Origin of the sequence: Crossiella sp. CA198, assembly GCF_052078295.1 — a bacterium.
Lineage (GTDB): Bacteria > Actinomycetota > Actinomycetes > Mycobacteriales > Pseudonocardiaceae > Crossiella.
The window spans coordinates 170,270-227,940 of sequence record NZ_JBQJIM010000004.1 but is presented as its reverse complement, the minus strand read 5'-3'; the positions used below and the strand labels follow the sequence as shown (position 1 = coordinate 227,940).

Below are 57,671 nucleotides of genomic sequence, written 5' to 3'. Positions count from 1 at the left end.
CCATCAACGGGATCACGACCATGCCGATGAGGTTCTTCCGATGATGTTCCAGCCAGGCGAACCCATTCCGCAGACCATGGCCGGTTACGGCGAACTCGCCGTCCGGCGGCTCTGCCAGGCCTCCGGGCTGGCCGAGCTGGAAACCCAGGCCGTCGACGGCTACCGGATCATGACCGAATCCTGGGGCCAGCGGCGGATCGAGGACGGCCCGCCCTGGTCGATCCTCACCCCGGACAGCACGCCGATCGAGTATTCCGTTCTCCTGCAAGACGAACCGGTCGCCGTGCGAGTGGCCATCGAGGCCCTCGCCGACCCACCGACCCCCGACGGCTACTGGGCCAACGCGCAACGGCTGACCGCGCGCCTGGCCGAGACCTACGGCCTGTACACCGAGCACCTGCACCGGATCGAGCACCTGTTCGCCCCACGCCCCGGCCTGCGCCAGCCCATGGTGGCACTGCACGTCATGGGCTGGTCCCGCACCGGGGCCCCCGAAGGCAAGATCTACCTGTGCGTGCCCCGGTCCGAACCCGGCTACTGCGGGCCGATCTACGACGAAGCACTGACCCTGCTCGGGTTTCCCGGCCAGTGGCAACGGATCGCGGACGCCCTGCACCCGGATGACGTGGTGCCCTTCTTCTCCCTGGACCTCAGCGACGCGCCCTCGGCCCGCACCAAGGTGTACGTGCAGCACCGGGGAAGACTGACCGCACAACGCCTGGAGCGTTTCGACCGCCTCGCCGCCAACCCACACGCCGGGGCTGGCCCGGCACTGGCCAGGATCGCCAACCGCGCGGAACAACGCTCGGCCTGGGCTCCCGGCGCCACCGCCCGGACCAAACTCCAGTGGCGGTCCAACAGCCGTCGCTACTGGTCGGCCGACACCTACGTGGCGCTGGTGCACGGCCAATCGCAGCCGATTGACACCGTGCTGCACCAGTTCGCGCTGCCCACCCGCTGCCGCAACGACGCCGAGTCCGACCGGATGGTGCACGAGGTTCTGGATGCCTTCGCCGTCTCCGACCGCAGCCGCGCGGCCTACACCCGCTGCGTGGATTCCCTGGTCGGACCAGACCCGGCGAAGCAGATGTACAACCTCACCTACGTCAGCGCCCGTCACGACGACTCCGGCACACCCCGGATCGCGGTGTACTTCAACCCCCGGATGTTCCACTCCCGCTTCGGCCTGACCAACGGCGACCTGGCCCAGACCTGGCGTTTCCAGGGCATGTCCGTGCCCAGGACCGAGTGGTGAGCCCGGTGCGCACCGGCCTGCTGCGGGTGCCCGGCGCCGGACTGCACTACGCGATCTGCGGCAGCGGCCCGCCACTGGTGATCCTGCCGGGCGGTGGCGGCGACGCCGACTGCGCGGGCCCGCTCACCGAGACCCTGGCCGCCGACTTCACCGTGCTGACGTACGACCGCCGCGGCCAGACCCGCACCACGGTCGACGATCCCGTTGCCGCGCCTGGCATCCGGCAGCACGCGGCGGACGTGCACGGCCTGCTGACCGGCCTCGGCCTGACCGGGGCAGTGGTGTTCGGCTCCAGCACCGGCGCGGTGATCGGACTCGACCTGGTACGGCAGCACCCGGACCTGATCCGCCGTTTCGTCGCCCACGAACCGCCGCTGCCGTCGCTGCTCGATGCCGAGGACCGGGCGGCGGTGCACGGCGTGGTCGGTCAGGCACAACGGCTGCACCGCACCGGCGGCTGGCAGGCGGTGTTCCGGCGGATGAGTCAGGTGCTGGAAGTGCCGCTGACCGACCACACCGACCGCACCGCCGAGGTGGCCTGGTCACCACCGACCCGGCGCACCTCGGCCAACCTGAACTTCTTCCTCACCAACGATTTCGGCGCCACCTGGGAGTACCAGCCGGACGAGCAGGCGTGGGCGGCTCTGCGCGAGTCGGCCACGGTGATCACTCCGGCGGTGCGCGCGTGTGGGACCGGCCGGGAGACCCTGCTGACCCGCTCCACCCTGGCCCTGGCCGAGCTGCTCGGCACCGCCACGGTCGAGCTGCCCGGCGGCCACGACGGCTACCGCACCCACCCCTACTCCTTCGCCGCGGCCCTGCGGGAGGTGCTGGCCGGATGACCACCATGCGCGAGTTCGGCGAGACCGCCCTGCGCGAACTGTGTCGCGCCACCGACCTGCCCGACCTGGCACCCCAGGTGCTCGACGGCTACCGGACCCTGACCGAGTCCTGGGGCGACCGCCGGATCGACCAGCCCCCACTCTGGTCCACCCTGACCTCCGACAACACCCCGCTGGAACTCTCCGTCGTCCTCACCGACGGCCCGGTCGCGCTACGGGCCACCGTCGAGGCACTGGCCGAGCCCTCGAACCCGGCGACCTACTGGGCCGCCGCCCAACGACTGACCGCCCGGCTGACCGAGGTCTACGACCTGTCCCCGGCCCGGCTGCGCCGGATCGAGCACCTGCTGACCCCGGACCCGGCCCGGCGACCACCCATGGCCGCCTTCCACACCCTGAGCTGGTCCCGCGCCCGGCGCCCGGCAGGCAAGGTCTACCTCTGGCTCGGCGGTACCACACCACGCACCTGCGGCCCCACCTGCGACGAGCTGCTGACCGCACTCGGCTTCCCCGGCCAGTGGCCCCGCCTGGCCAACGCGCTGCACCCCGAGGACGTGCTGTCCTACCTCTGCCTCGACCTCGGCGACAGCCCGGCGGCCCGGGTGAAGCTGTACGCGCAGCATCGCGGCCGCCTCGCCGCCGAGCGTCTGGCCCGCCTGGACCGGCTCGCCCCGCACCGCCTTGCCGGAGACGGTCCGGCCCTGGCCCGGCTGGCCGAGAGCGCCGCGGCGCGATCCGGCTGGCCGGACGGGGTGCCCGCGCGCACCCGGCTGCAATGGCGGTCCAACAGCCGCCGCTTCTGGGCCTGCGGCACCTATATCGCCCTGGTCCACGGCAGGCCCGACCCGATCGACTCGGTCACCCACCAGTTCGCGCTGACCCCGCACTGCCGCAACGACAATGAGGCCCGCACGATGATCCGCGAGGTGCTGTCCGCCTACCAGGCCCCCGAAGCCGCGCGGTCGGCCTACGAGCGCTGCGCCGAGGTCTTCGCCGGTCCCGACCCCGCGTCCCAGATGTACGCACACACCTACGTCAGCGCCCAGCAGACCAGCGACGGCCCACCCCGGATCGCGGTGTACTTCAACCCCCGCATGTTCCACGCGAAGTTCGGCCTGACCAACGGCGACCTCGACCAGGCCCGGCGGTTCCACCATGCCTGACCTCGCCCCACTGGGCCTCAACCTGGCCCTCACCTTGGCCTTGGTGCTCCTGCTGACCCTGATCACCTTCTGGGTGGCCGTGCGCCGGAACCGCTACGACACCATCGACAGCGTCTGGGGCCTCGGCTTCGTCGTGGTGGCCCTGGCCGGATTCGCCCTCTCCGCCGGTCACGGCACCCTGCCCGTCCGCCTGCTGGTCACCACACTCACCGTGATCTGGGGCCTGCGCCTGTCCGCGCACATCCACGCCCGCAACCGGCACCGGCGCGAGGACCGGCGCTACGCCGCCATCGTGGTCATGGCCAACGCCCGCCCCCGGCCGAAGACCTTCCTGCTGACCAGGGTCTACCTGGTGCAGGCCGGGTACCTGTGGCTGGTCTCGCTGCCGGTCCAGCTCACCCAGTACCTCGGCGGCGAACTGAGCTTGCTGCACTGGATCGGCACCGGCGTCTGGCTGACGGGTTTCTATCTGGAGGCAGTCGCGGACGGGCAGTTGCGCCGATTCCGCGCCGACCCGGCCAACCACGGCAAGGTCCTCGACCAGGGCCTGTGGCGCTACACCCGGCACCCCAACTACTTCGGCGACGCCTGCCTGTGGTGGGGCCTGTACCTGCTCGCCTGCGACACCTGGCTCGGCGCCGCCACCGTCTTCGCCCCACTGCTGATGACGGCCCTGCTGGCCGGCGGCTTCGGCGGCAAACCCATCCTGGAACGCCACCTCCGCCTGCACCGCCCGGACTACGCCGCCTACGCCCGCCGCACGAGCGGCTTCTTCCCGTTGCCACCGGGAAAATCGGGCAACCAGGCGGGACTCCGAGGCAAACCAGGCAGCCACGGATAGCTGCCGCCACCGGCTGCCCCTATACAAGGAGTGGAGCCGAAACGGGGAGGACAGGCATGGAGGATTTCAGCTGGCTACGCGGTCGCACGGCGGAGCTGGTCGCCGCGGTGGCCAACGGCGACCGCAGGCGGGCCGAACAGCTCGTCGCGCACACCAGCGCCGAAGGCGGGGTCGAAGCCGCGGGGCGCCTGCTGACCGAACTGCTGGTGCAGATCCAGTTGCAGGCGACCACCGCGACACCTACCAGGTGACCGGCATCGAGTGCACGCCGAAGAGCACCCCGTCGTACTTGAACGGCAGCTCCGCCACCGGCACCGCCAGCCGCAGTCCAGGAATCCGCTCGAACAGTGTCCGGTAGGCGATCTCCATCTCCACCCGCACCAGGTTCTGCCCCAGGCACTGGTGCACGCCGTAACCGAAGGCCACGTGCTGGCGGGCGCCACGTTCCGGGTCGAACTGGCCGGGGCAGCCGAACATCGACTCGTCGTGGTTGGCCGCGGCTACCAGCGGCATGATGCCCTCACCGGCCCGCACGAGCTGGCCGTTGATCTCCAGGTCGGCCACCGCCACCCGCAGCGCCACCAGGTCGGCCACCGAGTGCAGCCGCAGGGTCTCGTCCACCACCCGGTCGTCGCCGATCCACTGCGGGTTCTGGAGCAGGGTCAGCACGCCCAGCGCGATGTTGTTGGCGGTGGTCTCGTGGCCGGCGATGAGCAGCAGCATGCCGGTGCCGGGCAGTTCCTCCGGGGTCAGCACCCCGGCGGCCAGGATCCGGCTGATCAGGTCGTCGCCGGGCCACTTCTGCTTGATCGCGATCAGCCGGGTGACGTAGCGCAGCAGCGCCTTGCCCGCGGCCTCCCGCTCCTCGTGCGAGGAGCCCAGGCTGACCAGCACCTGGGTCCGGGACTCGAAGAAGTCGTGGTCGGCGTAGGGCACGCCGAGCAGGGCGGAGATGACCAGGGAGGGGATCGGCAGCGCGAAGTCCTCCACCAGGTCGGCCTTGTCGCCGCGGGCCAGCATCGCGTCGATCCGCTCGTCCACGATCTTCTGGATCGCCGGCCGCCACTCGCGCATCCGGCGCACGGTGAACTCGGGCATCAGCGCCTTGCGGAACCGGTTGTGCTCGGGCGGGTCGTAACCCACGAACCAGCCGGGCACCTCATCGGACCGCGGCACGCCCCCGGTGCGGCCGAAACTGGGGAAACCCTCCTTTGTCGGGTCCGAACTGACCCTGGCGTCGGTGAGCACCGCGCGCACGTCCTCGTGCCTGGTCACCAGCCAGACCTCCTGGCCGGTCGGCAGGCTGGTGCGGGCCAGGCCGGGAAGCTCGCGGAAGCGGGCGTAGTCGGCCGGTGGGAACGCCTCGCCGGGGACCCGTCTGGGGAAGTCCACCACCGGGCACCGGGCCGGTTCGTCTGCCGGCATAGCTCCTCCTTGGCTGCCAGGCGGGACGGCCACGCCCCGCGGGTCCACCTTGCGGGTTCTCGGGCAGGAAAACGCCCAGAAGCTCGGACCGGGACCGGGCCTCTCGCGGACTGGAACAGAGACGGACGGCCTGGTTGCCGGGAGCTAGGATTCCGTCATGAACGGGGGCAGGGACACAGCGCTGGTCGGGCGGGACCGGGAACTGGACCTGCTGGTCGAGATCGCCGAGAAGGCGCGGGCCGGCACCGGCCAGGCGGTCCTGCTCCGCGGTCCGGCGGGCATCGGCAAGACCACCCTGCTGCAGGCCGCCCTCACCCGGATCCGGCCACTGGCCGCCCGCACCCTGACCGCGCGCTGCCGGGACGCGGGCAGCGGGGCCTACGCCGCGGTCCGCGCGCTGTTCGAGCCACTGCACCTGACCCAGGCGGGGGAGGCTGGGCGGCTGCTGGACGGCAGCGCCCGGCACGCGCTGCCCGCGGTCGACCCGCAAATACAGCATCCGACCCAGCACAACACCGCGTACTCGGTGCTGCACGGCCTGCACTGGCTCACCGTCGGCCTCACCGCCGACGGCCTGCTGGTACTGGCCGTGGACGACCTCCAGTGGTGTGACGACCCCTCGCTGCGCTGGCTGGCCTTCCTGCTCCGCCGGGCCGAGGACCTGCCGCTGTTGCTGCTGCTCACCCAGCGCACCGACCAGGACTCCCCGGTCACCGAGGTCTTCGCCGAGATCGCCGAACTCTCCCTGTGCCACACGGTGAACCTGCCCGCGCTCAGCGCCCGCCCGGTGGCCGAACTGCTCACCAAGGTGCTCGGCGCCGAACCGGAACTGGCCTTCGCCGCCCGCTGCGCCCAGCTCACCGGCGGCAACCCGCTGCTGCTCGGCCGGATGCTGACCCGGCTGGGCGAACACGACGGCGACCGCACCGACCCGGCGCTGCTGGAGGACCTGGGCCGGGCCGTGGTCGCCCGCTCGGTGCTGGACCGGCTGCCCGAACACTTCCTGGCCGTGGCCAGGGCCATCGCCATCCTGCCCGGCGAGGCCCTGGAACTCATCGCCGCGCTGGCCGGGGCGCACCACCGCACCACCACCGCGGCCATCAGCGAACTACGCCGCCGCGATCTGGTCACCGCCGAGGACTACGGCCCCGGCCCGGAATTCGTGCACGACACCATCCGGCAGACCGTGCTCGGCGGCACCCCGGCAGGCGAACTCGACCAGCTCCGTGAACGCGCCGCCACCCTGCTCAACGACGCGGGCAGGCCCGCCGAGGAGGTGGCGGTGCTGCTGGTGCTGCTGCCCGGCACCCCCGAACCGTGGATGGCCGACGTGCTGCGCGAGGCCGCCACCGGCGCCGAACACCGCGGCGCACCCCGGATGGCGGCCAGCTACCTGGAACGCGTGCTCGCCGTGGACGACGCCGACGTGCCGGTGCTCAGCCAGCTCGCCCGGGTGCTCGCGATGATCGAACCCACCACCGCGCTGCGCCACCTGGAACGCGCCCTGGATCTCCTCGCCGACCCACGCCGCCAGGTCCCGCTCGTCCTCCAGTACACGCTGACCTCGCTGCGCGCGCAGAACTCCATCCGCGCCTTCGCCCTGGCCTGCACCACCCTGGACGCGCTGACCAAGACCATCGGCCCCGAGCCGGACAGCACCGATCGGGCGCTGCGCGCCGTGCTGGAATCCTCGATGCTGGCCTCCGGCATCGACGAGAAGACCAACGTGCGCGAACTCGGCGAACGCTTCGCCCACCGCGCCAACCCGCCGGGCGACACCGCCGAGGAACGCCAGCTGCTGGCCGGACTCGCCCTGCTGGGCATGCTGCAGGCCCGCCCCGCCGCCGAACTGGCCGAACAAACCCGGCGCGCACTGAAGATCAACGAGGTCGAGGTGGGTGGCTGGACCATCCTGGGCTCGATCTACACCCTCTACCTGGCCGATGACACCGTGGCCATGCCCGAGGCACTGGACATGCTGGTCGAACACATGCAGGCCACCGGGGCCGCCTGGACCTACTGCCTGGTCACCAGCCTGCGCGCGCTCGTCCGGCACTGGAACGGCGACCTGGTCGAAGCCCTCGCCGACGCCCAGTCCTGCTACGACCTGGTCGTCCAGGAGAACTGGGCGGGCGCCATGGTCATGCCCCAGGTCGCCCTCGCCGTGGTGCTCACCGACCTGGGCGAACCCGACCGCGCCGACGAGATCCTGAACGAGACCTTCCGCGACCGCTTCGACGCCTTCACCCTGGAGTACCACTACTACCTGATGGCCCGCGCCCGCACCTACGAGGCCCTCGGCGAAACCGACCGCGCCCTGGAAACCCTCCAGCAATGCGCCCTGAGCCTGGCCGAAGGCACCATCGACAACCCCGTCCTGGCCCCCTGGTGGTACGAAGCCGCCCTCCTCCTCGCCGACCAGGACCGCCTCGAAGAGGCCACCGCCATCGCCGACCACGGCGCCGAACTCTGCCGCCGCTGGGGCACCCCCCGCGCCCTCGGCATGGCCCTCACCGCCCAGGGCGCCGTCACCCCCGGCCCGCAAGGCATCCGCCTGCTCACCGAAGCAGTCCGCACCCTGGCCACCTCACCAGGCAAGTTCGAGCACGCCCGCGCCGAATACCTCCTCGGCCGGGCCCTGCTTCGCGCAGGCGACGCCGAAGCCGCCCGCAAACGCCTCCGCAGCTCCCTGGATCGCTCCGTCCTACTTCGCCACCGCCGCCAGGTGACCCTGTCCTCGGCGGCGTTGCTGGAGGCGGGCGGCCGGTTGCGCCGGGGGACCGACTCCCCGGCCGACAGCCTCACCGGCAGCGAACGCCGGGTCGCGGCCCGCGCCGCCAACGGGGCGACCAACCGGGAGATCGCGGAGTCGCTGTTCCTCACCGTGCGGACGGTGGAACTGCACCTGACCAGCGCTTATCGCAAACTCGGCGTCCGCGGCCGGGCGGAACTGGCGGCGGCACTGGCCCGCAGCGGGCAGTGAATTCGGCGTTATCGGGCAGGTGCCACGTGCCCGATAACGCACGCCACCGGCGGGTCCAGGTCGAGCATCCCGGTTCGGAGGTGCACGAACCCCGCCCCGGCAAGCTGGTCCGCCAGCTCGGTGGCGGCCGCCGCTGACGTGGCCGCGGTGGCGCCGGGACAGCGAGGCTGGGACACCAGCGCGATGCGCCCGCCGGGCCGCAACAACCGGGCGAGTTCGCGTAGCCGGGCGGTCGGATCGGGCCACATGCCGACCGTGTTGACCGCCAGCGCGGCGTCGAACGGCCCGTCGATGATCGACAGCTGTTCGACCGGCAGGTGCGTCAGGCGTACCCGCCCGGCCCTGATGGCGGCCCTGTTGCGGCGACCCGCCTGGCGGATCATGACCTGCGAGTGATCCACGCCGACGACCAAGCCCCGGGACGCCCGGGTGGCGAGGCCGGCGATGGCCACCCCCGGACCGCAGCCGAGTTCGAGGACGCGGTCAGTCGGCTGGATGTCCAGCAGCCGCACCGCCCAGCGGTTGCGCGCCACGTTCGACGAGCGCCGCCCCATGATCCAGCCGACCACGTGCCCGACGGCCCCGGTCGGCCGGTGGAACTGCGCCAGCACTCGCTTCTTGATCTCCATGAGGCGAGCCAAGCACTTCGAGTACGCTTGAAGTCAATGCCTGCCACCGAGCGCACCGGGGCTTCGCCGACGTCGTTGTCCATCGGTGAACTGTCCGAACGCACCGGCGTGCCGACCAGCGCGCTGCGCTACTACGACGAACTTGACCTGGTGCGGCCCGAGGCTCGGGCAGCGGGACGACGGCGCTACGCCGAGTCGGCGGTCCGTGAAGTCACCCTGGTCCGCTTCCTCGGCGAGATCGGCTTCTCACTGGCCGAGATCGGGCGGTTCCTCGCGGGCGAGAGCCAAAGCCGGCAGGAGCTGGTCGAGCACAAGCTGGCCGAGCTGGCCGAGCAGCAACACCGCATCGAGGTGGCCCGCACCGCACTCGAACACGGTCAGCGATGCCCGGCCAGCGATCCCATGAACTGCGACCGATTCTGGTCGATCCTCGACGGGCGACGGCGCGGCCTCTCCCTCGAAGAAAGCCACACACAAGCGCACTGACACGGTCGGCCGCGGTCAGCCCACCAGCCGGTGCCGCACCCACACATTCGGCTCCACATACACCGCGAAATCCGCCGCGACATCGCAGTGCACCAACGACAACGCCCCCGGCACCGCCACCCCGCCATCCCGGTCGAACGGCAACCCGGTCCACTCCCGCCACTGCGCCAGCGACCCACTCACCGTCGCCGAGGCGGGCGCGATCCGCTCCACGATCCCACCCGCCCGCACATGCACCCGCAACCAGGGATCAACCGGCAGCCCATCCGCCCGGGTCTGGGCCACGTACTCCGCCATCGGCACCTCCGGCTGCCGGTGCTTCCCGGTCGGCCGCAACGGCACCAGCAACTCAGCCAGTCCCCGCGCCCGCACCGCCTCACCCAGCGCCGTCAGCATCCGCCCGGACAACCCTCGCCCCAGTGCCCCGGCCGCCACCGTGATCTCCAGCGCCCCGGCCACGGTCGGCGCCCGCCCGGCGTCCTGGTCCTCGAACGCCCAGCTCAGGATCCGGTCCCAGCCCTGGTCCGGCATGGGCATCCGGCCCGCGCCCGCCCCGTCATAGGGCACCGCCAGCGCCCGGGCGACCACCTCGCCGCCATCGGTGGCCACCACGCAGTACTCCGGGAACGCCGCGGGCACCTCGACCCACAGTGCGTCGGAAACCAGGTCGTGCAGCAGGAACTCCGGCCAGTCGGTGTCCATGCCGAGCAGTGGTTCGAGCAGCTCCGGCCGTGCGGCGAGCGTGGTGATCACAGCAGGTCAGTCTGCCGGTCGGCGCGCCCCGGCGCACCCGGGTTACGCCCTGACTAGCGTCGCCTGCCCGGTGCGCTCGGCTGCTCGCCGCTCGCCTTCAGCTCCTTCAACCGGGCCTCTTCCCGCCGCACCTCGGCCTGCGTGGCCCGCTCCTGCCGCAGCCACTCCGGGTTCTCCGCCTTCAGCTCCTCCACCTGCGCGGTGGTCAGCGCCTCGGTGATCCCACCGCGCGCCAGCCCGCCAATGGAGATGCCCAGCTTCAGTGCCAGCACCGGACGCGGGTGCGGGCCGTTGCGGCGCAGGTCACGCAGCCACTCCGGCGGGTCGGCCTGCAGCGCGTTCAGCTCGTCGCGCGAGACGACACCCTCCTGGAACTCCGCGGGGGTGGCCTCAAGGTAGACACCCAGCTTCTTCGCCGCGGTCGCGGGCTTCATCGTCTGGGGGGTTTTCTGCGACGTCATGTCCACAGGGTATCGAGCTGGTGCGTTGCCGCTGACCACGGGCGGTAATCTGACCTGGTGACTGGCTCGGACACCCCTGCGTCGTTCCGTCTCGGCTACGTGCCGGGGGTGACTCCGGCCAAGTGGATCCGGACCTGGCAGGACCGCCTGCCCGAGGTCCCGCTGCACCTGCACCCGCTCTCGCCCACCGAGGCCGCCGAGGCAGTGCGCGCCCGCGAGGTCGACGCGGCGCTGCTGCGGCTGCCCATTGACCGCACCGACCTGCACGCGATCCCGCTCTACACCGAGAACACCGTGGTCGTGCTGCCCAAGGACCACCCGCTCACCGACGCCACCAAGATCACCGCCGCCGACCTGGCCGACCTGCTGGTCCTGCACCCCCTGGACGACTCCCTGGACTGGACCGCCCCGCCCGGTCAGCCCGCCAAGGAGCGGCCGGAGAGCACCGCCGACGCCATCCAGCTGGTAGCCGCGGGCGTGGGACTGCTGATCGTGCCGCAGTCGCTGGCCCGCCTGCACCACCGCAAGGACCTCACCTTCCGGCCACTGGCCGACGCGCCGGTCTCCCAGGTCGCGCTGTCCTGGCGGGAAGACGCCGGGACCGAGCTGACCGAGCAGTTCATCGGCATCGTCCGCGGCCGCACCCTGAACAGCACCCGCGGCCTCACCCCACCCGCGCCCGCCCCCGCTGCGGCCAAGGCGAAGAAGCCCGCCGCCACCCCCGCGCGCAACCAGAAGCGCACCGCCGCCCCCACCAGCCGGGGCCGCAAACCACGCCGCGGCCGTTAGACACCTCGCCAGAGGTCCCCGCTCGTAACCAACCCGGCGGGGTAGGGCCAGCCCCACCTCAAGGACGGCAGTTCGCGGGCCTGTGCGCGCGTCCGCGACCGGGAAAGCTGATCACCAGCAGCGGAGAGCCCGCCGCCCCGGCAGAACAGGACACCCACGATGAAGCGCACTAGCCTGGCCCGCTCGACCGCCGCGGTGGCCGCGGTCACCGTCAGTGTGGCGCTGGCCTGCACCGGCGCCATCGCGCTGGCCACCGAGGGCTACCACGGCAACAAGGCCCAGCAGCGCCTGGACAGCCTGGTGCGCAACGACAAGTTCCCGGCCGCACTGGCCAGTGTGGACGGACGAAACCTGGTCGCTGGTGAGGCGGACAAGAATGACCGGGTGCGGATCGGCAGCAACACCAAGGTGTTCGTGGCCGTCGCGGTGTTGCAGCTGGTCGGCGAGGGCAAGATCGAACTGGACAAGCCGATCGAGAAGTATCTGCCGGGTCTGGTGCGCGGCAAGGGAATCGACGGCAACAACATCAAGGTGCGCCAGCTGCTCCAGCACACCAACGGCCTGCCCAACTACACCAGCCACATCGGCATGGAGAAGTTCCAGGAGGCGCGGGACCGCTACCTCAGCCCACGGGACGCCCTGGACGCCGCGCTGGCCCAGCCCGCCATGTTCGAGCCCGGCGAGAAGTGGTATTACAACAACACCGGCTACACCCTGGCCGGACTGCTCATCGAGAAGGTCACCGGCCGCCCGGTCGCCGAGGTGGTCACCGAACGCGTGATCAAGCCCGCCGGGCTGCGCGACACCTACTGGCCGAACGTGGGCGAGCGGGACATCCGCGGCAGGCACGCCAAGGGTTACGCCGAGGCCGACGGCACCAAGCCCGGCGGCCCGATCGTCGACGCCACCCGCCAGGACACCGGCTGGGGCTGGGCCGCCGGAGAGCTGGTCGGCACGCCCAGCGACCTGAGCCGGTTCTTCGCGGAATTGTTCGGCGGCAAGCTGTTGCGCCCGGCCGAGCTGGCCGAACTGAAGCGCACCGTTGTGGCCACCGGCGTGCCCGGCAACGCCGGCTACGGCCTCGGCGTGTTCCGCACCGAGCTGAGCTGCGGCAAGGTCCTCTGGTGGCACGGCGGATCGATTCCCGGCTACGAGACCCGCGGCGGCGTGACCGAGGACGGCCGCCGGATCGGCCTCGCGGTGACCGCGCAGACCGGCACCTTCGGCGATCCCGCCCTGGCCGGCCAGCACCTCCAGCAGTTCCTCGACGCCACCGCCTGCGACCAGCGCTGATCCTGCTACCGGACAAGGAGAACACCATGAAGCACAACATCCTGGCCCGCCGCACCGCCGCGGTCACCATCTCCCTCGGCCTGGCGCTGGCCTGCACCGGCGCCACCGCACTGGCCACTGAAACCCAGACCCGCAACTCCGTGCAGCAACGCCTGGACAACCTGGTGCGCAACGACAAGTTCCCCGCCGCACTGGCCACTGTGGATGGTCGCAACCTGGTCTCCGGTCAGGCGGACAAGGACGACCGGGTGCGGATCGGCAGCAACACCAAGACTTTCGTGGCCGTCGCGGTGCTGCAACTGGTCGGCGAGGGCAAGATCGAACTGGACGCGCCGATCGAGAAGTACCTACCGAATCTGGTGCGCGGCCAGGCCGGTGACGGGCGGACCATCACCGTGCGGCAGATCCTGCAGCACACCTCGGGCCTGCCCAACTACACCCGGTTCATCGGCCTGGAGGGCTTCCAGGCCGTGCGGGACCGTTACGTCAGCCCGCGGGAGACCCTGGACGCCGCCCTTGACCACCCCGCCGACTTCGCCCCCGGCACGGACTTCTCCTACAGCAACACCGGCTACACCCTGGCCGGGCTGCTCATCCAGAAGGTCACCGGCCGCCCGGTCGCCGAGGTGGTCACCGAACGCGTGATCAAGCCCGCCGGGCTCCGCGACACCTACTGGCCGAACGTGGGCGAACGGGACATCCGCGGCAAACACGCCAAGGGGTACAACAAGGCTGGCAACGTGGACCCGGAGTCCCCGGTGGTCGACGCCACCCGGCAGGACACCGGCTGGGGCTGGGCCGCGGGGGAGCTGGTCGGCACCCCCAGCGACCTGAACCGCTTCTTCGCCGCGCTGCTCGGCGGCAAGTTGCTGGGCCAGGCCGAGCTGGCCGAGATGAAGCGCACCGTCCCCACCAAGGGCCTGTTCGCCGGCGCTACCTACGGCCTCGGCCTGATGCGCTTCGAGTTGAGCTGCGGCAAGGTGTTGTGGGGTCACGGCGGTGACATCCCCGGCTACGAGACCAGGGGCGGGGTCACCGAGGACGGCCGCGGGGTCGCGGTCGCGGTGACCGCGCTGCCCGGCACCTTCGGCAACGGCGCGGCCGCGCACCAGCAGGTGCTCGACCTGGTGGACGCCGCCGCCTGCGGCAAGCGCTGACCCCGATCAACCGGCCTTGGCCGTCGGCACTCCGGGTGGTTTTCAGGGAAAACCCGGAGGCCGGCGGCCGACGCGCGTGTCAGCCTGAACTCGCGAGATGTCCACTGTAGACAGACGAGAGCCGAGGCGCGAAGTCACATGCCGGAACACGAGGACCAACAGCGAGCGCGGGAACTCAAGGCCTTCACCCAGGAATACCTGGCCGCCGAAGCCGAGGGCAGGCCGGTGGCCGCGGTCACCCACGAAGGCTGGCGTCCCGGCGCCCGCTGCGGGTCCAGCGGCACCGAGGGCGTGCTGCTGGCCAACCACGAGTCCGGCTGGGCCGGGATGGCCGTGTTCCGCCGCGACCGGGAAACCCCACAGCACAACCTGCTCAGCCGCGGCTGGAACCCCGACTTCACCCACCGCCCTTACTCGGTGGAGTGGACGCACCCGGGCTTCGCGGGCATCCTCGCCCCGGACATGGCCAGGCTGGAACTGATCACCCCGGACGGCACGGTACTCCCGGCCCAGATCGCGGCAGGCAGCTACGCTGTCTCGGTCAACCTGGACCTACCGAGCGAACGCCGCCTGGACGAGCTACGAGCCGCCGGACCCGTGACCATCGACGACGAACTGGACGCGGTCTGGGCATCCAGCCGCGAGGCCAACGACCAGCTCCGCGAGTACACCGTCCGCGTCTACGACACCACCGGCACCCTCCGCTACAACGGCCCCGCCCTCCCAGTAGACCGCTAGCAGCCCACCGCGGTCCGCCGCCGCCGAGTTGGCCCAAGTGGCACGCCCAGTTGGGCAAACTCGGCGTACGACTTGGGCAAAGTCGGCGTTATCGGGCGTCGCGGTGAATCCAGACTCGCCTTCCTGGCCCGGCTGCGGCAGGGTGATCGGCACTGGCGTCGGCGAGGGGACGGGTCGTGAGACGATTCTTGCTGGTAGTGCTCGTGCTGGTGACCGCGAGTGCCGGACTGACCCCGGCCGTGGCCGCGCCCCCGACCGCCGTGCACCACATCCCCGGCGTGCGTGGGCCGGTGCGGGTGGTCACCGACACCTGGGGTGTGCCGCACGTCTACGCCACCAACCAGGATGACGCTTTCCTGGCCCAGGGGTTCATCGCCGCGCGGGACCGGTTGTTCCAGATCGACCTGTGGCGGCGGCGCGGGCTCGGGCAGCTCGCCGAGGTGCTCGGCCCGAACTACGTCGAGCAGGACCGGGCCGCCCGGATGTTCCTCTACCGCGGCGACATGGACCGCGAGTGGGCGGCCTACGGCGAGCGCGCCCGCGGCATCGCCACCCGGTTCACCCAGGGCATCAACGCCTACATCGAGCACCTGGAGCGCACCCCGGCCGCACTGCCCGAGGAGTTCCGCCGCCTGGGTTACCGGCCCGCGCGCTGGGCGCCGGCGGATGTGGTGCGCATCCGCAGCCACGGCCTGACCGGCAACCTCACCGACGAGGTCACCAGGGCCAGGGTGGCGTGCGCGGCCGGGCTGGAAACGGACAAACTGCGTCAGCCGCTGCAACCGGACCGGCCGATCCAGCCGCCCGGCGGACTGGACCCGTGCACGATTCCGGCGAACGTGTTGCGCACCTTCGAGCTGGCCACCCAGCAGGTCGCCTTCACCGGCGGCCAGGTGCGGGCCACGGCGCGGGAGGAGTTCAGCGAGGGCAGCAACAACTGGGTGGTCGCGCCCAGCCGCACCGGCACCGGCCGGGCCCAGCTGGCCAACGACCCGCACCGGGCCTACTCCGCTCCCTCGCTGCGCTACCTCAGCCACCTGTCCGCGCCCGGACTGGACGTGATCGGCGCGAACGAACCCGCGCTGCCCGGGATCTCCATCGGCCACAACGGCCGGATCGCCTTCGGACTCACCATTTTCCGGATGGACCAGGAGGATCTCTACGTCTACCAGCTCGACCCGGCCGACCCTACCCGCTACCGCTACCGGGATGGCTGGGAGCCGATCCGGGTGCTGCGCGAGCGGATTTCGGTGGCGGGCAAGGAACCCGTCGAGGTCGAGCTGCCGTTCACCCGGCACGGCCCGGTGCTGGCCACCGCGGACGGGCGGGCCTTCGCGGTGCGCAGCGCCTGGCTGGAACCGGGCATGGCACCCTACTTCGGCAGCGTGCGGTACATGTACGAGCGGGACTTCGCCGGGTTCAAGGCGGCCATGCGGAACTGGGGCGCGCCAACGGAGAACCAGGTCTACGCCGATACCAGTGGCAACATCGGCTGGGTGCCGGGCGGCCTGGCGCCCAAGCGTTCCGGCTACGACGGCCTGCTGCCCGCGCCCGGTGACGGCCGGTTCGAGTGGACCGGCTTCCACACCGGCGACGACCTGCCGCACGCCTACAACCCGCCGCAGGGTTTTGTGGCCACCGCCAACCAGTTCAACCTGCCACCCGGCTTCCCGCACCCGATCGGCTTCGAGTGGTCCGCGCCGTACCGGCACCAGCGGATCACTGACGTGCTGAGCGCGGACCGGCGATTCAGCGTGGCCGACGCGATGCGCCTGCAGAACGACCAGCTCTCCCTCCCGGCCCGGCAGCTCACCGCCGTCCTGGCTACTGTGCCCGGCACGGATCCGTTGTCCGCCAAGGCATTGACGCTGCTGCGCGGCTGGAACGCGGTGGAGAACAAGGAATCACCGCAGGCCGCGCTGTTCGAGCTGTGGCTGGCCCGGCACCTCAACCCCGGCCTGGTCCGCGCCCTCGCTCCGGCCGCCGCGGCACTGATCGCCGTCCCGGACAGCCGCAACGTCCTGGACGCCCTGACCCACCCGGAGAAGTGGTTCGGCGCGGACCCGGTGACCAAGCGCAACCAGCTCGTCAACGAGACTCTCGCCGCCGCCTGGAAGGAGGCGGAAACCTTGCTGGGTAACGATCCGGCGAGCTGGCAGTGGGGCCGGTTGCAGCACACCCTGTTCCAGCACCCGCTCAGCCCCACGCTGTCCCCGGCGGACCGGGCCCGCTTCGACGTCGGTCCGTTCCCGCGTGGCGGTTCCAAGGACACGGTGAACGCCTCCGGCTACCGGCGCACCGACTTCCGGCAGACCGGCGGGGCCTCCTTCCGGATGGTCCTCGACGTCGGCAACTGGGACGCCGCCCGCGCGATCAACACCCCCGGCCAGTCCGGTGTGCAAGCAGATCCGCACTACCGTGACCTGGCCGGGAAATGGCGTGCGGGCCAGTACTTCCCACTGCTCTACAGCCGCGCCGCGGTGGAACGCAACGCGGACCGGATCACCCTGTTGCTGCCGTGACCGGTGGCACGCCGAGGGCGCCGAAAGCCTCATCCAGCAACAACTCCAGGCCTACGGCGCCCTCCCGTTCCACCCAGGCGGTCATCGCACTGGACAACGCGGCCACCGCGGCCCCGGCCAGCACCTTGGTCGCCAGGTCCGGTTCGGCCTGACCGGCGCGACTGGCCAGCCAGGCGGCGAAGTTCGCGGTGCCCGCCTGCAGGTTGAGGTGGTTGCGGTCGCGCAGGGCCGGTGTGCGCAGCACCAGCGTGGCGCGGACCAGGATGGTGGCCTGATCCGCCGGCGGGATCTGCATGACCGCGCCGCGCACGGCCCGGTGCACCGCGGTGAGCGGCGGCTCGTCCACCGGCCGGGCGGCCAGCTGCGCACCCATCAGCGCGTCGTAGTCGTCTATCTCGACCACGTTCTCCTTGCGCGGGAAATGCCGGAAGAAGGTCATGTGCGAGACCCCGGCGGCGGCCGCGATCTCCTCCACCGTGGTCGCCTCGAACCCCTTGGCCAGGATCAGCCGCAGCGCGTGGTCCTTGATCGCGCGGCGGGTGCTCGCCTTCTTCCTGGCCCGCCAGTCGGTCTCGCTCACCGGGTGAGTATCGGCGTCGCGGCCGCGGCCTGCCCGAGCACCCCGGTGAGCCAGCGCTGGAGGTCGGCGGTGTGGTGGCCGCGCCAGGCGAGGTGGCCGTCCGGGCGGATCAGCGCGAGTTCGTTGTGCGGCCAGCGCAGATCCACCACGCTCTCACCCAGCCACGGCCGGACGATGTCGCTCTTGTCCGCGAAGGGGGACAGCAGCGCCCAGTGCCCGCCGAGTTCGGCGTGCAGCCGGGTGGGCACGCCACTGGCGCGATGACACGGGAAATCCGGCACCCGGTCCCCGGCCCTGACCCGGCCCAGTCCCGTCACCGGCGCCGTGCCGACCCCGCCCAGCCAGGACCCCGGCCCCATCGCCACCTGAGCCAGCCGCACCCGCTGCTCGGCCGCCTCGGCCACCACCTCGCCCTGACCCGCCGCCGCCCCCAGTGGCCCCCGGCGATAACTCACCCGCAGCTGCGAGGCCCGCGCTGCGATCCGCCGCCGCATCCAGCGCGAGCGCAGCACCAGCCCGCGCGCCAGCCGCGCTGCCCAGCCCTGGCTGAACAGCACGTTCGTCGCCTCGCCGGTCACCCGCAGCACCTCGGCCGCCACCGGCCGCCGCTCCGCCTCATAACTGTCCAGCAGGCCCGCCTCCGCCCGCCCGAGGATCACCGCACCCAGCTTCCAGCCCAGGTTCTCCGCGTCCCCGATCCCGGTGGCCAGTCCCTGCGCGCCCAGCGGCGCGTGCACGTGCGCGGCATCCCCGGCCAGCAGCACCCGCCCACGCCGGTAGGCGGTGGCCAGCCGCCGCTGCACCGGGAACGCGGACTCCCCGGTGACCTCGTCAACCTCGGCCCCGGTCTCCTCCCGCAGCCACCCCGGCAAGTCAGCCCCGTCCGGCCCCATCAACCGCCACTGATCCGGACCAGGCAACGGAAACGCCGCCAGGAACCCGCCCGCCCGGAACCACACCGCCACCGTGTCCCGCGGCCGCCGCAGCTCCGCCCGCACATCGGCCACCCGCAACCGCTCGGTCACCGGCTGGCCGGGGAAGTCGATCCCCACCGCCGCCCGGACCGCGCTGTGCACACCATCGCAGCCGATCACCCAGCCCGCCCGGATCACCTCCGCGCCCGCCCGCACCTCGACCACATCGCCCTCGGTCCGGATCCCGCTGACCGCCAGCCCCCACTCGACCGCCACCCCCAGCCGGTCCAGCCGCTCCCGCAACGCGCCCTCGATCTGCGCCCGCGAGGCCAGCACCCCGTCCGGCCCGAACCGCAACTCCCGCCCGGCCACCCCGGCCACCGCGGGCAGCGCACCCAGCCGGTCCAGGGCCTCCACCGCCCGCGGCGGCAAACCCAGCGTGCCACTGGCGGTGGCCGGTCCGGATGCGGCATCCAGCACCCGGACCCCCACCCCGGCCGCGCGCAACGCGCAGGCCAGCGTCAATCCCGTCGGTCCAGCCCCCACCACCAGCGCTGACGTGTACGGCACCGCGACCTCCCCATGTTAGCCACTAACATGTTAGCAGCTAACACAAGCGCGTCGACTTGGCCCAAGTGGGACGCCCAGTTGGGCAAACTTGGCGTACCAGTTGGGCCAACTCGACGTCGGCCCACCGGAAACCGGCCGGCGCCTGCTGGGTACCGTGGCGGTATGACGGCCACGCGGCACCTGACCGGACGTTTCCCGCTCGCCCTGGCCCCGGCGGCCGCCTTCCCGCTGTTCACCGCCCGCGGTGAGGAACACTGGGTGCCCGGCTGGCAGCCCAAGTTCCCGGTGTCCACAGTGGACGATTCCGAACCTGGCACCGTCTTCGAGACCACAGTGGACGGTGAGTGCACCACCTGGATCGTGCTGGACCGCGAGCCGGACCGGCGGATCTGCTACGCCAGGGTGACCCCGGGCTCGCGGGCGGGCACGGTCACCGTGGAGATCGAACCCAGCGGCAGCGGCTGCACGGTCACCGTCACCTACCGGCTCACCCCGCTCAGCCCGGCAGGCGAGCGCGCGCTGGCCGATTTCGCCGCCGAGTACCCGGAATTCCTGCGCTCCTGGGAAACGATGATCAAGGCCCTGGGCTGACTCAGCGCAGGCCACGGACGTTCGGGCACAGCTCCCGGGTGACGTCCAGGTACGCGCCCAGCACCGGCCCGGGATCGCCCGCGCGGTAGGACATCACCAGCGGCGGCAGCTCGGTGCGCGGCGTCACGTCCAGGAACCGCACGTCCGGGCGGGCCGCCACCCGCATGCAGGCCGGGCCCAGCCCCACCCCGATGCCGCAGGCGGCCAGCCCGACGATGGTGTGCACATCGCGGGCCTCGATGGTGCCGCCCAGTGGCATGGTGCGTTCGCCGAGCAGCTCGGAGATGGTGGCCAGGGTGGCCGGTTCCTCCTCCGGCGGGGCCACGATCAGCGGCTGCGCGCGCAACTGGTCAACATGTATTTGCCGTTGTCCCGCATGGGGATTGGCCAGCCCGACCACCGCGATGAGCCGGTCCTGCCCCACGCTGACCGACACCAGGTTCTCCGCCCCCGCCCCGCGCGGCGCACCCCGGGTGATCGCGATGTCCAGGTCCCCGGCGAGCAGGGCGGCCGAACCCCGGGCCGAGGACATCTCGTGCAGCGCCATCCGCACATCCGGGTGTTCCCGCCCGAACCGGCTCAGCACCGAGGGCAGCAACTCCAGCACCGCCGAGCCGATGAATCCCAGCCGCAACCGCCCGGTCTCACCCCTGGCCGCCCGGCCCGCGTCGACCGCGGCCGCGGACATCTCGGTGAGCGCGCGCCGGGCGCGTTGCAGGAAGGCGTTCCCGGCGGCGGTGGGGAAGACCCCGTGCGGGGTCCGGTTGAACAGCCGCGCGCCCAGCTCCCGCTCCAGATCGCCGATCTGCTTGGACAGCGGCGGCTGGGCGATACCCAGCGCGGCCGCCGCCCGCCCGAAGTGCTGATGCTCGGCCAGCGCCACCGCGTACCGCAGATGTCGTGCTTCCATACCCCCAGGCTATACCTGTCAGGTATCGCGGACCGGGTCGTCAGCTATACCGATGGATAACGCCCATCCGCCGACGCACTCTGGGTGACGTGAACACGATCTTCCTCCTGGTGCACGGCGCCTGGCACTCCTCCTGGCAGTGGTCAGCCACCCAGCGCGAACTCGCCGCCCGCGGCGCGACCAGCCTCGCCCTCGACCTGCCCGGCCACGGCTTCGCCGCCCCGCATCCCACCGGCTACCTGACCCCCGGCCAGCCCGGCCTGGCCACCGAGAAATCGGCACTGGCCACCCTGACCATGCGGGACAACGCCGACGCCATCGTGCAAGCCCTGCAAGGACTTCGCCAGTACAACCAGGTCATCCTGGTCTCGCACAGCGCAGGCGGCGGACCGGCCGCCCTGGCCGCCGAACTGGCCCCGCACCTCATCGACCGGCAGGTCTACCTCTCCGCCTTCGTCCCCGCCGCCCGCCCCACCTTCCACGACTATCTGAGTACGCCGGAGCAAGCCAGCAACAAGGGTGGCAACCTGACCATCGGCGACCCGGCCGAACTCGGCGCGTTCCGGATCAACCCGCTCAGCCCCGACCCGGACTACCTCGAACGCCTCCGCTTCGCCTACTACCAGGACGTCCCCGCCGAGTCCTTCGCCCGCTGGCGCCTGGCCCTGAGCCCCGACCTGCCCCCGGCCGTGGCCACCGAGGCGATCACCCTGTCCCGCAACGCCTGGGGCCGCATCCCACGCCACTTCATCCGCCTCAACGAGGACCAGGCCCTCACCCCGGCCCTGCAAGACCTCATGATCGCCGAAGCCGACCAGGCCATGCCGGCCAACCCCTTCACCGTGCACACCCTGCCCGGCAGCCACTCCCCATTCGCCGCCCGCCCGGCCGAGCTGGCCCAGACCCTGCTCGCCACCAGCCAGTGAACATCCTGCCCATCCTGCTGAGCACGACCTTCATGCAACTCCTGGACGTCACCCTGGTCCAGGTGGCACTACCGTCGATCACCAGGGACCTGCACGCCGGTCAGGGCGCCACCCAGCTCGTCCTGACCGGCTACACCCTCACCTTCGCCAGCCTGCTGCTCATCGCGGCCAGGCTGGGGGACCGGTACGGGTACCGGCGGCTGTTCCGGATCGGGCTGGCGGTGTTCACCGTCGGCACGGTGGGCAGCGCACTCGCGCCGACCGCGGGTTTCCTGGTGCTGGCGCGGCTGGTCGAGGGGATGGGCAGTGGACTGGTCGCGCCGCAGGTCTTCTCGCTGATCCAGACGGCGCTGCCGGTGGAGCGGCGGGCGCGGGCGCTGAGTTCGCTGGGGGCGACCATGGCGGTGGCCTCGCTGAGCGGGCCGTTGCTGGGCGGGGTGCTGTTGACGGTGGATCCGACGGGGCTGGGCTGGCGGCTGTTGTTCCTGGCGAACGTGCCGGTAGCGCTACTCGCCTTGGTGGCCAGCGGAAAGCTGCCCGCGATCGCCGCCCGCACCCCGTCGCCCAGCGCGCCCCCGGCCCACCCCGGTCGGTCTTCGCTCGCCACCTGCCCGGACCCTGTCCCGAATCGCGACCGGATCGACGTGCTCGGCGCGATCCTCGCCGCCACCGGCCTGGCCCTGTTCATCCTCCCGCTCTCCCTCGGCCGCGACACCGGCTGGCCACCGTGGACCTGGCTCACCCTCGCCATCGCGATCACCCTCCTGGCCCTGTTCGCCCGCACCCAACGCCGCCCCAACCCCCTCCTGCACCCCAGCGTGCTGCGCGACCGCCCCGCCCGCGCCGGCATCCTGCTCGTCCTCATCTTCAACGCCGGCGTCCCCTCCCTCACCTACCTCCTGCTCCGGTACCTGCAAACCGGCCCCGGCCACACCCCACTCACCGCCGCCCTGCTCACCGCCACCTACCCGGTCGCCGCCGCCCTCGGCAGCCGCCTCGCCCCCGCCCTCACCCGCCGCCACGGCAGCACCCCGCTCACCGTCGCCGCGGCCGGAATCGCCGCCGCGACCGCCGCACTGGCCGCGATCATCGGCACCCCCGCCGAGCCGTGGGCCTTGTCCCTCCTGCTGATCCCGGCCGGACTCGGCTTCGGTGTGTTCACCGCGGCGGTCTACACCGTCGTCCTCGCCCGCACCCACCCCGACGCCATCGGCTCCGCCTCCGGCTTGCTGCCCACCGCCCAGCAACTGGGCGGCACCCTGGGCATCACGTTGGCGGGACTGGTGTTCGCCGTCGGCGCGGACCCGGTGAGCGGGTTCGGATACGCACTCGGCTACGAGACGGTGGTGTTCCTGATCTCCGCGGGAATCGCACTCGGGCTCAGCCGCGGGAGCGGGTGATCCACCCCCAGGAGAACGAAAGCGGAACTCGTACCTGAAGTAGTGCGGGCCCGGTCGAAAACCTCGGGGAATTCACCTGATTGGCGGGTTAAGGTCGCCGTCCGCGGCAACGGGGTCGCGGCGACGCTGAAGGAGTTCCCGTGGGTCAGGTTGGCGACGCCGAGGTGGTGCGCACGTCCGCACCGGAACCACCCACCCGGCTCACCGTGGTGCCCGAACGGGCCAGCGCAGCGGCCCTGCCGCCCGAACTCCGCCGCGCCCTGATCCAGCTGGCACGCACCCCGCGCCTGCTCGTGGCCTGCGACTACGACGGCACCCTGGCCCCGATCGTGGCCGATCCCGAGCAGGCCCGGCCGCTGCCGGAGTCGATGAACGCGCTGCGCTCGCTGGCCACCCTGCCCGCCAGCACCGTCGCGGTCATCTCCGGCCGGGCGCTGCGTGACCTGGCCACGCTGTCCCGGCTGCCCGCCGAGGTGCACCTGGTCGGCTCGCACGGTTCGGAGTTCGACGTCGGCTTCGTGCACGAGCTGGACCGCGCCGCCCAGGACCTGCTGACCAGGGTTCGCGGCACTCTGGAAGCGCTTACCGCCAACGCTCCCGGCGTGCACCTGGAGTTCAAGCCAGCCTCGGTCGCGGTGCACTCCCGCCGCGCCGAACCCGGGATCGCCGACCACACGTTCGCCGCGATCCGCCAGGGCCCGGGCAGCTGGCCCGGCATCCAGGTCACCGAGGGCAAAGCGGTGCTCGAACTGGCCGTGATCCAGACCGACAAGGGCCACGCCCTGGATGTGCTGCGGCACCAGGTCGCCGCCTCCGCCGCACTGTTCATCGGCGACGACGTCACCGACGAGAAAGCCTTCCAGCGACTGGCCGGACCGGACCTGGGCATCAAGGTCGGCGAGGGCGCCACTGCCGCCGAGTACCGCCTGCCCGACACCCCCGAGGTCGCCCTCACCCTGGCCTTCCTGCTGGAGGAGCGCCGGAACTGGCTCTACGGCGAACAGGCCGTGCCGATCGAACGCCTCACCATGCTGTCCAACGAACGGTCGGTAGGTTTGCTGACCCCCGACGCCAGGCTCACCTGGCTCTGCCACCCCGAACCCGATTCCGCCGCGGTCTTCGCCGACCTGCTCGGCGGCCCCGCCGCGGGCCACTTCTCGATCAAGCCCCAGCGCAACGGCCTGCCCCTGGGCCAGCGTTACGTGCCCGGCACCATGACCGTGGAAACCCGCTGGTCCAAGCTGCTGGTCACCGACTACCTCGACCACTACGCCCCGCCACAGCGCACCGACCTGATCCGGGTCATCTCCGGCAACACCACCGCGCTGATCACCTTCGCCCCGCGCCCGGAGTTCGGCCAGGTCCCGGTCACCCTGGTCGCCGAACCCGACGGCCTGCGCGTCCTGGGCACCACCGACCCCATCGTGCTGCGTTCGCCCGGCGTGCACTGGGACATCACCGCCGACGGCACCGCCGAAGCCACCGTGACCGTGACCCCGGACGCCCCGATCGTGCTCGAACTCCGTTGCGGCACCGACGATCTCTCCGCCGCCGCCCCGGAACCCGACCGCCGCGCCCGCGCGGACGCCTACTGGACCGAGTGGCTGGCCGGACTCACCCTGCCCAGTACCCAACGCGACCTGGTCGCCCGCTCCGCCCTCACCCTGCGCGGCCTGCAACACGGTGAAACCGGGGCGTTCCTCGCCGCCGCAACCTCGTCCCTGCCCGAGGAGATCGGCGGCGTCCGCAACTGGGACTACCGCTACTGCTGGGTCCGCGACGCCGCCCTCTCCGCACAAGCCCTGGTATCACTGGGATCCCGCACCGAAGCCGAGTCCTACCTCAACTGGGTCCACAACGTGCTCGCCACCCTGACCGGTCCGGAGCGCCTGCACCCCCTCTACACCTTGCACGGCAACACCCTCGGCCCCGAAGCCGTCCTGGACACCCTGCCCGGCTACGCGGGTTCACGCCCAGTCCGGGTCGGCAACCTGGCCAACCAACAGGTCCAACTCGACGTCTTCGGCCCCGTAGTCGACCTGGTCAAGAAACTCAGCGACGCCCGCGGCAAGCTCACCGACGACGACTGGCGCATGGTCGAAGCCATGGCCGAGGCCGTCACCCGCCGCTGGCACGAACCCGACCACGGCATCTGGGAAGAACGCGCCGCACCCCGCCACCGCGTCTACTCCAAGGTCATGTGCTGGGTCACCCTCGACCGCGCCATCACCCTTGGCCAGACCTACGGCCGCACCATCGACGCCTCCTGGATCCCGTTGCGGGACGTCATTTCCGCCGATGTCCTCAAACACGGCTGGAACGAGGAGGTCCAGTCCTTCACCACCGCCTACGACGGCACCGACCTGGACGCGGCCACCCTCCACATCGGACTCTCCGGCCTGATCGACCCGACGGATGAACGATTCCAGGCCACCGTCACCGCCACCGAGGCCGAACTCCGTTCCGGCGTCACCGTCTACCGCTACCACCGCGACGACGGCCTGCCCGGCACCGAAGGCGGCTGGCACCTGTGCGCCGCCTGGATGATCGAGGCCTACCTGCTCACCGGCCGCCGCACCGAGGCCGAGGAACTGTTCCAGCAAATGGTCGACTGCGCCGGACCCACCGGCCTGCTGCCCGAGGAGTACGACCCGGTCGCCGAACGCTCACTGGGCAACCACCCGCAGGCCTACTCCCACCTCGGACTCATCCGGTGTGCGCAGCTGCTGGATCGCTGAACCGGTGTCACAGCCAGGGTTTCAGCGCGGTCAGGATGGCCGCCTTGGGCTTGGCCCCACTGAGGGTGGCCGTGGGTTCGCCGTTGACGAACAGGATCACGGTGGGGATGGACATCACCTGGTAACGCCCGGCGATCTCCGGGTGCTCGTCGATGTCCACCTTCACCACCGTCAGGCTGTCCGCGTGCTCGGCCGCGATCTGGTCCAGCACCGGGGCCAGGGCCTTGCACGGGCCGCACCACGGGGCCCAGAAGTCCACCAGCACCGGGCGGGGGCTGCCGAGCACCTCGGCGTCGAAGGATTGCGTTGTCACAGCTGCGATGTCCATGAGATTCCGTTCCGCTCAGCCGAAGGTGAAGGAGTAGGCCTGCACACCGGCGCCGACGGTCACCGTGACCCGGCCCTCGGTGATGTCCTTTGTGGACAGCAGCTGGTAGGAGTTCGGGGTGCCGTCCACCCGGATGGTCTTGGTGACACCGTTGCTCTCGTAGCTGACCGTTCCGCTGCCGGAGAGCACCATCCGGACCTCCTTGGCCCGGTAGTCCAGCCGGATCCGGCCCTGCTCCTTGACCGGGGTGATGTGCTGACTCGTCAGCGTCCAGTCACCCTCCAGCGCGAAGCTGTCCTTGGGCTGGTTCGCCGGGAAGACGAAGGATTTCTCGCCGCTGGTATAGGTTTCGGCGCCCGCGAAGTTCACCCGCTTCGTTGAGCCGAGGTAGGTTTCCGGGGTGATCTTGCCGGTGTCCGGGGTCGCGTCGGAGAGTTCGGTGGCCGCGGGCAGGTTCACGCCGGGGCTGGCGTCGGCGAGCAGCTGGCGGATCATCCGCTCGGTGCTCTGGTAGTCGCCCTCGCCGAACTTGATGTGCCGCACCGTGCCCTGGGCGTCAATGAGGTAGTGCGCTGGCCAGAACCGGTTGCGGTAGTTGGTCCAGGTGCTCAGCGAGTTGTCCAGTGCCACCGGGTACTCGATGCCGAAGCCCTTGGCGGCCGAGGCCACGTTGCCGGGTTCCTTCTCGAAGGCGTACTCGGGTGAGTGGATGCCGATGACCTGCAGGCCGGACTGGCGATACGCCTTGTCCCAGGCGGTCACGTGCGGCAGCGAGCGCTGGCAGTTGATGCAGGAATAGGCCCAGAAGTCCAGCAGCACCACCTTGCCGCGCGACTGCTTCAGGTCGATCCCCGCGCCGCCGGGGGTGTTCAGCCACTGCTGGATGCCGGTGATATCCGGTGCGGTGCCACAGCTTTCCAGCTCCTTGGCGCCCTCGGTGCACTTGTCCAGGTCCTTGTTCTGCTCGTTGACCAGACCGCCGAGGTTGAGCGCCTTCTTCACCTGCTCGGAGTTGTTCACCTTGTCCTGCAACGCACTGGTGTAGTCCGGGATGATCCGTTGCAGCAGCTGCGGCAGGTTGAAGACCAGGCCCAGCGACAGCGCGAGCATCACGATGCCCGCGGTGATCCGGATACCGCGCTGGCGCCTGCGGAAGGCCTTCACACGCTCGGCGACCCGGCGCCCGGCCAGGGCGAAGATCAGCAGCGGGGTGGCCGCGCCGACCGCGAAGGTCACCGTCAGCACCACGGTTTCCAGGCCGATCTTGCCGGTGGATCCGGCCACCGAGATCGCGGCCAGCACCGGTCCGGCGCAGGGCACGTAGATCGCGCCCAGGGCCAGGCCGAGCGGGAAACCACCGCGGGCCGCGTCCGGGCGGCGCTGCGGGATCCAGCTGAACGGCTTCTCCAGCAGGTGCTCGAAGGCGGGCACGATCAGGCCGATGCCGATCAGCGCCAGCACCACGATGCCGCCCCAGCGCAACACGTCCTGGGGCAGGCCGAGGATGGAGAGCAGCAGCGAGCCGAACAGGGTGACCAGGGAGAAACTGACCACCAGCCCCGCGATGACCAGGTAGGGCCTGGCCTTGGAGACCGGTGGAACCGGAGGCGCCGCGGTGGCTACCGCGCCGGCCGCGGCGTCCCCGGAGATCGGTGTGCTGCGGGCGCTCTGCGCGCCACCGGAGAGGAAGATGACCGGCAGCACCGGCAGGATGCACGGTGAGATGCCGGTGACCAGCCCACCGATGAGCCCGATCAAGGCAAGTGTGAGCACGGGGTCCTCATCAGGTTGTGCGAGTGGGTCATGCCGGGTGTTCGCGCCCCGAGGCGGTTCGGTTCGGTCGCGACCCCGAATGTAACGAAAAGGTCTCGACTGGCTTGCGGGTCGATCCGGCAGCGAACCAGTGCCGAACAACCTCATGTCCGGCGTCGCGGAAGTCCACTTCGGACAGACGCCCCAGTACACGAGATGGAGCACAGTCATGATGCGCAGCATTCGTCGCGGCACGATGACCTTCGGCGTCGCCGCCCTCGCCCTGGTCGCCTCGGCCTGTGGCTCCGGTGACATGGCCGGCGGCAACTCCGGCACCACCTCGGCGGCGGCCACCTCCAGCGCCGCCCCCACCTCCAGCGCGATGGCCGATCCGGCCCGTGACCTGGTCGGTTCGGGCTGTGCGGGTTACGCCCAGCAGGTTCCGCAGGGCCCCGGCTCGGTCGCCGGGATGGCCGCCGACCCGGTCGCCGTCGCGGCGAGCAACAACCCGCTGCTCAAGACCCTGGTCGCGGCGGTGTCGGGCAAGCTGAACCCGAAGGTCAACCTGGTCTCGACGTTGAACGGCAGTGAGTTCACCGTGTTCGCTCCGGTCGACTCCGCCTTCGCCAAGATCGACGCGGCCACCATCGAGAAGCTCAAGACCGATGACGCGCTGTTGACCAAGATCCTGACCTACCACGTGGTGCCCGGCCAGATCGCCCCGGACAAGATCGCGGGCGAGCAGGCCACCGTGCAGAAGGGCATGGTCAAGGTGACCGGCTCCGGCAACACGCTGAAGGTCAATGACGCCAACGTGATCTGCGGTGGCGTGCACACCGCGAACGCGACCGTGTACCTGATCGACTCGGTGCTGATGCCCAAGTAATCAAGCCGGATCCGCGCCAACCCTCAACCACTGGAGTGGGAATGCGAAAGACCACCGGCCTGTTGGTGACCGGCGCGACCGTGCTGGCCACGGCCCTGGCCGGCACCACCGGCACGGCGGCGGCCGCCCCGGCCGCCGCCCGGTCCGGGGATCTGTTACTGCTCACCGACAACGGCGTGCTCACCCGGCACGACCCCGACCTGCCGCTGCTGGCCAAGCAGCGCAAGCGGATCACCGGCCTGGCCCGCGGTGAACGCCTGGTCGGCCTGGACACCCGTCCGGCCACCGGCGCGCTCTACACCCTCGCCGACTCCGGCAGGCTCTACCGGATCAACCCCGTCACCGGCGCCGCCACCGCCGTGGGCACGCCGATCGCCTTGCGCGGCACGGCAGTCGGCTTCGACTTCAACCCCGCCGTGGACCGCATCCGGCTGGTCACCGACCAAGGCGAGAACCTGCGCCTGCACCCGGACACCGGCGCGATCGCGGGTACCGACACCCCGCTGAGCTACCCGGCGGGCGGCCCCGCCCCCAAGGTCGCCGCGGCTGGTTACACCAACAGCGTGGCCGGGGCGACCAGCACCGCGTTGTACGGCCTGGACTCCGCGCGCGACACCCTGGTCAAGCAGGGCAGCCTGCCGGGGGAGACCCCGGTCGTCTCGCCCAACACCGGTCAGCTCACCGCGATCGGCAGGCTGGGCCTGAACATCAGCGCGGTCAACGGTTTCGACATCGCGGGCAAGGCCAGCGCCGGGCCCTACCGGGCGCAGGACTACCGCGCCGCCGCCGTGGTGCGCGTGCACGGCCTGACCCTGCTCGTCCGGATCAACCTGGCCACCGGCCGGGCCGGAGTTATCTCCCCACTGCTGAGCAGCGTGACCGGTCTGACCTTCGCGCCCTGAACATCGGTCGCGCGGGCCAGATCGCCGGAGTGGCAACACAATCACGGAGGTCGTTTCGCATGCGTCTGTCCATCCGCACCCTCACCCTTCCCGCGGTCGCCGCCTGCCTGGCACTGCTCGCCGCCGCCCCCGGCGCGGCCGCCGCCACACCCCAGGACCGTGACCGCGGGCCGGACCTCGGCATCGGAATCGGCATTGGCATCGGCATTGATCTGGACCTGGGCAACCTGCTCGGTGGCGGCTACCGGTCGGCCTGGCTGACCGGCGCGGCCGAGGTGCCCGGCCCCGGCGACCCCGACGGCCGCGGCACCGCCCGGGTGCGGATCGGCCACCGCGAGGTCTGTGTTTCCCTTGCGGTGACCCGGATCGGCGCCCCGACCGCGGCACACATCCACCGCGGCAAGTCCGGCACCGCCGGTCCGGTGGCAGTGCACCTGAAGACCCCGGTCGAGGGTCGCAGTCACACCTGCGTCGACGTGGATCCGGCGCTGGCGCGTGAGCTGAAGCGCTCGCCGGGCCAGTTCTACGTCAACGTGCACAACGCGGAATATCCGGCGGGCGCGGTCCGCGGCCAGCTCCGCGGGTAATCCGGCAGGTGGCCCGGTGGTTCCCTCGAACCGCCGGGCCGCCGCATGGGCGGGGACGACGCTCAGCGCAGGTATGCCTCCAGCGCGTCGGCTCCGGCCGCCGCTCCGCCTGCCGCGTGCAGGTGCTTGGCCATCGCCGCCAGGCTGGCCCGCACGCCCTGGTCGGCCGCGACCTCGGCCACGGTCTGCCGCAGCAGGTCCGAATCGAGCTGGCCGGCGTCGAGCAGGCGGCAGAACCCCAGTTCCTGGGCGCGGCGGGCGTTGAGCGCCTGTTCCGGCGTCTGCGGGAAGGCGACCAGCGGCACCTGGTAGTGCGCGGCCTCCATGGTGGAGTTCATGCCGGCATGGGTGAGGAACGCGGCGGCGTGCGCGAGCACGGTCGGCTGCGGGAAGTAGGGGCGGACCTCGAAGTTCGGCGGGATCGCACCCAGCCGCGCGGGGTCGGTCTCGCCGATGGCCATCGCCACCTGCCATGCGGTACCGGCGAAGGCGTTGGCGCACAGGGTGAAGAAGTCGGGCCGGTCGTTGAACGCGGTGCCCAGCGACACGAACAGCACGGGGGAGCCGTCGGCAGGTGGCCGCCAGTCCGTCGAGTGCGCCCGGCGGCCGAGCGAGGGGCCGATGAAGTGGAACCGGTCGTCGAAGGTGTCCCCGGCGAGCTGGAATTCGCGCGGGAGGAACACCAGATTCAGCGGTGCGATGGCGAAGGCACTGTCGAACTGTTCCGGCGCCAGGCCGAAGTCGATCGTCAGCTCGCGGCGGGCCGCGATGTACTGGCGGAACACCGGGTGGCCGGGGTCGAAGTCACGCGGCGCGAGCAATGCCTGCAGGCTGAACGTCTCGCTGCTGGCGAAGTTGGGCACCGTGGTGGCCTGGGCCAGGCCGAGCTTGGTCGCGATGAGCGCGCCGAAGGTGGTCATCATGTCGTAGCAGAGCACGTCCGGGCGGTTGGCGGTCAGCGCCTGCTCCAGCACGGGCAGGACCGTGCGGGACTGCTCGATGAAACCGAGCAGTGTCCGCGCGAGATCCTCCGTGGTCTGCCCACCCTTGGACACCACCGGCCGCGGCAATACCCAGGGCAAGGGCAGCGGCCGGGCACCGGCGGCGGACACGGCAGGCACGAACGCCTCACCGGTGGCGTAGCTGACCTGGTGTCCCCTGGCGAGCAGCTCCTCCACCAGCGGTAACGTCGGGTTGATGTGACCGGAGGCCGGTCCCGCGAGAAACGCGATGTGGTTCCTCATGCTCCCTCATCCAGGTCAGCGCAGTGCGGGGGCCAGTACAGGCCGCTCGGTCGATCACGTCAAACGATTTCCCCTTGTGCCCGCCGAGTTGACCTAGGCCGGTGACGGCCACGCCGCGCGAACAAGACCCGGGCAGGGCCGGGCCTACTGGGTGGTCTACGGGTCGGCACCACAATTGCCGCTGCCCGCGCCCCGCCGGAGAGTTACCGGCGAGTCAACTCCGCCTCGGCGGGCGGCTCACCTCCCAGTTCCCCCCTGTTACGGAGCTGATCATGTCCATGAGCACACGCGTCCTCGGCGTCACCGTCGCCGGGCTCGCAGTTCTGGCCGGCGCCGCGGTCCCTGCCGCGGCCGCCCCGGCCACCGGATATCTGGTGCTGCTGCGGGACACCCAGGCCCAGGCGATAACCGCCACCAGCCTGGCCCAGCAGTACGGCGTGCGAGCCGAGCACAGCTACGGCACCGCCCTGCGCGGGTTCTCCGCGCGCATGACCGACGAGCAGGCCCGGCGGGTGGCCGCCGACCCGGCGGTCGCGCTGGTCGAGCGGGACGGGATCGCCCGCGGCCAGGACGTCCAGCCCAATCCGACCTGGGGGCTGGACCGGGTTGACCAGCGGGACCTGCCGCTGGACAAGAAGTACGGCTACACCAGCAAGGGCGAGGGGGTCACCGTCTACGTGGTGGACTCCGGCGTGGACTACCGGCAGTCTGAATTCGGCGGCCGGGCCGCCAGCGGGTACGACTTCATCGACAACGACAGCGACGCGCGGGACTGCCACGGGCACGGCACGCACGTGGCAGGCACGGTGGCCAGCAACACCTACGGCGTGGCCAAGGGCGCCAAGGTGGTCTCGGTGCGGGTGCTGGGCTGCAACAACAGCGGAGCCTGGTCGGGGATCATCGCCGGGATCGACTGGGTCGCCAAGAACGCGCGGAAGCCCGCGGTGATCTCGCTCAGCCTCGGCGGTGGCATCCAGTCCTCGGTGGACCAGGCGCTGCAGGGTGCGATCCGGGCCGGGGTGACCGCGACCGTCGCGGCGGGCAACGGTGGACAGGACGCCTGCGGGGTCTCGCCCGCGCGGGTGGCCGAGGCGATCACCGTGGCCGCCAGCGACGCCCAGGACCGCCGGTCGCAGTTCTCCGCCGGATCCTCCAACTTCGGGCGCTGCACCGACATCTTCGCCCCTGGCAGCAACATCACCTCCACCCGCAACGGCGGTGGCACCCAGGTGATGAACGGGACCTCGATGGCCACCCCGCACGTGGCAGGCGCGGCCGCGCTGTACCTGTCCGGCAACCCGGGCGCGAGCCCGAGCCAGGTGGCTTCGGCGCTGACCGGGAACGCGACCAGCGGGAAGATCACCGACGGTCGTGGTTCGCCCAACAAGCTGCTCTTCACCGCGCGCTGACCCCGGAAGGACCACTGCCATGACCACATCTCGCAGGAGAAGACTGCTCGGGCTCGCCGCGGCCGTGCTGGTGCTGCCGCTGACCGTGGGCAGCGCGCTGGCGGCCCCCGGAGGCGGCGCCGCACCCACTGACCTGGCCAGGGTGCCCGATGGCGCGCAGGGCTTGAGCATCGGCGGCGAACCGGCCTCGGTGCGGCAATACCCGTTCGTGATCGCGGCGCTGCGCGAGGGCGGCTCGCGGCCGCGCGGGCAGAGCTGTTCGGGCTCGGTGATCGCACCGCGCAAGGTGCTGGTGGCCGCGCACTGCAAGGAACTGCAGGGCCGCAAGACCGTGCTCTACGGACTGGACGACCTGGCCAAGCCGGGCGGCACCGCGCTGAACGTGGTGGACTACCGGACCCACCCGCGCTACCGGCACTTCGCCAGCGGCTACGACGTCGCGGTGATCACCACCGATGCCGACATCCCGGTGCCCGCCGGTGGTTACGCCACGATCGCCTCCTCCGCCGATACCGGGCTGGAGAAGCCGGGCCGCACCGGGTTCAGCCTGGGCTACGGCAAGAAGAGCCACAGCGACAGCCCGGCCGACGTCAGCCTGCACAAGCTGACCGTGCCGATCGTGGAACCCCGGCAGTGCAACGGGGTCGAGCAGGGCGCGGACCCCAGGACGATGATCTGCGCAGGCTATCCCGATGGCCGCAAGACCATCCTGCCCGGCGACAGCGGCGGACCGCTGATCGTCGACGGCAAGGTCATCGGCGTGGCCTCCTGGAGCCGCAGCGACTTCCGCTGGTACAGCATCTACGCCCGGCTCAACAACGAGATGGGCGACTGGGTCCGCGAGCAGGCCGGCAACCCGCCGCCCACCAGCACCTTCACCCTGGCGGCGACCCCGGCCACGGCGAAGGTGGCCGCGGGCAAGCACATCTCGGTCAGCGTGACCAGCAAGGCGGGCAACAGCGGCGCGGAACCGGTCGCGCTCAGCGCCACCGGACTGCCCGAGGGCGCGCGGGCGACCTTCCAGCCCGGCGACTTCAGCTCCGGCGGCACCGCCAAGCTCACCATCGAGGTGGCGGCGGGCACACCGCGGCGGGACTACCCGATCACGGTCTCCGGCAAGGGCAAGACCGACACCGTGACCACCACGCTGACCCTGACCGTCCAGTGACCCGCGAAGCGAGGCGAAATCCCATGCACGCCAAGACGAAAGCCCTACTCGCGCTCGGGCTGCTGGCCCCGGCGCTGACCCTCGGCGCCACCGCGGCGGCCCAGGCCGCACCGGCTGAAGGCACTGTGGTGCAGGCCAAGCAGCACTGGGGTGACCAGTACATCGTGATGCTGCGCGAGGACGTGGCCACCGCACAGGCGAGTTCGGCCGCGCTGGCCCAGCGCTACGGCGGCGAACTGCGCTCCAGCTACACCCACACCCTGCGCGGTTTCTCGGTGCGCGGCATGACCGAGCAGCAGGCGCGCAGGCTGGCCGCCGACCCGGCGGTGAAGTCGGTGCACCAGGACGGCACCGCGCGCGGCGCGGACACCCAGCCCAACCCCACCTGGGGCCTGGACCGCGTCGACCAGAAGAACCTGCCGCTGGACCGCAAGTACACCTACCCCAACACCGGTTCCGGTGTCACCGCCTACGACATCGACAGCGGCATCGACCCCGGCAACCCGGAGTACGAGGGCCGGGCCAGCATGGGCAAGGACTTCTTCGGCGGCAACGGTTACGACTGCCACGGGCACGGCAGCCACACCGCGGGCACCCTGGGCAGCAAGACCTACGGGGTGGCCAAGAAGATCAAGATCGTCGGGCTGAAGGTGCTGGGCTGCAACAATTCCGGCCCGGACTCCGGCATCATCGACGCGGTCGAGTGGGTCACCGCCAACGCGAAGAAGCCCGCGGTGGCCAACATGAGCCTGACCATGGACGCCCCCGGGGTCGGCGACGAGGCGGTCAAGGCCTCGGTGGCCTCCGGCGTGGTCTACACCGTGGCCGCGGGCAACAACGCGGGCAACGCCTGCAACACCAGCCCGGCCCGGGTGCCGGAGGTGATCACGGTGGGCGGCACCAACAGCATGGACAACCGCTACTCCGGCTCCAACACCGGCACCTGCGTGGACATCTTCGGCCCCGCGGAGAACGTCATCTCGATCAGCAAGGGCAACAGCGGCGGTGGCACCACCGGCATGACCGGCACCTCGATGGCCGCCCCGCACGTGGGCGGCGCGGCGGCGCTGTACCTGGCCGCCAACCCCGGCGCCAGCCCGAAGCAGGTCCGGGACGCACTGGTCAACGGCGCCACCGACGGCGTGATCCGCAACGTGGGCGCCGGTTCGCCGAACAAGCTGCTCAACGTCTCGGGCATCAGCGGTGGCCCCGGCCCCTCCTGCGGGGTCAAGTCCACCACCACGCCGGTGCCCATCCCGGACGCCGGGGAGGCGGTGACCAGCTCGGTGACCGTGCAGAACTGCCCGGGTCAGGCCTCGGCGCAACTGCCGGTCAAGGTCGACATCAGCCACAGCTACTCCGCGGACCTGGCGCTGGATCTGATCGGCCCCAGCGGGAAGTCCTACCGGTTGCAGGAGGCCGGTGGGATCGGCTCGGCGGGTGGAGTGCACCAGAGCTTCACCGTGGACGCCTCCTCGGAGACCGCCAACGGGACCTGGCGGCTGCGTGCCCAGGACGTGTACCGCTTCGACGCGGGCACGATCGAGGGCCTGGCCATCACGTTCTGACCGCCTCCGAGGCACCGGCCTGGTGGGCCGCCTTCGCAGGGAGGGCGGCCCACCAGGCGCCACCAACCCCAAGCAGCAGAGGAAAACGCATGCGCACCACCACGACCGGGCTTCGGACGGCCGTCGTCCTGGCGCTCACCGCCGGGCTGCTCGCACCCGCCGCGGCCGCGGCGGCCGGCACCCCGGCCCGCGCGTACGAAAAGCCTGGCCCGCACCAGGTCACCGTCACCAAGGGCGGCCCCGACCACACCCTGTTCTACCCCGCCGACCTGGCCGAGAGCGGCAAGCAGTTCCCGATCCTGGTGTGGGGCAACGGAACCGGCGTGGACACCAAGCCCTACGAGGCGATCCTGCGGCACCTGGCCTCCTGGGGCATCGTGATCGCCGCGGCCAACACCACCCAGTCCGGCAGCGGCCGGGAAATGCTGGCAGGCGCCAAGTTCCTCCTCGCGGAAGACCAGCGCCAGGGCAGCGTGTTCCACGGCCGGATCGACGAGACCAAGATCGCCGCCGCCGGTCACTCCCAGGGCGGCGGGGGCGCGATCGCCGCGGGCGCGGACCCGATGATCGACACCACCGTGCCCATCCAGCCGGGGCCGCAGGGCGAGGTGGGTGCGCTGCGCGGACCGGCCTTCTACCTCGCCGGGCAGGCCGACCTGATCGTGCCCTCGCTGTTCGTCCGGGCCCGCTACGGCGCCACCGACCAGGTGCCCGCAGTGCTGGGTGAGCTCCGCGGGGCCGGGCACACCATGCTCGGTGAGACCCGGACCAGGGCGATGGGCGCGGTGACGGCCTGGCTGCGCTACTGGCTGGCCGGCGACCAGCGGGCGAAGTCGGTGTTCTTCGGGCCGGAGTCCGGCTGCCAGCTGTGCCAGGACGAGGCTTGGTCCGCACATGCCCGCAACGAGAATGCGAAGCAGATCTCCTGAGTGTCCCCAGGTCACCTCGCCGGGCTGGCACAGCGACAGCCCGGCCGGCGCCTTGTGGTCATGAGTCCTCGATGTGACTTCTTCGCCAACAGCACCGGCCTCAGCCGGATGAACATCATCGTGCGCAACCCCGGCGGAGCCTACGAGCCCGGCATGTTCGAGGCCAGCACGCACTGAGCAGGCAGCTGGAGGTCGTGCCGGGAGCGGATGTTGTGCTTGCGCAACAGCTTGCCGACGTGTTCCTCCACGGTGCGGCGGGACAGGAACAGGATCTCGGCGATCTCCCGGTTGGTGTGCCCGGCCACCACCAGCCGGGCGATCTCCTCCTCCCGCGGTGACATCGCATCGCCGTAGCCACGGCCGGATCGGTGGCCAGGCGGGCGGATCCCGTTGCGGCGCAGGTGGTCCCGGCAGCGGGCGGCATCACGGGTGGCGCCGGTGCGTTCGTAGCGGGCGACCAGTTCGAGCAGCTCGGCGCTCTCGCCGGGGGTGAGGGCCAGTTCGGCCAGGCGGTCGGCCAGGTAGGCGAAGCCGAGTTCGGCGTGCCGTTGGCCTGCCTGGCCGAACCGCTCGGCCGCGGTGGCCGCGTCGCCGTGCGCGCGGGCGAGGTGGGCCTGGCAGGCCAGCACCGCGGCCTGGGCCAGCGGGGCGTGCCGGGCGCGCACCGCCTGGTGCAGCTCGCCGGTGAGCGCGGCGGCCGCGCCGAGCCTGCCCGCGGCGCAGTAGGCCTGCACCGCCTGCGGCGCGAACTCTCCCGCCCACAGCCAGCCTTCCTTGGCCCGCAACAGTTCCACCGCCCGGTCGGCCTCCGCGCAGGCCTCGGCGATGCGGTCCCGCGCCAGCAGCATGCCGATGGTGCCGCCGGCGACCCCCAGCAGCACCGGGAAGATCGCCTCGGCCGCCTCGGCGGTGCCGGTGGCCTGGAAGCAGTGCTCGGCCTGGTGCCAGTCGCCGCGGGCCACCGCCAGCCAGCCGCGCACCAGCCAGGCCTCGCTGGCCACCGGGTACAGGTCCGGGTGGCTGCTCAGCAGCTCGGCGGCGCGGGCGTCCAGGTCCTGCCAGCGCCCGGCGGCCCAGTCCAGGCGCAGCCGGGTCGCCTCGGCCGATCCGGTGATGTAGCAGGCGCCCAGGCCGGTGGCCAGGTGCGCGGACCGGTTGAGCGCGCGCTGGGCCGCGGGGTGCGCGCCGATCCAGGCGAAGGCGTCGGCGAGGTTGACGTGCAGCCGGGTCAGCTGCCTGCGCGCGCCGGCTTCGGTGACGTGCTCAGTCGCCTGCGCCACCGCCGCCTCGGGATCGAGTTCGCCCAGGTGCACCCGGGCAGCCAGGGTGTTGGCCAGCAGTCCCAGCCTCAGCTCGGGCGGCTGGCCCGCCGGGGTACGCGCCCGCTCGATCCACCGCCGATGCTCACTGGCCGGGGTGAGGCCGAGGAAGGGCAGCGCGAGCAGGGACATCCCGCGCAGCCGGTCACCGCCGGGCGGCAGGTCGCGGACCGCCTCGGTCAGCTGGGTCCGGCCGCGCTCGATGCCGCCTGCCTGGCGGACCAGCAGCAGACCGTGGCAGAGCCGGACCTCGGCGCGCAGGTCCTCCGGCAGTGCCGGATCACGCAGCAACCGCTCGACCGTGGCCGCGGCCTGCCGCTGGTGCGTGCCGGTCGGGGCGAGCAGGCAGAACACGCGCACCAGTTCGGCGCGATCGGCCGCGCTGAGTTCGCCCCGCAACAGGGTGGTGAGCACCTCGATCGCGGTGCTCAGGTCGCCGACCCGGCGGGCCGCGGCGATGAGTTCCCGGCCGTAGCGCAGGGCCAGCCCGAACTCCCCGGACTGTGCACTGTGCTCAGTCAACCGGCGCAGCGGCAGCGGATCCGCCTTGGCCAGCACCCGGATCGCCCGCCGGTGCAGCTGCTGGCGGTGCGGGCCGGGCAGCGAGCGGTAGAGCGCGCGCTGGGCCAGCGGGTGCCGCGGCAGGTAGCGGCAGCCGGGCTCCTCGCGCAGCACACCGCCGGCCAGCAACGCCTGCACCGCTGCCCTGGCCCGGCCTAGCGGCAGTCCGGCCACCGCGGCCAGGGCTTCGGCGGTGGCGGGCTCGGCCAGCACCGCGGCGGCCTCGGCGAGCTGCCGGGCGGGCCGGGGCAGCAGGTCCAGCGCGGCGGCCACCTGCTCGCGCACCCCCGGCGGGTCCAGCGCCGCCAGGCCGGTGTGCGCGAGTTCGGCCAGTGCCTCCACCAGCACCGCCGGGATACCCGCGGTGAGGGTGGTGAGTTCGGCGGCCAGTTCGGCCGAGCCGAGCCGGTCCCGGACCAGCTGGGCCACCTCGGGTTCGGTCAACGGCGAGACGGTGACCCGCCGCAGTGTCACCCCGGGTGCGGGCCGCAGGTGCAGCGGGCGCGCGCCGGGCCGGTGGGTCAGCAGCACCGACAGGCCGGGCGGCGGCGCGGCCAGCAGGTGGCGCAGCACGGTGCGGGAGTCCGGGTCGGCCCACTGCACGTCCTCCAGCACCAGCACCACCCGGCCCAGCGTGGCCAGCAGATCGCGCACCCCCCGGCAGACCAGCGCGGCCGGATCGGCGGACGCAGGCGCGGCGGGCAGCCAGTCGGCCAGTTCGGGCAGCAGCGCGGCCAGCACGCCGGTGGCCCGCGGGAACCGCACCGGACGAGGACGTGCCTCCAGGCAGGAGCGCAGTGCCTCCAGCAGCACGCCGTAGCGGAAGGCCGGGCCGGGCTGGCAGCGGCCCAGCGCCACCGCGACCGAACGCTGGTCCAGCTCGGCCAGCGCCGCGCTGATCAGGTGCGTTTTGCCCATCCCCGCCTCGCCGCTGACCAGTACCAGCGAGGGGGTGGCCCGCAGGGCGGCGAGCAGTGCGGAGACAGCCATCACCCCACCTTCCGGCACCGGTCACAGCGCGCCCCCGGATTGTGCGATTGCGTCAAATCCGGGCCGGTTGATGCCGGAATCCGCTCATCAGGACCCGACCTCCGCCGGTGCCGAGGGCAGGCCCCGCGGCGGCACACTGCCCGGATGCCGAGTCAGCTGACCGAATCGGACCTGGTGCTGGTGGAGGCGCTCCAGCTGGCGCCGCGGGCCCCGTGGGCGGTGCTGGGCGCGGCCATCGGGGTGGACGCGCGCACCGCGGCCCGGCGCTGGGCGCGGCTGCGGGACAACGGCCTGGCCTGGCTGACCGCCTACGTGCCGCCGCCCACCCTGACCATCGGCTACCTGGACCTGGCCGTCCGCCCAGACCGGATCGCCGCGCTCAGCGCGGCGTTGTGCGCCTGGCCGCAGGTCTTCAGCGTCGAGCACACCACCGGCCGCCACCAGCTGTTCCTCGGGGTGGACGCGGTGGACCTGACCGCGCTGGACACCCTGGTCAGCACCGGGATCGGCGCGCTGGAGGGGGTGCTGTCGCTGCGCCTGACCGTGGTCTGCCAGGTCTACCGGGAGGGCAGCGACTGGCTGGCCCGCGCGCTCACCCCGGCCCAGCGCGCCCGGCTGCCCGCGCCGGCCCCGCTGCCGCACCCGGCCACCGCGAACCCGTGGACCCGGCTGGACCAGGACCTGGTGCGCGAACTCACCGTCGAACCGCGCCGCAGCGCCGCCGAACTGGCGCAGCGCTGCGGGTCCAGCACCGCCACCGTGCGCAGGCGGCTGCACCGCATCCTGCGGGGCCGGGAACTGGACTTCCGCTGCGACATCGCCCAGGCGCTGGCCGGCTGGCCGGTCACCGTGGTGTACCGGCTCTCGGTGCCAGCCGAAGCGCTGGACGCCTCGGCCAGGGCGCTGGCCGCGCTGCCGGAGACCCGGTTGTGCAGCGCGGTGCTCGGCGATCACAACCTGCTGCTGGCCGCCTGGCTGCACGGCGCCGGCGACTGCCCGGACTTCGAGGCCCGGCTGCGGCTGGCCGCGCCCGCGGTGACCGTCAGCGAAGGCAACCTGAGCCTGCGGGTGCCCAAGCGGATGGGCCGGTTGCTCAACGCCGACGGGCGGGCGATCGGCCAGGTGCCGATGACGCCCGCCCGGTAGCGCGAGCCAGGCCCTAGCGGCGGACGGTGGCGAGCAGCCCGATCGCGGGGATCAGGCCCGCGTCGAGCCGCCGCTGTTCGGCCTGGCGAATCGAGTCGAGCGCGCTCGCGGCGTGCGTGGCGGGTTCGGTCCACACCCCGGAACGCCCGTACACCAGCCGCCACAGCATGCTCGTGTCCACTGTGGACAAATCGGTGCCGACCCGGCCGAGCGCGTCCAGCATGTCCGAACCCCGGTGCAGGAAGTCGTGCCCGGCGACCCAGGCCTTGAGCGGATCACCATCCGGCACCTCGGCCTTGAGCACCCCGGTGGCGACCAGCAGCTCCCGGTTGTCGTAGTAGAAGTGCGCGGCGGCCTGGTCCACCCGCTCCCAGGCGAACTCCTCCAGCACGATCAGCCCGCCGGGTGCCAGCAGCGTGGCCGCGTGCGCGAGGGTGCCGTCCAGGTCCTCCGCGTGGTGCAGCGAGCGGGTGAACAGCACCACGTCGTACTCGCCGGAGACCTCGTTGATATCGGCCTCGATCACGGTGATCCCGCGCTCGCGGGCCGCGGCGGCCACGTCGGCACTGCGGTCCACCCCGGTGACCTGGTAGCCGAGTTCGATCAGCGCGGCGGCCAGCGCGCCACTGCCGCAGCCCGCCTCCAGGACGCGGGCCGGGGGAGCGGGCAGCAGGGCCTTGAGGTGGGCGAGGGTGTGCGGCACGGCAACGGTCGAGACGTCCATTCCGGCCAGCCTAGGCCCAGCCCGCCGCGAGTGCGACGGACTTTGCCCGCCGGACAAGGTATCAGTGCTGGTCGAACAGGGTGCCGAAGATGTGGCGGCCCAGACGTTCGGCGGTGGCGGTGTCGAGGAGTTCGCCGGGAATGCCGGGATGTTCGCTCATCCAGCGGCGCGCGGTGGCAGGGCTGACGAAGGCGTTGAGGTGGTCGCAGCAGCAGTCCGCCGAGGGGCCGGTACCGGCGGCCGCGCTGGCGAACACGACCGCGGTGGCGGGTTCCCAGGTGTGGCCTCCATTGTGGACGGTGACCAGCACCCGTTCGCCGGTGACCGGGTCGATGGAGGTGATGGTCGCGTTCGTGCCGAGCATCGCCGGTATGCCGAGGGCGTCAACAGCGCACATGGCCGACACTGTCCGGCCGGTGGCGAGTCGTACCCGGTGGCGGGTGGGGACCGCGGAGAACGGGTAGGCGACCCTGATCGCCCCGGCCTGGTCGAGCCGGATCACATCCGCCTCGTGCAGGCGGGTCAGTACCGAGCCCGCGGTGACGCCGTTGGCCGCCGCGATCTGCTGGAGCCGCGCCGTGGACGGGGGTTGGCCGGTGGTGGCGAAGGCGCGCAGGATCGCCTGGTGCACCACACGCTCGGCCGGGTCAGCGGGGGTGGCGCGGGCCCGCCACGCCCGCAACTCCGCCGCCGCGGTGGTGGCGTTCGTGAGGGCGGCGCGGAGCTGAGACGGTGTCGGCGCGCCGGTGGGGCTGCCGTGCTCGTCGCGGTAGAGCCGGCAGGACACACTGGGCGGCTGGCCAGCTTCGGCGAACGGGTCGGCACCGTTGACGAGCAACGTCGGCGAGCCCCGCATGCCCGTGCGAGTGGCCTGCTCGACGGTGCTGATGATCTCGACGGCGATGGTGACGTCCGCGCGCCCGGCCAGCACCTCTTCCAGACGCTGTTGTAGCGGGGCGAGGTTCGGGCAATCCGGGACGGCCAGGATCCGCAGTTTCACGACGATTCTCCGGTCTGTTCGCGCAGGGTGTGCAGCAGCCCGCAGGCGCGGTCGCGGCGCGGTAGCTCACACCGGGTCACCAGCTCGCTCAGGGCATCCCGCATCCTGGTCAGATCGGCCAGCCGGTCCTCGATGTCGGCCAGCCGGGCCGTGGCCAGCGTCCGCGCGGTGTCGCAGGAGGCCGGCCCGCCGTCGGCCAGGTGCAGCAGCTCCTCGGTCTCCTCAAGGGTGAACCCGAGCGCCTGGGCTCGTTTGATGAACCGCAACCGGGACAGGGCATCGGGCGGGTAGTCCCGGTAGCCCGAGGTGGAGCGCCGCGGCGGCGCCAACAGGCCGCGGCGCTCGTAGTACCGCAACGTCTGCGGGTTCACCCCAGCCCGCGCTGCCAGCTCACCAGTACGCACCAGGTCAGCATGAACCCCGTACCCACGTACAGGGCAAGGACCCGCCGTGCTCACCAGCGCACGAGCACCTCGGGCACCCCGCCGGTGAGGTCGTTGGTCACCAGCGGCAGGTCGTTCACCTCGGCGACCAGGGACAGGTTCGGGAAGCGGCGGAACAGGGCCGGGAACAGGATGCGGAGCTGGGCGCGGGCCAGGTTGGCGCCGACGCAGACGTGCCTGCCGTGGCCGAAAGCCAGGTGCGGGTTGGGTTTGCGGCCGGGCTGGAACTCCTCGGGGTCGGCGAACACCGCGGCGTCCCGGTTGGCGGCGTCGTTGGAGACCAGCACCATGTCGCCGCGGCCGATGGTCACCCCGCCGATCTCCACGTCCTCGTTGGCATAGCGGAGCAGGCCCAGGCCGTGTGGGGCGGACAGACGCAGGATTTCCTCCACTGTGGACTGTGCCTGACCCTCGGGGTCGGCGGTGAAGGCGGCCCGCCGGGCCGGGTCGGACAGCAGCCACAGCAGGCCGAAGTCGATCCGGGTGGCTGTTGTCTCGTGCCCGGCGAAGAGCAGCGCGATGGCCACCTGGGCCACCACCTCATCGCTGATGGTGGGGTCGGCGACCAGGTCGGAGAGCACGTCCGGACCGGGATGCATACGTTTGCGCGCCGCGAGGCCCAGGGTGTAGCCGGCGAACTCGGCCAGCGCGGCCTGGCTGGCCGCCGGGTCGTCGAAGAGACCGAGGTTCCTGGACAGGCTGCTGAAGTGCGCGCTGTCCGACGCGGGCACGCCGAGTAGTTCGCTGATGGCCAGGGCTGGCAACGGGAACGAGACCAGCCGGTGCAGGTCGGCCGGCTGGTCCGCGGCCGCGAGATCGTCCAGGCACTGGTCGGTCAGTTCCTGGATCCGGTCGGTCAGGCGGCGCATCCGGGGGACGGAGAACGCGGGGCCCAGCACCGTGCGCATCCGGGCGTGCTCGGCCCGCTCCGTCTCGTGATCACCGGCGGGGGCGCCACCCATCGCCGAATGCGCCAGCCGGCCCGCGCGCTCCGGCTCGGGGTGCGAGCGGCCGAACCGGGGGTCGGCGAAGGCCTGCCTCACCTCCTCGTAGCCGAGCACGAGCCAGGCCGGGTCACCGGCCGGGGTGGTCACCGGCACCACCGGGGTCTCCGGGCGCAGCACCTGGTACAGCGGCGCCAGGGCCAGCGGATTGGGGCGGTTGAGCGGAAGTTGGAGTGCGGACATGCGCTTTCCTCCCCAGGGGTCGCGTTTCTGGCCCAGCCAGGTTGTCCAGAGTCAGCGAATCCGGGAAAAATGACAAGCTGTCGCAGTTAGCCGAAAGCTGGTAACGGCCCGCACCCGGCGGGCGCCGTCGCGGCCCGCGAGCTGTGCGCCGTGATCGGCCCGGATCGCCTGCTGGGCGGCAATGCCGGGCGGCTGCTCGGCTGGCTCTGACGGCCGCGTACCGTCCACCGCGGGCCCCATCCGCAACCAGTTCTCACGCCCCGTCACGAACTGACCTCGGTGCGTGCTGAGAAGATGTGCCGAGAACGAACACGCACGAGCACCAGGAGCACACATGGGCGCAGTGGCACCGGGCACCCCGGGCTGGATAGACGTGCGGTCCCCGGACCTCGCGCAGACCCGGTCCTTCTACATGGGCCTGTTCGACTGGTCCGCCCGCGTGGCACCCCCGGAAGCCGGCGGCTACACCGTGTTCACCAAGGGCGGCAAGGCGGTCGCGGGCGCGGGACCACTGCTCGCGCCTGGCCAGCGCACGGCCTGGCGCACCTTCGTGCTCGTCGACGACGCCGAGGCCACCACCGCGCGGGTCGAACCCGCGGGCGGCCAGGTGCTCTTCCCCGCCAAGGAGGTCGCCGACACCGGGCGGATCGGTGTGTTCACCGACCGGGCCGGGGCCGAGGTCGGGGTGTGGGAGCCGGGGGAGATGCCCGGCTGCGAGCTGTTCAACGAGTCCGGCACGCTCTGCTGGAACGAGCTGAGCACCGGCGACTCGGACGGCTCCAAGGCCTTCTACGGCGAGGTGTTCGGCTGGGAGGCCAGGGACCGGCGGCTCGGCGACGTCGAGTACTCGCAGTGGCGGATCGAGGGCCGCACGGTGGCCGGCATGCGGCCGGGCCATCCGGAGATCACCACGCCGTACTGGATGGCCTACTTCGCCGTCCGGGACTGTGACGAGTCCGCGGCGCGGGCCGGGCAGCTGGGCGGCAGGGTCACCGGGCGGCCCACCGACACCGTGCTCGGACGCTCCGCGGTGCTCACCGACCCGCACGGCGCGGTGTTCACCATCATCACCATGTGACTGGGTGCACAATGGACGGTGCCCTACCGCACACCAGGCAAAACCCCAGCCAGACCTGCACGAGAATGAGGACCATGTCCTTCGCTGAAGAGGTTTCCTCGGCCGCCGCACGGCTGGACGGGGTCGCCCGCACCACACCGCTGGAGGTCAACCAGCGGTTGTCCGAGCGCACCGGCGCGCGGGTGTGGTTCAAGCGCGAGGACCTCCAGGTCGGGCGGTCCTACAAGCTGCGCGGGGCGTTCAACCTGCTGTCCCAGACCGAGTTCACCGGGGCCGGGGCGGTCTGCGCCTCGGCGGGCAACCACGGGCAGGGCGTGGCCTATGCCTGCCGCAGGCTCGGCATCGAGGGCCGCGTGCACGTGCCGCGCACCACGCCCCGGCAGAAGCGCGATCGCATCGAGGCACTCGGCCAGGGCAAGGTGCGCCTGGTCGTGGACGGCGACACCTACGACGACGCCGCCGCGCTGGCCCAGGAACACGCCGCGGCCACCGGCGCCGTGCTGGTGCCCGCCTTCGACGACCCGCGCACCATTGCCGGACAGGGCACCGTCGGACTGGAGATCCTGCGGCAGCTGGGCGGAGCACCCGATGTGGTGATCGTCCCGGTCGGCGGCGGCGGCCTGCTCGCCGGGGTCGGCACCTGGCTGCGCGAGCACTTCCCGGCCACCCGGGTCATCGGCGTCGAGCCTGCGGGCGCGGCCAGCATGATCGCGGCGCTGGCCAGTGGCGGTCCGGTGACCCTGCCCGAGGTGGACTCCTTCGTCGACGGCGCGGCCGTGCGCCGGGTCGGCGAGCTGACCTTCCCGATGGTCCGGGACAGCGGCGCGGAGCTGCTGACCGTGGCCGAGGGCGCGGTGTGCACCGAGATGCTCGACCTGTACCAGGTGGACGGCATCATCGCCGAACCCGCGGGCGCGCTGGCCTCGGCCGCGCTGGTCAGCGAACTCACCGTGGCACCCGACGAGACGGTGGTGTGCCTGCTTTCCGGCGGCAACAACGACGTGAGCCGCTACGCCGAGGTGGTGGAGCGCTCGCTGGTGCACCGCGGCCTCAAGCACTACTTCCTGGTCGAGTTCCCCCAGGAACCCGGTGCGCTGCGCCGGTTCCTCGACGACGTGCTCGGCCCGGACGACGACGTGGTGCTCTTCGAGTACCAGAAGCGGGACAACCGGGAGACCGGCGCCGCGCTGGTCGGCATCGAGATCAGCCGCGCCGAGGACTACGACCGGCTGTGGGCGCGGATGAAGGAGTCCCCGCTGCACATCCAGCACGTGGCCCCTGGCACCACGGCCTATCGGTTCCTGGTCTGAGCGCGGCTCAGAGACCGCCGTTCGCGCCGATCCCCCGCAGCAGGGTGTCGACCACGCGGGTGGCCAGGGTGTCGGTGTCGGTCGGTTCGGGCTGCTGGGCCGCCTCGTGGATGAGCGCGTAGTACACGCAGCGAGCCCAGTCCAGATCGACATCGGTGCGGAACAACCCGGCGTCCCTGGCCCGCCGGAAGAGCCGGTCGCACTGTTCACGCACGCCCGTGTGCACGCCGGCCACCTGGGGACCGGCCGCTGAGGACCGGCTCATCGCGAACCCCCAGCCGATCTTGACTTCGAGCACGTTCGCGGTCACCTGATACAGCGCGACCAGTGGCGGGGCGGTCTCCGGGCGGCCACGGCGCACCGCTTCGGCGAAGCGCTGGGCGGCCCACGCGGTCAGCTCGTCGATCAGCACCTCGCGGGTGGCGAACCGCCGGTGCACGGTGGTCCTGGCCACGCCCGCGGCCGTGGCGATCTGCTCCATGGAGGCCGCGGGATCGGCGCTGAGCACGCGCTCGGCCGCCTCCAGGATCGCCTGCACGGTGCGTTCGGCATCCGCCCGCCGCGCCCGCCCGGCCGGACGTGCCCCATCCTGCCCAGTCAAGCCAGCTTGCTCTGTCACCGAGCCTCCTTGTCGGCAAAACATTACAGGACGGCTCCTTGACGCGCTCTAGTTGCATCACTACTGTCGCAACTAGAGCGCTAGTAAGGTCTAACTGGATGCGACTAGAGGGAGTTTGGGCAGATGGACGTTCAACTGAGTGGCAAGACCGCCCTGGTCACCGGCGCCAGCCGTGGCATCGGCCTGGCCATCGTCACCACGCTGATCGGCGAGGGCATGCGGGTGGTGGCTGGCTCGCGCACCGTCTCCCCAGAGCTGGCCGCCTCCGGGGCGACCGCGATCCAGGTCGACCTCGCCGCCGCCGACGGACCGGCCCGGCTGGTCGTGGGGGCGCTGGCCGAACTGGGCGAGATCGACCTGGTGGTCAACAACGTCGGTGGCGGGGACAGTGACGGTGGCCAGACCGGCGGCTTCGCCACCTTCGACGACCAAGCCTGGCAGCGCATGTTCGAGCTGAACTTCTTCAGCGCGGTCCGCACCACCCGCGCCGCCCTGCCCAGCCTGCTGCGGCGCAAGGGCGCCATCGTCAACATCTCCTCCAACGGCGCCCGGATGCCGCACGCCGGGCCGATGCCCTACACCACCGCCAAGGCGGCCCTGACCGCCTTCGGCAAGGCACTCGCCGAGGAAGTCACCCCGCTGGGCGTGCGGGTGAACACCATTTCCCCCGGCCCGGTGCGCACCTCGATGTGGGAGGCCCCGGACGGCTACGGCGCGGACCTCGCCCGGTCGCTGGGCGTGCCACACGCGCAGTTCCTGGCCCAGCTGCCCGCCGGACTGGGGCTCAGCACGGGGCGATTCGTGGAGCCAGCGGAAGTCGCCGCCCTGGTCAGCTACCTGGCCTCACCGCTGGCGGGCAGCATCACCGGCACCGACCACCTCATCGACGGCGGTCAGCTCAAGACGGCCTGACGCCCCGCCACGGCCTACCGGTTCCCGGTCTGAGCCGGGCCCAGACTCGCGGCCACCCGGGCCAGGTGCGCGCGCAGCCACTGGTTGGCCGGATCCAGCACGTGCCGCGGATGCCAGAACCCGGCGATGGTCAGCTTCGGCCCCGCCTCGGCCAGCGGCACCTCGCGCAGCCCGAGTCCCGGTCCCAGCGCCTCGAACAGCCGCCGCTGGGTCATCGTGATCAAATGCGTGCCCGCCACCAGCTCCAGGGCCAGGGTGAAGGACTCCACGGTGACCGTGGCCGGCTGGCGCACACCCCGCTCGGCCAGCTTGCCCCTGGGCACCGCCCACCGATCACCCACCCCGTTGACCTGCACCGCGGGCAGGCCTGCCAGGTCCGCCGCGGTCAACGGCCCGGTCAGCGGGCTGTCCTGGTCGGCCACCACGATGAACTCGTCCTCGAACAGCGGGGTGTGCGGGAACTGCAGCAGTTCCTGCTCGGGCAGTTGCAGCGGCCACAGCAGCAGATCGCAGCGGCCGCTGCGCACCACCTCGATCAGGTCGGCGCGCAGCGGCTCGATGGTCAGCCGCACCCCCGGCGCCTCGGTGAGCAACGCGCGCAGGGCAGGGCGCAGCAGCGTGGTGGCGGCGTAGTCGCTGGCCAGCACGCTGAAGGTGCGTGATTCGGTGGCCGGGTCGAACCGGCGGCCCGCGGTGAGCACCTGCCGCGCGGCGATCAGCGCGGCCTGCACCGGCCCGGCCAGTGACTCCGCCAGCGGAGTCAGCGCCATGCCCCGGCCCTCGCGGATCAGCAGTGGATCGTCGAAATGCCTGCGCAGTTTCGCCAGCATCGCGCTCATCGACGGCTGCGCCACGCTGATGCGTTCCGCGGCCTTCGTCACATTGCGCTCGATGAGCAGTGCGTTCAGCGGAAGCAGCAGGTTCAAATCAGCCCTGCCCCAGTCGTCAGACACCCGCCAACCTTAGCGGTATCGGCGGGATCGTCGCAGCTCAGGTCAACTATCTGAATCGCCGATGGACCGCATAGCGAATTCGTGGGTTCTGGACTTCCGGGGCGGTGAATAGCCTCGGGAACCGCAGGGAGAAAAGGTCCGGACTTCCTCTCCACGCGCTTCTGTCGCAATTACGCCAGGTTGAGGGAGTTTCGCCGTGCCCGCGTTCCGCGCCACCCCACTCGCGCTCAGCAGCGCCCAGACCGGTGTCTGGTACGCCCACCAGCTCGACCCCACCGGTCTCGCGCACAACGTCGCCGAGTACCTGGAGATCACCGGCCCGCTGGACCTGGACCTGTTCGAGCGCACCCTGCGCGTGCTGGTCGCCGAGGCGGACTGCCTGCGCGCCACCTTCACCGCCGAGGAGCACGGGGTGCGCCAGCACCTGGCGCCCGAGGTGGACTTCACCCTGGACGTGGTGGACCTGCGCGAGCGCCCCGACATGGCGCCGGAACGGCTGCGGGTGGTGCTGGAACGGCCGTTCGACCTGGCCAGCGGACCGCTGTTCACCTTCACCGTGCTGCGCCTTGCCGAGGACAAGCACCTGTGGGTGCACTGCTACCACCACCTGGTCGCCGACGGCTACACCGTGGCCCTGCTAGCCCGCCGCGCCGGCGAGGTCTACACCCGCCTGGCCGAGGGCCTGGACGCCGGGGAGAGCCCGTTCCAGCCGCTGTCGGTGCTGCTCGCCGCCGATGCCGCCTACCAGGGATCCGCGCAGTGGGCCAAGGACCGCGAGTTCTGGACCGGCTACGGCGCCAGCCTGCCGGAACCGGTCAGTCTGTCCACCCGCCCGGCCGCCCCGGCCCGGCTGGCCCTGCGCACCACCAGCCAGGTCCCACCGGAGATCACCGCGGACCTGGCGCGCACCGCGAAACTCGCCGGCACCTCACCCACCACGGTGCTCATCGCCGCGGTGGCCGCGTTCCTGCACCGGATGACCGGCCGGGGTGAGCAGGTGCTCGGCCTGCCCACCGCCGCCCGCGGCTCCAGCGCGGCCAGGTCCGCGCCCGGCATGAGTGCCAACGTGGTGCCGCTGCACCTGTCCCTGGACCGGTCGATGACCGTGCCGCAGGTGCTCGCGCACGTCTCCACCCGGGTCAAACAGGTGCTGGCACACCAGCACTACGGCCACGCCGGGCTGCGCCGCGACCAGGGCGCGCTCACCCAGGAGGACCGGCTGTTCTGCACCCGGATCAACATCATGCGCTTCAGCTACGGTGTGCGCTTCGGCGAAGCCCCCGCCAAGGCGCACTACCTCTCCGGCACCGCCACCGACGACCTGTCCGTGATCGTCTACGACCGCAACGACGGCCACGGCCTGGAAATCACCCTGGACGCCAACCCGGCCCTGCACACCAGCACCGAACTGGCCGTGCTGGAACAACGACTCCAGCGCTACCTGCGCGAGTTCAGCCTGCTCGGCGAGCGCGCGATCGGCGCGGCCGACGTGCTCAGCGCCGCCGAACGCGAACGCCTGCTCGGCGACTGGGCAGGCGGACACACCACCAGCACCCCCGCCACCCTGGCCGACCTGGTCGCCGCCCGCGCCGCCGAGCACCCCGACCGGATCGCGGTCACCTGCGAGGGCGAGGCCCTGACCTACCGCGAACTCGCCGAGGCCGCCAACCGCCTGGCCCGCCTGCTCATCGCCGACGGCGTCGGCCCCGGCGATCTGGTCGGCCTGGCCTTCCCACGCTCCCTGGACCTGATCACCGCGATGCTGGCGGTGATCAACTCAGGCGCGGCCTACCTGCCCATCGACCCCAGCTACCCGGCCGAGCGGGTGCGGTACCTGCTCGACGACGCCAACCCCGCACTGGTGCTCGCCCCCGACGAATCGCTGCCCGGCGCACTACCACTGCACGCCGAAGACGTGCGACTGGCCCGGTCCGCCCTGCCCGGCGCCCCGATCACCGACGCCGAGCGGATCCGGCCGCTGACCCCGGCGGATCCGGCCTACGTCATCTACACCTCGGGCTCCACCGGCAACCCCAAGGGCGTACCGATCCCGCACCACAACGTCGTCCGCCTGTTCACCGCGACCCAGCGGCAATACGACTTCCACGCCGAGGACGTGTGGACGATGTTCCACTCCTACGCCTTCGACTTCTCCGTCTGGGAGATCTGGGGGCCACTGCTGCACGGCGCCCGCCTGGTCGTGGTCCCGCACGCGGTGACCCGCTCCGCGCCGGAGTTCCTGCGCCTGCTGGTCGAGGAACAGGTCACCATCCTCAGCCAGACCCCGTCGGCCTTCTACCAGCTCATGGCCGCCGAACGGGCCGAGCCGGAACTCGGCGCGCGACTGGCGTTGCGCGCGGTCACCTTCGGCGGCGAGGCACTGGACCTGACCCGCCTGGCCGGCTGGTACGACCGGCATCCCGAGGACGCGCCCGTGCTGGTCAACATGTACGGCATCACCGAGACCACGGTGCACGTCACCCAGCTCGCGCTCAGCCGCGCGGACTGCGTGCCAGGAGCGGGCAGCCTGATCGGCCGGGCCATCGACGACCTGCGCGTCTACCTGCTCGACGAGCACGGCGACCTGGTGCCACCGGGCATGCCGGGGGAGATCCACGTCGCCGGCCCCGGCGTGGCCCACGGCTACCTCAACCGGCCGGAACTGACCGCCGCCCGATTCGTGCCGGACCCGTTCGGGGCGCCGGGGGAGCGGCTCTACCGCAGCGGCGACCTGGCCCGTTGGACCGAGGACGGCTGCCTGCAGTACCTGGGCCGCGCCGACGACCAGGTCAAGATCCGTGGCTTCCGGATCGAACTCGGCGAGATCGAGGCCGCACTGGGCCGCCACCCCGAAGTCGCCCAGGCCGTCGTGGTGGTCCGCGAGGACAAGCCGGGCGACAAACGCCTGGTCGCCTACGCGGTGCCCAGGGCTGAGGCGATGCTCGACCCACTCGCACTGCGCGCGCATCTCGCGACCCTGCTGCCCGAGCACATGGTGCCCGCCGCCGTGGTCGTGCTGGACGGGATCCCGTTGACTCGCAACGGCAAAGCCGACCGGCGCGCCCTGCCCGCACCCGACTACGCCGCCGCCGCGGACCTGTCCCGCACCCCGCGCACCGACCGGGAACGCCTGCTGTGCACGCTGTTCGCCGAGGTGCTCGGCCTGACCGAGGTCGGCGTGGCGGACAGCTTCTTCAGCCTCGGCGGGGACAGCATCCTGGCCATCCAGCTGGTCGCCAGGGCCCGCGCCGCCGGACTGCTGATCAGCCCACGCGAGGTGTTCACCCACCGCACCGCGGTGGCGCTGGCCGAGATCGCCAAGGAAGTCCACAGTGGACCGACGGACGCGGCGGACGTCGGCCCGGTCCCGCTGACCCCGGTGCTGCGCTGGCTGGCCGCCCAGGACACCCCGATCGACGGCTACCACCAGTGGGTGCTGCTGCACACCCCGGCCGAACTGACCGCCGACCGCCTGACCGCACTGCTCCAGTCCGTTGTGGACAGTCACGACCTACTGCGCGCCCGCCTGGACGAACAGTGGCGACTGCACGTGACCGAGTCCGCCCCGGTGTTCCTGCGCCGCGTCGAGGACGACCCGGCACACCACCGCGCGGACCTGGTGTCCTGGCTGGACCCGGCCCAGGGCAAGGTATTCGGCGCGGTCTGGCAGCCCGGCGCCCCCGGCCGCCTGCTGCTGGTGGCCAACCACCTGGTGGTGGACGGCGTGTCCTGGCGAATCCTGGCCGACGACCTCGCCAACGCCTGGTCCGGCGCAGCGCTGTCCCGCCCGCACACCTCCTTCCACCACTGGGCCACGGCACTCACCGCCGCCGACCGCTCAGCGGAGAAGGAACACTGGCAGCAGGTCCTGGCCACCGCGGACCCCCAACTCGGCGCGCCCACCGGCGAAACCGGCCGCGGCGACCTGACCGTCACACTGTCGACCGAGGCCACCGAAGCCCTGCTCACCACTGTGCCGAGGACCTTCCACACCGGCGTGCACGAGGTCCTGCTCACCGCCGCCGCCCGCGCCCTCAACGCCTGGCGCGGCACCCCGCTCGCACCAGTACTGCTGGAGGTGGAGAACCACGGCCGCGAGCAGGAAGCCGTGCCCGGCGCGGAACTCTCCCGCACCATCGGCTGGTTCACCGACCTGCACCCGGTAGCCCTCACCCCGGCCGCCGACGCCGCCGAGTCGATCAAGCAGATCAAGGAACAACTCGCCGCCACCCCCGGCGACGGACTCGGCTACGGCCTGCTCCGCCACGTCGGCGGCGCCTTCGCCGATGCCCCTGCCCCGCAGGTGCTGTTCAACTACCTCGGCCGCTTCGGCGTCAACGACGGCGACTTCACCGTGCGCGGCTTCGGCGGCGCCCGAGACCCACGCATGACACCCACCCACGCGCTGGAACTCAACGCCCGCACCGAAGAAACCCCCGACGGCCCGCTCCTGACCGCCACCCTCTCCTACGACCGCGCCCACCTCACCCACACCGACGCCACCGCCCTGGCCCAGACCTGGCTGACCACGCTCACCGAACTCGCACAATTACGCCACGGTGGCCACACCCCATCGGATTTCCCACTAACCCCACTGACCCAGCCCCGAGTCGACCAGCTCACCAGCACGCACGAACACCTCACCGACATCCTCCCGGTCACCCCACTGCAACAGGAAATGCTGGCCCACACCGCCCGCACCGCCCACGGCCCGGACGTCTACACCGTGCAGGTGCTCTTCGACCTCGACGGCGACCTGGACCAGGACCGCCTGCACGCGGCCTGCCAGGCCCTGGTCGACCGCCACCCTGCCCTGCGCGCCTGCTTCCCCGACCAGGACACCCAAATCGTGGTGGCCCAGGCGGAACTGCCCTGGCAGACCAGCAAAGTGTCCACAGTGGACGAAGCAGTGACCGCCGACCGCGCACACCGCTTCAACCCGGCCCGCCCACCCCTGTTGCGCGCCCACCTGATGCGCCTGGCCGAGCACCGCCACACCCTGCTGCTGAGCCTGCACCACGCCGTGGTCGACGGCTGGTCCCTGTCCGTCCTCTTCAGCGAGTTGTTTCGCCACTACGCGGGCCAGCCGCTGGCGCCTGCCCCACCCTTCGCCGACCACCTGACCTGGCTGTCCACCCAGGACAGTGCCGCCGCCACCCGAACCTGGACCGAACTCCTGGACGGCGCCAAACCCACCCTGTTCGCTCCACCCCAAGCAGAAAACCCCGCCCTACTCCCCAAACAACACCCCTTGCGCCTGTCCGCGGAGCAGACCACCGCCCTGCTCCGCACCGCCCGCACCCACGGCCTCACCCTGGGCGCCCTGGTCCGCACCGCCTGGGCCCAGACCCTGCACGACCTGACCGGCGCCGACGACCTGCTACTGGGCGCCACCGTGTCCGGCCGCACCCCGGAAGTCCCGGCCATGGCAGCCAGAATCGGCCTGCACACCAACATCGTTCCGGTCCGCTCCCGCCCACAAATCGGCGAACCCCCACTCACCCTGGCCACCCGCCTCCAGTCCGACCACGTGACCGCCCTACCCCACCAGCACCTCGGCTGGCCCGCCATCGCCCAGGAACTAGGCCACCAACACCTGTTCGCCGCCCACCTGGTCTTCCACAACTACCCCCTGGACCCCACCGCCTTCACCCACCTGGGCGAGGTCACGGTCCGCGACCTCCAGGTCAACGACGGCACCCACTACCCCCTGTCCCTGGTGGCCCGCCAGGAAGGCGCGGAACTGGCACTGCGGGTGGACCACCGCCCGGATGTGATCAGCCCCGAGGAAGCGGCGGAGATCGCCAACCACCTCCGTCACCACCTGGAAAGCCTGGCCGCACAGGGCTGAGGTGGAATCGCCGAGGGGTTGGGCCAACCACCCAATCCTTCGGCGGCTTCATTGGCGGCCGACGGCGAAGGCTATGTTCGCACAGGGCCTGGCCCTGGAACCACCTCAACGAGCTTGAACACACCACACTCCGCGCCACCTGAACCCGCCTCCGGATCCCAGGACACGGAACCCGGAGAACCGGCGGCCCGAGCGCCGGGGATCGCTGCTGCCCCAAGCCAGACACATCGAGCAGATCGCCCGCCAACGCCTTACCCGACACCCAGACGAAAGACCGAGGCCAGTGTGCGCGGTGGCGAAGTCATCCACGAACTGCAGCGGGTGCAGTTGCGGGTGTGTCAGGGCATGGTGCGTGGCGCACCAGACCCGTCGACTGCGGGAGCGGGCGCCAGCGTGCAGGCGACCAGAGCCGGTCCGTAGACCAGAAAACCGAGTGCGAGCGGCGGTGGGGTCAGGTGGTCCAGTTCGGGCGGGCGGGCATGGGTGGGGTGGTGTCGCTGTATAGCCAGCTGTGGAAGTAGTCGGTCAGGTTCTGGCCGGAGATCTCGTTGGCGACGGTGATGTAGTCCTGGGTGCTGGCTGATTTGTGCCGGTAGCGGTCGAGGAAGGTGTGCTCGATGCGGCGGAAGGTGTCGGCGCCGACCAGGGTGTGTAGGCCCTCCAGCATCAGTTGGCCGGGGACGTTGGTGTCGAACAGGACGCTGTAGGGGTTCTTCAGGTGGCCGGCCGCGCCGATTGTGGTGCGGTTCTTCTGGTCGGACTGGTAGAGGGACTTGAGTTCTTTTTCCAGGTCGATCCAGCCGCGGCTGGCCGCGTAGCGGCGTTCGTAGAACCGGGCGTGGCCCTCGCTCAGCCACATGTCGTCCCAGGTGGCCACCGAGACCGCGTCGCCGAAGTACTGGTGGGTCAGCTCGTGGACCATGGTGGGAGCCTGTTCCTTCGGCGGCAGGGACAGGCCGGCGCCGTAGGTGGACAGTGTGGCGGTTTCCAGGGCCACGGAGTTGTAGGTGCTGGACAGGCCGAGCACGCCGTAGCCGGTGAACGGGTACGGGCCCAGCTCCTTGGCCAGCCAGGCCAGGTGGTCCGGCGTTTCCCTGGCCGTGCGCTCCATGTCGTCGGTGAGGTCTTTGCCCTGGAACGGGGCTGTGGACAGGTAACTGCGGATCGGCAGGTTGTGCGGACCGGCCTGGGTGATCCCGCGGAAGCGGCCCACCGCCAGTTGCACCACGTGCGTGGGCATGGGTTGGGCGGTGTGGTAGGTCCAGGTGGTGGTGCCGTCCGGGTGTGGTTCCCTGGTGACCAGGTCGCCGTTGGCCACGGCGGTGCGGTCGTTCGGCGCGGTCAGGCGGAAGGTGAACCTCGCCTTGTCGCTGGGATGGTCGTTGTTGGGGAAGAACAGGTGTGCGCGGTCGGGCTGGCCCATCACCGCGAATCCGTCCGGGGTCTCCACCCAGGCCCGCATCGGCCACTGCATCCCCGGCGGCAGGTTGATGCCCGGCGGCGTCGGGTGCTGGCCGCGATCAGCGGTGTAGTCGACCTGGATGGTGAACACCTTGCCCGCGCGGAGCGCACTCGCCGGGCCGAGCAGCAGTTTCTCCTTCTCCTGCCGGAACTCCGCCCGGCGACCGTCCACGGTGACCGTCTTGATCTGCTGGGCCGCCGCGTCCAGGCTCAGTGCGGAGAGGTTCTGCGTAGCCTTGGCCCGGACGGTGACCGAGGCCGGCATCAGCTGGCTACTGTCCACATAGGTCATTCGGACGTCGTAGTCGAGTACGTCGTAGCCGCCGTTGCCCAGCTCGGGGAACAACCGGTCGCCCAGGGTCCGTGCGCCGGGGGAGCCTTCGTCGCGCGCGAGGGCGTCCACGGTCGGGGTGAGCAGGGCGGCTGCGGTGAGGGACAGTGCCAGCGCTATCCGGAGCATCGGGATCCTTTCTGGGGAATCACTCACAGCATGCTTGGCTCGGTGGGCGGGTGCATCGGCGTTGACGGCACTGTCGGGTAGGACCAAAGTCGTACGAAGCCCACCCGCATGGGTGGACTTATCGCGCCGGGTGACCGCCGTCGTGGGAGCACATTCAGTTGCACCTACCTAGATTTGGTCACCCTGTCGAATGGAATGAACCGGCAGCGGTGGTGCGTGACCTCGGTGGCCGGAAACGTCGTCTTCCCAGAGCCGCGAGTCGGTCACCTGCTAGGAGAGTTTGATCATGAATCTTGCGCTGGCGGCACTCCTGGTGGGCGCCCTGATCACGCCGGCCAAGCCAGTCGAGCGGGTCACCGTTTTTGTGGAACTGGCCACCGTCGCCGCGGTGGACGCGCGCAGCGCGGCGGATGCGCGGAGTGCTCGTGAACGGACCGCCGAGTCAGCGGACCGGGTTGTCCGAGCGTCCAGAAGCCGCGAGGTAGCGCGGACGTCGAACGCCGTTCCCGGTGTCCTGCTGAACACCGAACCCTCCCGGCTCGCTGCCCTGTCCCGGATGCGTGAGGTGCGCGCCGTGCACCGGATGGTGCCGGAGAACCGCGCGAACGCGCACGCCACCAGGCTCACTCGGACCGTGCACGCCTGGCGGAATTCCGGGAAGCTCGGCGACGGCTTGAAGATCGGCATCATCGACTCCGGCATCGACTACGACCACGCCGATTTCGGCGGTCCCGGCACGTTCCCGACGGCCAAGGTCGTCGGCGGGTATGACTTCGTCGGCGACAAGTACACCGGCTCATCCGGGTCACTGCCCGAACCGGACAACGATCCCATGGACTGCGATGGCCACGGCACGCACGTCGCGGGCATCGCGGCCGGGCTCGGCGTATCCGCCGACGGATCGACCTATCGCGGTTC

48 protein-coding genes (2 of these 48 running past the window's edge) are annotated in these 57,671 nt (G+C 71.4%); 30 read left to right on the top strand and 18 right to left on the bottom strand.

Annotated features, from left to right (window positions below; translation table 11 throughout):
* The 6 genes in view from ACTOWY_RS08295 to ACTOWY_RS08270 are tightly spaced (at most 56 nt apart) and all read left to right on the top strand, a layout consistent with a single transcriptional unit that may run on beyond the window.
* Positions 1-44, top strand: partial view of a cytochrome P450 gene (locus tag ACTOWY_RS08295; protein ID WP_441309024.1) — the 3' end only. Its footprint begins 1,150 nt before the window's first position; only the last 44 of its 1,194 coding nucleotides appear in the window; the start codon falls outside the window, past its left edge; the stop codon is at positions 42-44.
* Positions 41-1,255 carry a hypothetical protein gene (locus ACTOWY_RS08290; RefSeq protein ID WP_441309023.1) on the top strand — a complete coding sequence of 405 codons (1,215 nt, stop codon included), beginning with the start codon at positions 41-43 and terminating at the stop codon, positions 1,253-1,255. Before ACTOWY_RS08295 ends, ACTOWY_RS08290 begins: the two co-directional genes overlap by 4 nt.
* On the top strand, positions 1,252-2,097 hold the full coding sequence (locus ACTOWY_RS08285; protein WP_441309022.1) for an alpha/beta fold hydrolase: 846 nt from the start codon (positions 1,252-1,254) through the stop codon (positions 2,095-2,097). Before ACTOWY_RS08290 ends, ACTOWY_RS08285 begins: the two co-directional genes overlap by 4 nt.
* Positions 2,094-3,260 (top strand): hypothetical protein, encoded by a 1,167-nt coding sequence (locus ACTOWY_RS08280; protein WP_441309021.1) that lies wholly within the window; start codon positions 2,094-2,096, stop codon positions 3,258-3,260. Before ACTOWY_RS08285 ends, ACTOWY_RS08280 begins: the two co-directional genes overlap by 4 nt.
* Positions 3,253-4,101, top strand: coding sequence for a DUF1295 domain-containing protein (locus ACTOWY_RS08275; protein WP_441309020.1), 849 nt, complete (start codon positions 3,253-3,255; stop codon positions 4,099-4,101). Before ACTOWY_RS08280 ends, ACTOWY_RS08275 begins: the two co-directional genes overlap by 8 nt.
* 56 nt (positions 4,102-4,157) lie before the next feature.
* A complete protein-coding gene (locus ACTOWY_RS08270; RefSeq protein WP_247765001.1) occupies positions 4,158-4,352 on the top strand; it encodes a hypothetical protein in 195 nt (64 codons plus the stop codon).
* On the opposite strand, the gene ACTOWY_RS08265 is transcribed toward ACTOWY_RS08270, so the two are convergent.
* Positions 4,342-5,526 carry a cytochrome P450 gene (locus tag ACTOWY_RS08265; RefSeq protein WP_441309019.1) on the bottom strand — a complete coding sequence of 395 codons (1,185 nt, stop codon included), beginning with the start codon at positions 5,524-5,526 and terminating at the stop codon, positions 4,342-4,344. The two genes, ACTOWY_RS08270 and ACTOWY_RS08265, sit on opposite strands and share 11 nt — an antisense overlap.
* Positions 5,527-5,683: 157 nt before the next feature.
* Here ACTOWY_RS08265 and ACTOWY_RS08260 point away from each other — a divergent pair, with 157 nt between their 5' ends.
* Positions 5,684-8,509, top strand: a complete 2,826-nt coding sequence (locus tag ACTOWY_RS08260) for an ATP-binding protein (protein WP_441309018.1) — start codon at positions 5,684-5,686, stop codon at positions 8,507-8,509.
* An 8-nt stretch (positions 8,510-8,517) separates the two neighbouring features.
* On the opposite strand, the gene ACTOWY_RS08255 is transcribed toward ACTOWY_RS08260, so the two are convergent.
* Positions 8,518-9,138: a class I SAM-dependent methyltransferase gene (locus ACTOWY_RS08255; RefSeq protein WP_441309017.1), complete on the bottom strand. Its 621-nt coding sequence runs from the start codon at positions 9,136-9,138 to the stop codon at positions 8,518-8,520.
* Between the two features lie 36 nt (positions 9,139-9,174).
* Between ACTOWY_RS08255 and ACTOWY_RS08250 the strand changes: the two genes are divergently transcribed.
* Positions 9,175-9,624, top strand: coding sequence for a MerR family transcriptional regulator (locus ACTOWY_RS08250; RefSeq protein WP_441309016.1), 450 nt, complete (start codon positions 9,175-9,177; stop codon positions 9,622-9,624).
* A gap of 15 nt (positions 9,625-9,639) precedes the next feature.
* Here ACTOWY_RS08250 and ACTOWY_RS08245 read toward each other — a convergent pair whose 3' ends face one another.
* Entirely contained in the window at positions 9,640-10,377 is a 738-nt protein-coding gene (locus ACTOWY_RS08245) for a hypothetical protein (protein ID WP_441309015.1), read from the bottom strand.
* Between the two features lie 53 nt (positions 10,378-10,430).
* Positions 10,431-10,838 carry a DUF5997 family protein gene (locus ACTOWY_RS08240; RefSeq protein WP_441309014.1) on the bottom strand — a complete coding sequence of 136 codons (408 nt, stop codon included), beginning with the start codon at positions 10,836-10,838 and terminating at the stop codon, positions 10,431-10,433.
* Between the two features lie 57 nt (positions 10,839-10,895).
* Here ACTOWY_RS08240 and ACTOWY_RS08235 point away from each other — a divergent pair, with 57 nt between their 5' ends.
* The 5 genes from ACTOWY_RS08235 (at position 10,896) to ACTOWY_RS08215 (ending at position 17,337) form a co-directional block, all read left to right on the top strand.
* Positions 10,896-11,627, top strand: a complete 732-nt coding sequence (locus ACTOWY_RS08235) for a LysR family substrate-binding domain-containing protein (RefSeq protein WP_441309013.1) — start codon at positions 10,896-10,898, stop codon at positions 11,625-11,627.
* A gap of 159 nt (positions 11,628-11,786) precedes the next feature.
* A complete protein-coding gene (locus ACTOWY_RS08230) occupies positions 11,787-12,920 on the top strand; it encodes a serine hydrolase domain-containing protein (RefSeq protein ID WP_441309012.1) in 1,134 nt (377 codons plus the stop codon).
* Positions 12,921-12,946: 26 nt separating this feature from the next.
* Complete coding sequence (locus ACTOWY_RS08225) at positions 12,947-14,077, top strand: serine hydrolase domain-containing protein (protein WP_441309011.1); 1,131 nt, start codon at positions 12,947-12,949, stop codon at positions 14,075-14,077.
* A 138-nt stretch (positions 14,078-14,215) separates the two neighbouring features.
* Positions 14,216-14,815, top strand: coding sequence for a hypothetical protein (locus ACTOWY_RS08220; protein WP_441309010.1), 600 nt, complete (start codon positions 14,216-14,218; stop codon positions 14,813-14,815).
* A 176-nt stretch (positions 14,816-14,991) separates the two neighbouring features.
* Complete coding sequence (locus tag ACTOWY_RS08215; RefSeq protein WP_441309009.1) at positions 14,992-17,337, top strand: penicillin acylase family protein; 2,346 nt, start codon at positions 14,992-14,994, stop codon at positions 17,335-17,337.
* On the opposite strand, the gene ACTOWY_RS08210 is transcribed toward ACTOWY_RS08215, so the two are convergent.
* On the bottom strand, positions 17,318-17,917 hold the full coding sequence (locus ACTOWY_RS08210) for a TetR/AcrR family transcriptional regulator (RefSeq protein ID WP_441309008.1): 600 nt from the start codon (positions 17,915-17,917) through the stop codon (positions 17,318-17,320). The two genes, ACTOWY_RS08215 and ACTOWY_RS08210, sit on opposite strands and share 20 nt — an antisense overlap.
* Positions 17,914-19,401, bottom strand: coding sequence for an FAD-dependent monooxygenase (locus tag ACTOWY_RS08205; protein WP_441309007.1), 1,488 nt, complete (start codon positions 19,399-19,401; stop codon positions 17,914-17,916). Before ACTOWY_RS08205 ends, ACTOWY_RS08210 begins: the two co-directional genes overlap by 4 nt.
* 162 nt (positions 19,402-19,563) lie before the next feature.
* On the opposite strand from ACTOWY_RS08205, the gene ACTOWY_RS08200 reads away from it, so the two are divergent.
* Entirely contained in the window at positions 19,564-19,992 is a 429-nt protein-coding gene (locus ACTOWY_RS08200) for an SRPBCC family protein (protein ID WP_441309006.1), read from the top strand.
* Between the two features lies 1 nt (position 19,993).
* Here ACTOWY_RS08200 and ACTOWY_RS08195 read toward each other — a convergent pair whose 3' ends face one another.
* The gene (locus ACTOWY_RS08195) at positions 19,994-20,902 is read right to left on the bottom strand and encodes a LysR family transcriptional regulator (RefSeq protein ID WP_441309005.1); all 909 of its coding nucleotides are present in this window, start codon (positions 20,900-20,902) and stop codon (positions 19,994-19,996) included.
* 89 nt (positions 20,903-20,991) lie between these two features.
* On the opposite strand from ACTOWY_RS08195, the gene ACTOWY_RS08190 reads away from it, so the two are divergent.
* The 3 genes from ACTOWY_RS08190 to otsB all read left to right on the top strand — a co-directional run bounded on the left by ACTOWY_RS08190 (position 20,992) and on the right by otsB (position 25,966).
* The gene (locus tag ACTOWY_RS08190) at positions 20,992-21,828 is read left to right on the top strand and encodes an alpha/beta fold hydrolase (RefSeq protein WP_441309004.1); all 837 of its coding nucleotides are present in this window, start codon (positions 20,992-20,994) and stop codon (positions 21,826-21,828) included.
* Entirely contained in the window at positions 21,825-23,228 is a 1,404-nt protein-coding gene (locus ACTOWY_RS08185; RefSeq protein ID WP_441309003.1) for an MFS transporter, read from the top strand. Before ACTOWY_RS08190 ends, ACTOWY_RS08185 begins: the two co-directional genes overlap by 4 nt.
* 209 nt (positions 23,229-23,437) lie before the next feature.
* The gene (gene otsB / locus ACTOWY_RS08180; protein ID WP_441309129.1) at positions 23,438-25,966 is read left to right on the top strand and encodes a trehalose-phosphatase; all 2,529 of its coding nucleotides are present in this window, start codon (positions 23,438-23,440) and stop codon (positions 25,964-25,966) included.
* Positions 25,967-25,973: 7 nt separating this feature from the next.
* Here otsB and trxA read toward each other — a convergent pair whose 3' ends face one another.
* Positions 25,974-26,294 (bottom strand): thioredoxin, encoded by a 321-nt coding sequence (gene trxA / locus ACTOWY_RS08175; RefSeq protein ID WP_441309002.1) that lies wholly within the window; start codon positions 26,292-26,294, stop codon positions 25,974-25,976.
* A 15-nt stretch (positions 26,295-26,309) separates the two neighbouring features.
* Entirely contained in the window at positions 26,310-28,067 is a 1,758-nt protein-coding gene (locus ACTOWY_RS08170; protein WP_441309001.1) for a cytochrome c biogenesis protein DipZ, read from the bottom strand.
* 208 nt (positions 28,068-28,275) lie between these two features.
* Between ACTOWY_RS08170 and ACTOWY_RS08165 the strand changes: the two genes are divergently transcribed.
* From ACTOWY_RS08165 to ACTOWY_RS08155, 3 genes are read left to right on the top strand one after another with little or no spacing between them, the layout of a single operon-like run.
* Entirely contained in the window at positions 28,276-28,932 is a 657-nt protein-coding gene (locus ACTOWY_RS08165; RefSeq protein ID WP_441309000.1) for a fasciclin domain-containing protein, read from the top strand.
* Between the two features lie 41 nt (positions 28,933-28,973).
* Entirely contained in the window at positions 28,974-29,834 is an 861-nt protein-coding gene (locus ACTOWY_RS08160; RefSeq protein WP_441308999.1) for a DUF4394 domain-containing protein, read from the top strand.
* A gap of 59 nt (positions 29,835-29,893) precedes the next feature.
* A complete protein-coding gene (locus ACTOWY_RS08155; protein WP_441308998.1) occupies positions 29,894-30,421 on the top strand; it encodes a CHRD domain-containing protein in 528 nt (175 codons plus the stop codon).
* Positions 30,422-30,483: 62 nt separating this feature from the next.
* Here the strand turns inward: ACTOWY_RS08155 and ACTOWY_RS08150 are convergent, their stop codons facing one another.
* On the bottom strand, positions 30,484-31,665 hold the full coding sequence (locus ACTOWY_RS08150; protein WP_441308997.1) for a macrolide family glycosyltransferase: 1,182 nt from the start codon (positions 31,663-31,665) through the stop codon (positions 30,484-30,486).
* Positions 31,666-31,943: 278 nt separating this feature from the next.
* Between ACTOWY_RS08150 and ACTOWY_RS08145 the strand changes: the two genes are divergently transcribed.
* From ACTOWY_RS08145 to ACTOWY_RS08130, 4 genes are all read left to right on the top strand, one after another.
* Positions 31,944-33,074, top strand: a complete 1,131-nt coding sequence (locus tag ACTOWY_RS08145; protein WP_441308996.1) for a S8 family peptidase — start codon at positions 31,944-31,946, stop codon at positions 33,072-33,074.
* Positions 33,075-33,093: 19 nt separating this feature from the next.
* The gene (locus ACTOWY_RS08140; protein ID WP_441308995.1) at positions 33,094-34,242 is read left to right on the top strand and encodes a trypsin-like serine protease; all 1,149 of its coding nucleotides are present in this window, start codon (positions 33,094-33,096) and stop codon (positions 34,240-34,242) included.
* Between the two features lie 23 nt (positions 34,243-34,265).
* Positions 34,266-35,810, top strand: a complete 1,545-nt coding sequence (locus ACTOWY_RS08135) for a S8 family serine peptidase (RefSeq protein ID WP_441308994.1) — start codon at positions 34,266-34,268, stop codon at positions 35,808-35,810.
* Positions 35,811-35,899: 89 nt separating this feature from the next.
* Entirely contained in the window at positions 35,900-36,739 is an 840-nt protein-coding gene (locus ACTOWY_RS08130) for a poly(ethylene terephthalate) hydrolase family protein (protein ID WP_441308993.1), read from the top strand.
* Between the two features lie 140 nt (positions 36,740-36,879).
* Here ACTOWY_RS08130 and ACTOWY_RS08125 read toward each other — a convergent pair whose 3' ends face one another.
* Positions 36,880-39,609 carry an ATP-binding protein gene (locus tag ACTOWY_RS08125; RefSeq protein ID WP_441308992.1) on the bottom strand — a complete coding sequence of 910 codons (2,730 nt, stop codon included), beginning with the start codon at positions 39,607-39,609 and terminating at the stop codon, positions 36,880-36,882.
* Between the two features lie 144 nt (positions 39,610-39,753).
* On the opposite strand from ACTOWY_RS08125, the gene ACTOWY_RS08120 reads away from it, so the two are divergent.
* Positions 39,754-40,755 (top strand): AsnC family transcriptional regulator, encoded by a 1,002-nt coding sequence (locus ACTOWY_RS08120; protein ID WP_441308991.1) that lies wholly within the window; start codon positions 39,754-39,756, stop codon positions 40,753-40,755.
* 13 nt (positions 40,756-40,768) lie between these two features.
* Here the strand turns inward: ACTOWY_RS08120 and ACTOWY_RS08115 are convergent, their stop codons facing one another.
* The 4 genes from ACTOWY_RS08115 to ACTOWY_RS08100 form a co-directional block, all read right to left on the bottom strand.
* Positions 40,769-41,479: a class I SAM-dependent methyltransferase gene (locus ACTOWY_RS08115; RefSeq protein WP_441308990.1), complete on the bottom strand. Its 711-nt coding sequence runs from the start codon at positions 41,477-41,479 to the stop codon at positions 40,769-40,771.
* A 61-nt stretch (positions 41,480-41,540) separates the two neighbouring features.
* Complete coding sequence (locus ACTOWY_RS08110; RefSeq protein WP_441308989.1) at positions 41,541-42,479, bottom strand: alkylmercury lyase family protein; 939 nt, start codon at positions 42,477-42,479, stop codon at positions 41,541-41,543.
* A complete protein-coding gene (locus ACTOWY_RS08105) occupies positions 42,476-42,883 on the bottom strand; it encodes a MerR family transcriptional regulator (protein WP_441308988.1) in 408 nt (135 codons plus the stop codon). Before ACTOWY_RS08105 ends, ACTOWY_RS08110 begins: the two co-directional genes overlap by 4 nt.
* A gap of 50 nt (positions 42,884-42,933) precedes the next feature.
* Complete coding sequence (locus ACTOWY_RS08100; RefSeq protein ID WP_441308987.1) at positions 42,934-44,109, bottom strand: cytochrome P450; 1,176 nt, start codon at positions 44,107-44,109, stop codon at positions 42,934-42,936.
* Between the two features lie 334 nt (positions 44,110-44,443).
* Between ACTOWY_RS08100 and ACTOWY_RS08095 the strand changes: the two genes are divergently transcribed.
* Both ACTOWY_RS08095 and ilvA read left to right on the top strand, forming a co-directional pair.
* Positions 44,444-45,187 carry a VOC family protein gene (locus tag ACTOWY_RS08095; protein WP_441308986.1) on the top strand — a complete coding sequence of 248 codons (744 nt, stop codon included), beginning with the start codon at positions 44,444-44,446 and terminating at the stop codon, positions 45,185-45,187.
* A 74-nt stretch (positions 45,188-45,261) separates the two neighbouring features.
* Complete coding sequence (gene ilvA, locus ACTOWY_RS08090) at positions 45,262-46,497, top strand: threonine ammonia-lyase IlvA (RefSeq protein ID WP_441308985.1); 1,236 nt, start codon at positions 45,262-45,264, stop codon at positions 46,495-46,497.
* 7 nt (positions 46,498-46,504) lie between these two features.
* Here ilvA and ACTOWY_RS08085 read toward each other — a convergent pair whose 3' ends face one another.
* Positions 46,505-47,116, bottom strand: coding sequence for a TetR/AcrR family transcriptional regulator (locus ACTOWY_RS08085; RefSeq protein ID WP_441308984.1), 612 nt, complete (start codon positions 47,114-47,116; stop codon positions 46,505-46,507).
* A 123-nt stretch (positions 47,117-47,239) separates the two neighbouring features.
* On the opposite strand from ACTOWY_RS08085, the gene ACTOWY_RS08080 reads away from it, so the two are divergent.
* The gene (locus ACTOWY_RS08080) at positions 47,240-48,028 is read left to right on the top strand and encodes an SDR family NAD(P)-dependent oxidoreductase (protein ID WP_441308983.1); all 789 of its coding nucleotides are present in this window, start codon (positions 47,240-47,242) and stop codon (positions 48,026-48,028) included.
* 14 nt (positions 48,029-48,042) lie between these two features.
* Here the strand turns inward: ACTOWY_RS08080 and ACTOWY_RS08075 are convergent, their stop codons facing one another.
* Positions 48,043-48,981 (bottom strand): LysR family transcriptional regulator, encoded by a 939-nt coding sequence (locus ACTOWY_RS08075; protein ID WP_441308982.1) that lies wholly within the window; start codon positions 48,979-48,981, stop codon positions 48,043-48,045.
* 196 nt (positions 48,982-49,177) lie between these two features.
* On the opposite strand from ACTOWY_RS08075, the gene ACTOWY_RS08070 reads away from it, so the two are divergent.
* A complete protein-coding gene (locus ACTOWY_RS08070) occupies positions 49,178-54,832 on the top strand; it encodes an amino acid adenylation domain-containing protein (RefSeq protein WP_441308981.1) in 5,655 nt (1,884 codons plus the stop codon).
* A 451-nt stretch (positions 54,833-55,283) separates the two neighbouring features.
* Here ACTOWY_RS08070 and ACTOWY_RS08065 read toward each other — a convergent pair whose 3' ends face one another.
* Entirely contained in the window at positions 55,284-56,753 is a 1,470-nt protein-coding gene (locus ACTOWY_RS08065; protein ID WP_441308980.1) for a M1 family metallopeptidase, read from the bottom strand.
* A gap of 286 nt (positions 56,754-57,039) precedes the next feature.
* Between ACTOWY_RS08065 and ACTOWY_RS08060 the strand changes: the two genes are divergently transcribed.
* Positions 57,040-57,671 carry the 5' portion of a S8 family serine peptidase gene (locus ACTOWY_RS08060; protein WP_441308979.1) on the top strand. It continues 2,149 nt past the right edge of the window, so only the first 632 of its 2,781 coding nucleotides appear in the window; its start codon is at positions 57,040-57,042; its stop codon lies beyond the right edge, outside the window.

Coding starts and splice junctions, on each gene's coding strand:
- ACTOWY_RS08140 (WP_441308995.1), top strand. CDS start 33,094: ATGACCACATCTCGCAGGAGAAGACTGCTCGGGCTCGCCGCGGCCGTG.
- ACTOWY_RS08120 (WP_441308991.1), top strand. CDS start 39,754: ATGCCGAGTCAGCTGACCGAATCGGACCTGGTGCTGGTGGAGGCGCTC.
- ACTOWY_RS08150 (WP_441308997.1), bottom strand. CDS start 31,665: ATGAGGAACCACATCGCGTTTCTCGCGGGACCGGCCTCCGGTCACATC.
- ACTOWY_RS08130 (WP_441308993.1), top strand. CDS start 35,900: ATGCGCACCACCACGACCGGGCTTCGGACGGCCGTCGTCCTGGCGCTC.
- ACTOWY_RS08290 (WP_441309023.1), top strand. CDS start 41: ATGATGTTCCAGCCAGGCGAACCCATTCCGCAGACCATGGCCGGTTAC.
- ACTOWY_RS08255 (WP_441309017.1), bottom strand. CDS start 9,138: ATGGAGATCAAGAAGCGAGTGCTGGCGCAGTTCCACCGGCCGACCGGG.
- ACTOWY_RS08145 (WP_441308996.1), top strand. CDS start 31,944: ATGAGCACACGCGTCCTCGGCGTCACCGTCGCCGGGCTCGCAGTTCTG.
- ACTOWY_RS08065 (WP_441308980.1), bottom strand. CDS start 56,753: ATGCTCCGGATAGCGCTGGCACTGTCCCTCACCGCAGCCGCCCTGCTC.
- ACTOWY_RS08275 (WP_441309020.1), top strand. CDS start 3,253: ATGCCTGACCTCGCCCCACTGGGCCTCAACCTGGCCCTCACCTTGGCC.
- ACTOWY_RS08250 (WP_441309016.1), top strand. CDS start 9,175: ATGCCTGCCACCGAGCGCACCGGGGCTTCGCCGACGTCGTTGTCCATC.
- ACTOWY_RS08125 (WP_441308992.1), bottom strand. CDS start 39,609: ATGGCTGTCTCCGCACTGCTCGCCGCCCTGCGGGCCACCCCCTCGCTG.
- ACTOWY_RS08160 (WP_441308999.1), top strand. CDS start 28,974: ATGCGAAAGACCACCGGCCTGTTGGTGACCGGCGCGACCGTGCTGGCC.
- trxA (WP_441309002.1), bottom strand. CDS start 26,294: ATGGACATCGCAGCTGTGACAACGCAATCCTTCGACGCCGAGGTGCTC.
- ACTOWY_RS08080 (WP_441308983.1), top strand. CDS start 47,240: ATGGACGTTCAACTGAGTGGCAAGACCGCCCTGGTCACCGGCGCCAGC.
- ACTOWY_RS08165 (WP_441309000.1), top strand. CDS start 28,276: ATGATGCGCAGCATTCGTCGCGGCACGATGACCTTCGGCGTCGCCGCC.
- ACTOWY_RS08155 (WP_441308998.1), top strand. CDS start 29,894: ATGCGTCTGTCCATCCGCACCCTCACCCTTCCCGCGGTCGCCGCCTGC.
- ACTOWY_RS08115 (WP_441308990.1), bottom strand. CDS start 41,479: ATGGACGTCTCGACCGTTGCCGTGCCGCACACCCTCGCCCACCTCAAG.
- ACTOWY_RS08265 (WP_441309019.1), bottom strand. CDS start 5,526: ATGCCGGCAGACGAACCGGCCCGGTGCCCGGTGGTGGACTTCCCCAGA.
- ACTOWY_RS08100 (WP_441308987.1), bottom strand. CDS start 44,109: ATGTCCGCACTCCAACTTCCGCTCAACCGCCCCAATCCGCTGGCCCTG.
- ACTOWY_RS08225 (WP_441309011.1), top strand. CDS start 12,947: ATGAAGCACAACATCCTGGCCCGCCGCACCGCCGCGGTCACCATCTCC.
- ilvA (WP_441308985.1), top strand. CDS start 45,262: ATGTCCTTCGCTGAAGAGGTTTCCTCGGCCGCCGCACGGCTGGACGGG.
- ACTOWY_RS08135 (WP_441308994.1), top strand. CDS start 34,266: ATGCACGCCAAGACGAAAGCCCTACTCGCGCTCGGGCTGCTGGCCCCG.
- ACTOWY_RS08230 (WP_441309012.1), top strand. CDS start 11,787: ATGAAGCGCACTAGCCTGGCCCGCTCGACCGCCGCGGTGGCCGCGGTC.
- ACTOWY_RS08220 (WP_441309010.1), top strand. CDS start 14,216: ATGCCGGAACACGAGGACCAACAGCGAGCGCGGGAACTCAAGGCCTTC.
- ACTOWY_RS08280 (WP_441309021.1), top strand. CDS start 2,094: ATGACCACCATGCGCGAGTTCGGCGAGACCGCCCTGCGCGAACTGTGT.
- ACTOWY_RS08095 (WP_441308986.1), top strand. CDS start 44,444: ATGGGCGCAGTGGCACCGGGCACCCCGGGCTGGATAGACGTGCGGTCC.
- ACTOWY_RS08270 (WP_247765001.1), top strand. CDS start 4,158: ATGGAGGATTTCAGCTGGCTACGCGGTCGCACGGCGGAGCTGGTCGCC.
- ACTOWY_RS08260 (WP_441309018.1), top strand. CDS start 5,684: ATGAACGGGGGCAGGGACACAGCGCTGGTCGGGCGGGACCGGGAACTG.
- ACTOWY_RS08200 (WP_441309006.1), top strand. CDS start 19,564: ATGACGGCCACGCGGCACCTGACCGGACGTTTCCCGCTCGCCCTGGCC.
- ACTOWY_RS08240 (WP_441309014.1), bottom strand. CDS start 10,838: ATGACGTCGCAGAAAACCCCCCAGACGATGAAGCCCGCGACCGCGGCG.
- ACTOWY_RS08195 (WP_441309005.1), bottom strand. CDS start 20,902: ATGGAAGCACGACATCTGCGGTACGCGGTGGCGCTGGCCGAGCATCAG.